46 protein-coding genes are annotated in these 46,698 nt (G+C 47.1%); 20 read left to right on the top strand and 26 right to left on the bottom strand.

Going from position 1 to position 46,698, the window contains the following annotated elements; all coding sequences use genetic code 11:
• Nucleotides 1-444: 444 nt before the first annotated feature.
• The 5 genes from BIZ37_RS10475 to BIZ37_RS10455 all read left to right on the top strand — a co-directional run bounded on the left by BIZ37_RS10475 (nucleotide 445) and on the right by BIZ37_RS10455 (nucleotide 4,924).
• Nucleotides 445-1,083, top strand: coding sequence for a LysE family translocator (locus tag BIZ37_RS10475; protein WP_187461451.1), 639 nt, complete (start codon nucleotides 445-447; stop codon nucleotides 1,081-1,083).
• A gap of 299 nt (nucleotides 1,084-1,382) precedes the next feature.
• The gene (locus BIZ37_RS10470) at nucleotides 1,383-2,021 is read left to right on the top strand and encodes a LysE family translocator (protein WP_187461450.1); all 639 of its coding nucleotides are present in this window, start codon (nucleotides 1,383-1,385) and stop codon (nucleotides 2,019-2,021) included.
• Nucleotides 2,022-2,555: 534 nt separating this feature from the next.
• On the top strand, nucleotides 2,556-3,698 hold the full coding sequence (cfa, locus tag BIZ37_RS10465; protein WP_187461449.1) for a cyclopropane fatty acyl phospholipid synthase: 1,143 nt from the start codon (nucleotides 2,556-2,558) through the stop codon (nucleotides 3,696-3,698).
• A gap of 128 nt (nucleotides 3,699-3,826) precedes the next feature.
• Nucleotides 3,827-4,330 (top strand): hypothetical protein, encoded by a 504-nt coding sequence (locus BIZ37_RS10460; protein ID WP_187461448.1) that lies wholly within the window; start codon nucleotides 3,827-3,829, stop codon nucleotides 4,328-4,330.
• A gap of 183 nt (nucleotides 4,331-4,513) precedes the next feature.
• Nucleotides 4,514-4,924 carry a hypothetical protein gene (locus tag BIZ37_RS10455; RefSeq protein WP_187461447.1) on the top strand — a complete coding sequence of 137 codons (411 nt, stop codon included), beginning with the start codon at nucleotides 4,514-4,516 and terminating at the stop codon, nucleotides 4,922-4,924.
• Between the two features lie 65 nt (nucleotides 4,925-4,989).
• Here the strand turns inward: BIZ37_RS10455 and treC are convergent, their stop codons facing one another.
• From treC to treR, 3 genes are all read right to left on the bottom strand, one after another.
• Nucleotides 4,990-6,669, bottom strand: coding sequence for an alpha,alpha-phosphotrehalase (gene treC / locus BIZ37_RS10450; RefSeq protein WP_187461446.1), 1,680 nt, complete (start codon nucleotides 6,667-6,669; stop codon nucleotides 4,990-4,992).
• A gap of 102 nt (nucleotides 6,670-6,771) precedes the next feature.
• Nucleotides 6,772-8,196 (bottom strand): PTS trehalose transporter subunit IIBC, encoded by a 1,425-nt coding sequence (treB, locus tag BIZ37_RS10445; protein WP_187461445.1) that lies wholly within the window; start codon nucleotides 8,194-8,196, stop codon nucleotides 6,772-6,774.
• Between the two features lie 245 nt (nucleotides 8,197-8,441).
• Nucleotides 8,442-9,386 (bottom strand): trehalose operon repressor TreR, encoded by a 945-nt coding sequence (gene treR / locus BIZ37_RS10440; RefSeq protein WP_187461444.1) that lies wholly within the window; start codon nucleotides 9,384-9,386, stop codon nucleotides 8,442-8,444.
• 406 nt (nucleotides 9,387-9,792) lie between these two features.
• Here treR and BIZ37_RS10435 point away from each other — a divergent pair, with 406 nt between their 5' ends.
• On the top strand, nucleotides 9,793-10,959 hold the full coding sequence (locus BIZ37_RS10435) for a Card1-like endonuclease domain-containing protein (RefSeq protein WP_187461443.1): 1,167 nt from the start codon (nucleotides 9,793-9,795) through the stop codon (nucleotides 10,957-10,959).
• Between the two features lie 82 nt (nucleotides 10,960-11,041).
• Here the strand turns inward: BIZ37_RS10435 and BIZ37_RS10430 are convergent, their stop codons facing one another.
• Nucleotides 11,042-12,304, bottom strand: coding sequence for an MFS transporter (locus tag BIZ37_RS10430; RefSeq protein WP_187461442.1), 1,263 nt, complete (start codon nucleotides 12,302-12,304; stop codon nucleotides 11,042-11,044).
• A gap of 142 nt (nucleotides 12,305-12,446) precedes the next feature.
• On the opposite strand from BIZ37_RS10430, the gene BIZ37_RS10425 reads away from it, so the two are divergent.
• The gene (locus BIZ37_RS10425) at nucleotides 12,447-13,220 is read left to right on the top strand and encodes a helix-turn-helix transcriptional regulator (protein ID WP_187461441.1); all 774 of its coding nucleotides are present in this window, start codon (nucleotides 12,447-12,449) and stop codon (nucleotides 13,218-13,220) included.
• A 154-nt stretch (nucleotides 13,221-13,374) separates the two neighbouring features.
• On the top strand, nucleotides 13,375-13,680 hold the full coding sequence (locus tag BIZ37_RS10420) for an isoamylase early set domain-containing protein (protein ID WP_107300096.1): 306 nt from the start codon (nucleotides 13,375-13,377) through the stop codon (nucleotides 13,678-13,680).
• A 54-nt stretch (nucleotides 13,681-13,734) separates the two neighbouring features.
• Here the strand turns inward: BIZ37_RS10420 and BIZ37_RS10415 are convergent, their stop codons facing one another.
• Nucleotides 13,735-14,673 carry a LysR substrate-binding domain-containing protein gene (locus tag BIZ37_RS10415; RefSeq protein ID WP_187461440.1) on the bottom strand — a complete coding sequence of 313 codons (939 nt, stop codon included), beginning with the start codon at nucleotides 14,671-14,673 and terminating at the stop codon, nucleotides 13,735-13,737.
• Between the two features lie 130 nt (nucleotides 14,674-14,803).
• On the opposite strand from BIZ37_RS10415, the gene BIZ37_RS10410 reads away from it, so the two are divergent.
• Complete coding sequence (locus tag BIZ37_RS10410) at nucleotides 14,804-15,367, top strand: sugar O-acetyltransferase (RefSeq protein ID WP_187461439.1); 564 nt, start codon at nucleotides 14,804-14,806, stop codon at nucleotides 15,365-15,367.
• 21 nt (nucleotides 15,368-15,388) lie between these two features.
• Complete coding sequence (gene cyaB, locus BIZ37_RS10405) at nucleotides 15,389-15,958, top strand: class IV adenylate cyclase (protein WP_187461438.1); 570 nt, start codon at nucleotides 15,389-15,391, stop codon at nucleotides 15,956-15,958.
• Here the strand turns inward: cyaB and BIZ37_RS10400 are convergent.
• The 8 genes from BIZ37_RS10400 to BIZ37_RS10365 all read right to left on the bottom strand — a co-directional run bounded on the left by BIZ37_RS10400 (nucleotide 15,864) and on the right by BIZ37_RS10365 (nucleotide 23,766).
• Nucleotides 15,864-17,258, bottom strand: a complete 1,395-nt coding sequence (locus BIZ37_RS10400; protein WP_187461437.1) for an MATE family efflux transporter — start codon at nucleotides 17,256-17,258, stop codon at nucleotides 15,864-15,866. The two genes, cyaB and BIZ37_RS10400, sit on opposite strands and share 95 nt — an antisense overlap.
• A gap of 127 nt (nucleotides 17,259-17,385) precedes the next feature.
• Nucleotides 17,386-17,805: a VOC family protein gene (locus BIZ37_RS10395; RefSeq protein ID WP_187461457.1), complete on the bottom strand. Its 420-nt coding sequence runs from the start codon at nucleotides 17,803-17,805 to the stop codon at nucleotides 17,386-17,388.
• A gap of 111 nt (nucleotides 17,806-17,916) precedes the next feature.
• Complete coding sequence (locus BIZ37_RS10390) at nucleotides 17,917-19,137, bottom strand: hypothetical protein (protein WP_255526731.1); 1,221 nt, start codon at nucleotides 19,135-19,137, stop codon at nucleotides 17,917-17,919.
• Between the two features lie 5 nt (nucleotides 19,138-19,142).
• Nucleotides 19,143-19,826, bottom strand: a complete 684-nt coding sequence (locus BIZ37_RS10385; RefSeq protein WP_187461436.1) for an ABC transporter ATP-binding protein — start codon at nucleotides 19,824-19,826, stop codon at nucleotides 19,143-19,145.
• A gap of 13 nt (nucleotides 19,827-19,839) precedes the next feature.
• Nucleotides 19,840-21,063: an FtsX-like permease family protein gene (locus BIZ37_RS10380; RefSeq protein ID WP_187461455.1), complete on the bottom strand. Its 1,224-nt coding sequence runs from the start codon at nucleotides 21,061-21,063 to the stop codon at nucleotides 19,840-19,842.
• 1 nt (nucleotide 21,064) lies between these two features.
• The gene (locus BIZ37_RS10375; RefSeq protein WP_187461435.1) at nucleotides 21,065-22,294 is read right to left on the bottom strand and encodes an ABC transporter permease; all 1,230 of its coding nucleotides are present in this window, start codon (nucleotides 22,292-22,294) and stop codon (nucleotides 21,065-21,067) included.
• Nucleotides 22,295-22,324: 30 nt separating this feature from the next.
• Nucleotides 22,325-23,074, bottom strand: coding sequence for an outer membrane lipoprotein-sorting protein (locus BIZ37_RS10370; RefSeq protein ID WP_187461434.1), 750 nt, complete (start codon nucleotides 23,072-23,074; stop codon nucleotides 22,325-22,327).
• Nucleotides 23,075-23,076: 2 nt separating this feature from the next.
• The gene (locus BIZ37_RS10365) at nucleotides 23,077-23,766 is read right to left on the bottom strand and encodes a TetR/AcrR family transcriptional regulator (RefSeq protein WP_187461433.1); all 690 of its coding nucleotides are present in this window, start codon (nucleotides 23,764-23,766) and stop codon (nucleotides 23,077-23,079) included.
• Nucleotides 23,767-23,924: 158 nt separating this feature from the next.
• On the opposite strand from BIZ37_RS10365, the gene BIZ37_RS10360 reads away from it, so the two are divergent.
• From BIZ37_RS10360 to BIZ37_RS10350, 3 genes are all read left to right on the top strand, one after another.
• Nucleotides 23,925-24,239, top strand: coding sequence for a hypothetical protein (locus BIZ37_RS10360; RefSeq protein ID WP_107300105.1), 315 nt, complete (start codon nucleotides 23,925-23,927; stop codon nucleotides 24,237-24,239).
• A gap of 147 nt (nucleotides 24,240-24,386) precedes the next feature.
• Nucleotides 24,387-24,659 carry a hypothetical protein gene (locus BIZ37_RS10355; protein ID WP_187461432.1) on the top strand — a complete coding sequence of 91 codons (273 nt, stop codon included), beginning with the start codon at nucleotides 24,387-24,389 and terminating at the stop codon, nucleotides 24,657-24,659.
• A 17-nt stretch (nucleotides 24,660-24,676) separates the two neighbouring features.
• Nucleotides 24,677-24,988, top strand: a complete 312-nt coding sequence (locus tag BIZ37_RS10350; protein ID WP_187461431.1) for a hypothetical protein — start codon at nucleotides 24,677-24,679, stop codon at nucleotides 24,986-24,988.
• A gap of 84 nt (nucleotides 24,989-25,072) precedes the next feature.
• On the opposite strand, the gene ygjK is transcribed toward BIZ37_RS10350, so the two are convergent.
• Both ygjK and udp read right to left on the bottom strand, forming a co-directional pair.
• Nucleotides 25,073-27,649, bottom strand: coding sequence for an alpha-glucosidase (gene ygjK / locus BIZ37_RS10345; protein WP_187461430.1), 2,577 nt, complete (start codon nucleotides 27,647-27,649; stop codon nucleotides 25,073-25,075).
• Nucleotides 27,650-28,304: 655 nt separating this feature from the next.
• The gene (gene udp / locus BIZ37_RS10340; RefSeq protein ID WP_107300108.1) at nucleotides 28,305-29,072 is read right to left on the bottom strand and encodes a uridine phosphorylase; all 768 of its coding nucleotides are present in this window, start codon (nucleotides 29,070-29,072) and stop codon (nucleotides 28,305-28,307) included.
• A gap of 396 nt (nucleotides 29,073-29,468) precedes the next feature.
• Between udp and BIZ37_RS10335 the strand changes: the two genes are divergently transcribed.
• Nucleotides 29,469-30,092: a LysE family translocator gene (locus BIZ37_RS10335; protein ID WP_187461429.1), complete on the top strand. Its 624-nt coding sequence runs from the start codon at nucleotides 29,469-29,471 to the stop codon at nucleotides 30,090-30,092.
• A gap of 27 nt (nucleotides 30,093-30,119) precedes the next feature.
• On the opposite strand, the gene BIZ37_RS10330 is transcribed toward BIZ37_RS10335, so the two are convergent.
• From BIZ37_RS10330 to BIZ37_RS10320, 3 genes are read right to left on the bottom strand one after another with little or no spacing between them, the layout of a single operon-like run.
• Complete coding sequence (locus BIZ37_RS10330) at nucleotides 30,120-30,854, bottom strand: glucose 1-dehydrogenase (RefSeq protein ID WP_187461428.1); 735 nt, start codon at nucleotides 30,852-30,854, stop codon at nucleotides 30,120-30,122.
• 48 nt (nucleotides 30,855-30,902) lie between these two features.
• Nucleotides 30,903-31,673: a GNAT family N-acetyltransferase gene (locus tag BIZ37_RS10325; protein WP_187461427.1), complete on the bottom strand. Its 771-nt coding sequence runs from the start codon at nucleotides 31,671-31,673 to the stop codon at nucleotides 30,903-30,905.
• Nucleotides 31,674-31,691: 18 nt separating this feature from the next.
• On the bottom strand, nucleotides 31,692-32,585 hold the full coding sequence (locus BIZ37_RS10320; RefSeq protein WP_187461426.1) for a LysR family transcriptional regulator: 894 nt from the start codon (nucleotides 32,583-32,585) through the stop codon (nucleotides 31,692-31,694).
• 125 nt (nucleotides 32,586-32,710) lie between these two features.
• Here BIZ37_RS10320 and BIZ37_RS10315 point away from each other — a divergent pair, with 125 nt between their 5' ends.
• Nucleotides 32,711-33,166: a DoxX family protein gene (locus BIZ37_RS10315; RefSeq protein WP_222939636.1), complete on the top strand. Its 456-nt coding sequence runs from the start codon at nucleotides 32,711-32,713 to the stop codon at nucleotides 33,164-33,166.
• A 67-nt stretch (nucleotides 33,167-33,233) separates the two neighbouring features.
• Here the strand turns inward: BIZ37_RS10315 and BIZ37_RS10310 are convergent, their stop codons facing one another.
• Nucleotides 33,234-33,677: a CopD family protein gene (locus BIZ37_RS10310; protein ID WP_187461425.1), complete on the bottom strand. Its 444-nt coding sequence runs from the start codon at nucleotides 33,675-33,677 to the stop codon at nucleotides 33,234-33,236.
• A gap of 107 nt (nucleotides 33,678-33,784) precedes the next feature.
• Between BIZ37_RS10310 and BIZ37_RS10305 the strand changes: the two genes are divergently transcribed.
• Nucleotides 33,785-33,961: a CCGSCS motif protein gene (locus BIZ37_RS10305; protein ID WP_187461424.1), complete on the top strand. Its 177-nt coding sequence runs from the start codon at nucleotides 33,785-33,787 to the stop codon at nucleotides 33,959-33,961.
• A gap of 53 nt (nucleotides 33,962-34,014) precedes the next feature.
• Here the strand turns inward: BIZ37_RS10305 and BIZ37_RS10300 are convergent, their stop codons facing one another.
• The 5 genes from BIZ37_RS10300 to BIZ37_RS10280 all read right to left on the bottom strand — a co-directional run bounded on the left by BIZ37_RS10300 (nucleotide 34,015) and on the right by BIZ37_RS10280 (nucleotide 40,207).
• On the bottom strand, nucleotides 34,015-34,533 hold the full coding sequence (locus tag BIZ37_RS10300) for a type II CAAX prenyl endopeptidase Rce1 family protein (protein ID WP_187461423.1): 519 nt from the start codon (nucleotides 34,531-34,533) through the stop codon (nucleotides 34,015-34,017).
• A 7-nt stretch (nucleotides 34,534-34,540) separates the two neighbouring features.
• On the bottom strand, nucleotides 34,541-34,840 hold the full coding sequence (locus BIZ37_RS10295; protein ID WP_255526730.1) for an antibiotic biosynthesis monooxygenase: 300 nt from the start codon (nucleotides 34,838-34,840) through the stop codon (nucleotides 34,541-34,543).
• 40 nt (nucleotides 34,841-34,880) lie between these two features.
• Nucleotides 34,881-35,330 (bottom strand): isoprenylcysteine carboxylmethyltransferase family protein, encoded by a 450-nt coding sequence (locus BIZ37_RS10290; protein WP_187461422.1) that lies wholly within the window; start codon nucleotides 35,328-35,330, stop codon nucleotides 34,881-34,883.
• Between the two features lie 129 nt (nucleotides 35,331-35,459).
• Nucleotides 35,460-37,583 (bottom strand): methyl-accepting chemotaxis protein, encoded by a 2,124-nt coding sequence (locus BIZ37_RS10285; protein ID WP_187461452.1) that lies wholly within the window; start codon nucleotides 37,581-37,583, stop codon nucleotides 35,460-35,462.
• A gap of 200 nt (nucleotides 37,584-37,783) precedes the next feature.
• Nucleotides 37,784-40,207 carry a zinc/cadmium/mercury/lead-transporting ATPase gene (locus tag BIZ37_RS10280; protein WP_187461421.1) on the bottom strand — a complete coding sequence of 808 codons (2,424 nt, stop codon included), beginning with the start codon at nucleotides 40,205-40,207 and terminating at the stop codon, nucleotides 37,784-37,786.
• 467 nt (nucleotides 40,208-40,674) lie between these two features.
• On the opposite strand from BIZ37_RS10280, the gene BIZ37_RS10275 reads away from it, so the two are divergent.
• The 4 genes from BIZ37_RS10275 (at nucleotide 40,675) to BIZ37_RS10260 (ending at nucleotide 45,830) form a co-directional block, all read left to right on the top strand.
• Nucleotides 40,675-43,431, top strand: a complete 2,757-nt coding sequence (locus BIZ37_RS10275; RefSeq protein ID WP_187461420.1) for a glycoside hydrolase family 3 protein — start codon at nucleotides 40,675-40,677, stop codon at nucleotides 43,429-43,431.
• 154 nt (nucleotides 43,432-43,585) lie between these two features.
• Nucleotides 43,586-44,587, top strand: a complete 1,002-nt coding sequence (locus BIZ37_RS10270; RefSeq protein WP_187461419.1) for a substrate-binding domain-containing protein — start codon at nucleotides 43,586-43,588, stop codon at nucleotides 44,585-44,587.
• Nucleotides 44,588-44,697: 110 nt separating this feature from the next.
• Nucleotides 44,698-44,979 carry a hypothetical protein gene (locus BIZ37_RS10265; protein ID WP_187461418.1) on the top strand — a complete coding sequence of 94 codons (282 nt, stop codon included), beginning with the start codon at nucleotides 44,698-44,700 and terminating at the stop codon, nucleotides 44,977-44,979.
• Nucleotides 44,980-45,095: 116 nt separating this feature from the next.
• The gene (locus BIZ37_RS10260; RefSeq protein ID WP_187461417.1) at nucleotides 45,096-45,830 is read left to right on the top strand and encodes a YrhK family protein; all 735 of its coding nucleotides are present in this window, start codon (nucleotides 45,096-45,098) and stop codon (nucleotides 45,828-45,830) included.
• 77 nt (nucleotides 45,831-45,907) lie between these two features.
• On the opposite strand, the gene BIZ37_RS10255 is transcribed toward BIZ37_RS10260, so the two are convergent.
• Both BIZ37_RS10255 and BIZ37_RS10250 read right to left on the bottom strand, forming a co-directional pair.
• Nucleotides 45,908-46,381: a response regulator gene (locus BIZ37_RS10255; protein ID WP_187461416.1), complete on the bottom strand. Its 474-nt coding sequence runs from the start codon at nucleotides 46,379-46,381 to the stop codon at nucleotides 45,908-45,910.
• A gap of 10 nt (nucleotides 46,382-46,391) precedes the next feature.
• Nucleotides 46,392-46,698: ATP-binding protein (locus tag BIZ37_RS10250; protein WP_187461415.1), on the bottom strand; the 307-nt coding region annotated here is incomplete at its 5' end.

Below are 46,698 nucleotides of genomic sequence, written 5' to 3'. Positions count from 1 at the left end.
ATCTATATCAACACCATTTTCGCTCATCAATCACATTTGTAACACATTATTAATGATTTTCAGGTTTCTAATTTTACTCCAGTAAATCATATTGTTATAACTAGCATATAAATAGAAATTATTCTCTTTTCGATCTGAAAAACATCTTTTTGCTAGCCCTACACCTACAGTATTTAAGCGGTATGGAGAAATGAATTTAGCTTTACTTATATTTTGAATAACATGATATAAAATGAAATAACACTCATATTATTTCACCCTCCCCCCCTTCTAACATTTAGTTACAAAGATTAATATCTAGATATAAGATTCCTTTTTTATTTCATATTCACTTATATTTATTATTTAACAAATTATCACGCAAAAAATTACTTCCAGTGCATTTAAATTAGTCTTCAAAATGACTAGAATCCCGGCCCTCATTAAATTCACTATTAAGATTCCATGATTGATCTCTCCGTTTTACCCGTTTATTTAACTGCTGTTTTAGCTTTATTGCTGATTCCAGGACCAGATATGCTGCTTGTTGCCAGTTCTAGTTTGAGCTATGGAAAAAAAGTGGGGATCTTTGCCAGCTTGGGTAGTGCGACATCCGGATTAATCCTGACACTGCTCGCAGCTATGGGAGTCTCAGCACTGATTGCGATAAGTCCTATTGCCCTGCAGGTATTACGCCTTCTTGGTGGTGCTTACCTTCTGAAGATGGGATGGGATTGCATTCGTACTCAACCATCAGATGCACCAACTGTTAAGCAAAATAGCTCCCTTGCTAAAACCCTATACAAGCGCGCCATCATTGGTAACCTCCTCAACCCCAAAACACTAATTTTCTTTGTCCTATTTCTACCGCAGTTTGTATCGACTCAAGTCACTGCAACCTCCGGTGAGCAGATGCTAGTGCTAGGACTCGTTCTTAATGTCCTCGGCCTGTTGTTCAACCTGCTGTTAGTCGCCATGGTTGGAAGCCTGGGTCGCCCTCTATTGAAGAATGAGAAGTTTCGGACCAACCAACATAAGTTTATGGGTTTGGTCTTTTTTATTCTCGCCATCTGGATGCTGGCATCTCAGGTAACCGCTGTTTAAGCCAGGTATGTATTAGCGATAAATGGGGTTTTGATAAATTCATTACCCCGCCCTTTGAAACCACTTTCAAACTTCAAAGCCTTATTTATTGAAAATAAAGGCTTATAGCTACTGACAAACCTTCATTTTTCATGACGACTCTTCTGACGCCAAGCTGAAACGGCCTAACACAAAAGAACAATCAATCAACAACACCCCAACAAAGCAAATAAACAAACTAAAAAATACAATTATTGCGTTTAAATCATCCACAAAAAGGACTAGAATCCAGCACCTTGTAAAACAAACACCAAATTACCATGATTGATCTCTCTGTATTACCCGTTTATTTGACCGCTGTTATTGCCCTGCTACTGATCCCTGGTCCAGACATGCTGCTGATCGCCAGTTCCAGTTTGAGTTATGGTAAAAAGGTGGGGGTGTTCGCCAGTCTAGGTAATGCAACTTCTGGATTGATCCTCACGCTGCTTGCCGCCATGGGGGTTTCAGCCCTTATAGCGATGAACCCTATCGCCTTACAAGTACTTCGTTTGCTTGGCGGCGCCTACCTATTAAAAATGGGTTGGGATTGTATGCGCACCCAACCTTCTGATGCGCCGGAAGTAGAGCAAAGCAGCAGTGTCGCCAAGACCCTTTATCGCCGCGCGGTGATCAGTAACTTACTTAACCCGAAAGCGCTCATTTTCTTTGTCTTATTCCTACCACAATTTGTCTCGACCCAAGTCACGGCGACTTCTGGCGAACAAATGTTGGTGCTTGGCCTGCTACTGAACGTACTGGGTCTCCTGTTCAACCTGTTCTTGGTGACTATGATCGGTAGCCTGGGTCAACCACTACTGAAAAACGAAAAGTTCCGTACCAACCAACATAAGTTCATGGGACTCATCTTCTTCGTTCTCGCTATTTGGTTGCTTGCCTCACAGGTGCCTGCTGTATAAAACACAGGCCTTAACCTCCCGGTAGATAGAAAGGGCATCTCTCGAGATGCCCTTTTTTGTGTCTTGCCAATAGCCGTAACAGACTAGCCTAGTTAAATGGCGAGTCGTGCTCGCGTTTGATTCTTGCCATGCGCCGAAACCACCTCGGCATAGCATACAAAGCGCTGAAAGTAATTTATCGCAAGTTTTAATTCTTTGATATCACTAGAGAGAAAAGCAACGGCCCTATACTCTTGCTCTATCAGGGGTAGGAGTTGCAATAGCGTAGCATTTGCTTTCTGAATATCACCAAAAATACAATGTAATTTTTGAAAATACATTTAACAGTAATTAATACATAAATTAATTAGTTCGCGAAATATTATTCGACAACCATTCATTGGCAAAGCTACCTATTATGAATTGATTCAGTAATTATTTAGCTTTTATGTTAGTTCTACTAAATAGTAGGTTAGGAAAAAATGAACATCATGATAATCAATATCATGATACCTTCCAATCTCACACTGTTATGTAAAATTCAGCAGGTAAGTTATGTCTTATTTGAAACTTTTTAATGAGCTGTTAAGCCCAGCCGATATTCAGATTAATGGTACAAGGGATTGGGATATTAGGCTGCACGATGAAGCTGTGCTCGACAGGATCCTCGTGGATGGCTCATTGGGGTTAGGTGAAACTTACATGGAAGGTTTATGGGACTGCGACAGAATAGATGAGTTAGTCCACCGTATTACTCAGAACAACCTTGAAGACAAATTAGGCGTCAAAGCCAAGCTCTTGCTCGGTGCACACCTTGGTAGAAAGAAAGTTGTGAATTTCTTCAATCGACAAAGTGTAGAGCGCTGCAACAAAGACGTTCCTTTTCACTATGATCTTGGCAACGATTTGTTCGAGAACATGCTCGACGAGCGAATGACCTACACCTGTGCCTATTGGAAAGAGTCATTCGATCTTGATAGCGCCCAAACCGCCAAACTGGATCTGATATGCCGTAAACTTGGCTTGAAGCCAGGGATGAAAGTGCTCGATATTGGTTGTGGTTGGGGTAGTTTCATGAACTACGCTGCCGAGCATTATGGCGTTGTATGCCACGGCTTGACCCTCTCAAAAGAACAAACCGCCTTGGGAATGGAAATAGCCCGCCGCAAAAATCTACCCGTCAGCTTTATTCTTCAGGATTACCGTCAATATGTTCCAGCAGTCACCTATGACCGTGTGGTATCAATCGGGATGATTGAGCATGTTGGGCCTGAAAACTACAAAGATTATTTCACCTGTGCCAACCGATTCCTTAAAGATGACGGTTTATTCTTGCTCCATACCATTGGTAGCCCAGAATCAAAAACAGAAACGGATCCATGGATTAATAAATATATCTTCCCTAATGGCGTGATCCCATCCATTTCCCAGCTAGGGAATGCAATGGAGCACATGTTCAATATCGAAGATCTGCACAACATCGGCCCAGATTACGACAAAACATTAATGGCATGGTGCCGTAACTTCGAGAAGAACTGGGACAATATTGCTGAAAAATACGGAGATAGATTCTACCGGATGTGGCGATACTACCTACTGTCATGTGCAGGTGCATTCCGCAGCCGTAGTTTGAGTGTCTGGCAATTAGCGCTTACTAAGGAAGGAACCAGCCTTCCGCAATTTGCCCGTGCTGTTTAATCACGAGCACTAGCCTATGCACTTAGCAACAACAGCGCACTTTACACTATCTGTGCACTGAGCAAGAAACGAGAGAGGAAGCCATTCTCAGTGATACGGCTTCTTCCTCCCCACAACGAGAAAACACTATGCAATCCACTGTTGTCAAAGTCTATGAGTCCAAAGACTCGGTACTCTACACCACTTGTATCAAGGCTCGTAAGTACGAGCTGACGGCAGATTTATCAACGTCACGTGAAAATGCCATCGAAGAGTTGTTAGTCTCCCATGACATTGCAGCCAAAGGCTCGATAGAGATCAGGGATATCCAAGTACTGGAAGAAGCAGGCTCGCATACAGAGCTCAATATTTATGCTTTTTATTTCCCAGCCCATGTCAACGTGTATATCCGAGCGGTAAGAGACCCACACACCTTTATCTTTCAGGTAGACATCGCTGATGGTCATTATCACTACTCGTCCAGTCACCCTCTGCGCGCAAGTGACTTAACGAGAATGTCATTAAAGTCACATTTCCCAGATATCCGAGACTTTAAGGTTATTCTCGATAAAAAAGATACAGAGAAAATGCCATCTGAAATAGCCGTCAATGAATATTCTCAAGTTCACATGATGGCGAACGCAGTGATATGAATATTCATGACTTTCTGTCAATTCTTCACAATATCATCGTCTTTGCTGTTTTCCTGATCATTGCTGCAAAGGTGTCAATACGGCTTGAATCAAAAAATAACAGCAAAAATCAAAAATAACATTTGTACAAGTTATCAATTACGATATCTCCCGGCTGGGAAGATATAAAGGAGAGGATGATTAATGACTCCTTTAAAATATATTTTAGAATCTCACCAAGAAATTAATAACAACACCGATGAGCTTATGACAGTACTATCCCATACCGCCTTGGGAGTCTGTATAAATAAGCCTTTGGATCGTGGTAGATGGATAAAAGACTATCTCACAAAGGTTAAGCCTAACTTTACACCCAAAGGCTCTGCCTGGAAGCTCATCGATGGTTGCCTCAAAGAATCCACACCTAACCGTATAGCCCGCTGCTTCGAGACCTTCTACCAGTTTTATTGGGGCACCCGTCCCTATGCTGCCGCGAGGCCATTACCGGGCCAAGTAGAAAGAGCCAATGCCCGTATAGAGGCCTACTGCCGGCTCAAAGATGCCGTTACTGCCGACACAACTCACGCCCAAGGTTATCTGGCGATGGCATCATGATGGGAGGCTATCTGATACAGAAAAAGCGCCATGCGGCGCTTTTTCAAGCTCAACTCTAGTTCTACTTACTTGGCAATCAAGATAATACGAGTTTCATACGGCTTCAGAGTGAAGTTGTTATCCTGAGCAGTATTCATCGATTCCGTATAGTTAGACAGCAAGCACTGACCACTCGCGACATCTAGCCCTTCAGGCAGCAAGCATTCGACCTCATCGCCATAGTAGTTGTTCACGCACAACAAGATCTGGCTGTCTGATTCACGCTTGTAACAGAAAATACGATCATGCTCTGGCATCAAATCGGTATAATCGCCCTCGGTGATCACGGCAACGTCTTTGCGCAGTTGAATCAGCTGACGGTAGAAGTGGAATACGGAGTTCTCATCTTCAACCGCGGCTTTGGCATTGATCTGCGGGTAGTTCTCTGCCACTTGCAGCCAAGGCTGTGCCTTGGAGAAACCGGCATATTCACTGTCATCCCACTGCATCGGTGTACGGGAGTTATCACGAGATTTCTGCGCTAGGATCGCCATCATCTCGTCATGGCCAACACCTTGCTGGTTCACCATGATGTCGTACATGTTGGTACTTTCCACATCACGGTATTGCTCAATAGAGGTATATCCCGGGTTGGTCATGCCGATCTCTTCACCCTGGTAGATATACGGGGTTCCCTGCATCATATGGACCGATGCACCCAGCATTTTGGCAGATTCAACTCGGTAGTTCACATCATCACCCAAACGGCTGACCACGCGTGGTTGGTCATGGTTACACCAAAACAGAGCGCCCCACCCTTTGCCATTCAAGCCAAGCTGCCAGTGGTTGAAAATGGATTTTAGCTGATGAAAATCAAACGGTGCTTTGGTCCACTTCTCACCATTGGGGTAATCGACTTTCAAGTGATGGAAGTTGAACACCATCGACAACTCTTTGCCATCGAGCGATGAATATTGTTGGCAGTGCTCAAGAGTTGTCGAAGACATCTCGCCGACTGTTACCGAACCGTACTTCTGGAACACCGCTTCACTGATTTCCTGAAGATATTCATGGACACGGGGACCATCGGTGTAGAAGCGACGACCATCGCCAATGTCATCGTTCGGGAAGTCCTGCTGCTTGGAAATCAAGTTAATCACATCAAGGCGGAAACCATCGACACCTTTGTCGGCCCAGAAGCTGATCACTTCTTTGACCTCTTCACGAACCTTCGGGTTTTCCCAGTTCAGGTCCGCTTGTTCTTTGGCAAACAGGTGCAAGTAGTATTGGCCAGTGGCTTCGTCTAGTGCCCAGGCATTACCACCGAATTTCGACTGCCAATTGGTTGGCTCAGCGCCGTCTACCGGATCTTTCCAAATGTAATAATCACGGTAAGGGCTGTTCTTATCACCCAGTGCAGACTGGAACCAAGCATGCTCGGTCGAGGTGTGGTTTACGACAATATCCATGACAATTTTGATGTCACGCTGATGCGCTTGGGCCAGCAATTGATCAAAATCGGCCATGGTGCCGAACTCTGGATTGATATTGTAGTAGTCGGAAATATCGTAGCCGTTATCAATCATTGGTGAGCTGTAAACCGGCGTCAGCCAAATCGCATCGACACCCAAGGTCTTGAGGTAGTCTAGCTTGGCAATGATCCCTTGAATATCACCGGTTCCCTTGCTGCCACTGTCACAGAAGCTTTTTGGATAAATCTGGTAAATCGTAGCGGTACGCCACCATTCAAGTTGCTCTTTCAACATAATAACCTGCACACTTAAAAAATCAGAAAAAGGTAGCTGGTCTTAAAAATCAATCGACCAGCTACAAATCACACAGGGCTTTCCCCATTACTAAGCACTTACCTAGGCAGTTGCTTCACTCAGTTCACCTTTTGCTTCAGCACGCTTGTACATGAACAATGTCAGTGCCATCGGGACCACAACGGCGACAACCATTGCGATGAAATACACCAGCCAGTATTGCGGCTGAATAGATAGGATGCCCGGTAGGCCACCGACACCGATACCATTTGCCATCACACCCGCACTACCACAAATAGCTGCGGCAATCGCCGAACCAATCATTGCGCTAAGCATCGGGAACTTGTATTTCAGGTTGATACCGTACATAGCAGGCTCAGTTACGCCTAGGTATGCCGAGATAGCAGCCGGTACCGAGATTTCACGCTCATTTGCTTTCTTGCTGATAATGATGATGCCTACAACCGCTGAAGCCTGAGCAATATTAGATAGGGCAATCAAAGGCCAGATCGGAGTACCACCCATTGATTGCATTAGCTGCAAATCAACAGCGTTGGTCGTGTGGTGGATACCTGTAATAACCAGCGGGGCGTATAGGAAACCGAAGATCATCGCACCAAAGATAGCAAAATCACCCGTCATCGCAGCCTGTGCCGCGTAACCCACACCATCGCCAAGCATACGGCCAAATGGACCGATGAATGCATGGGCAAGGATGACTGCAGTAATGATTGAAACAAATGGGACAATCACCAGGTACAGGTAAGCAGGAATCACTTTTTTCAGATTGGTTTCAATCAGTGCCAAGGCAATACCGGCTAACATTGCTGGGATGACCTGAGCCTGATAACCGACCTTTTCAATGGTGAAAAGGCCAAAGTCCCACACTTCCGGCAATTGCTGACCTATCAAATAGGCGTTCATCAACTGCGGTGACACCAGTGTCACACCCAATACGATACCCAGAATAGGTGTACCGCCCAGTTTCTTCACCGTCGACCAACACACACCAACTGGCAGGAAGAAGAAGATCGCTTCACCTATCAGCCATAGGAAAGAGTGAACGGTTGCCCAGAACTGGCTGATCTCTGTCAGGGTTTGGCCATCGAACATCTTGATGTCGCCGATGACATTACGGAAACCGAGGATCAGACCACCGGTAATAATCGCTGGTAGCAATGGAACAAAGATTTCAGCAAGATGGGAGATCCCACGCTCCAGCAAACTCATATTCTGACGGGCAGCGACTTTAGCTTCATCCTTGCTGGCGCCCGACTGGCCGGTATATTCATTGAGCGCTTTATACACTTGATCAACTTCGGTACCAATCACCACCTGGAACTGGCCTGCATTGGTAAAACAGCCTTTTACCATGCTCAGTTTTTCAATTTCCTTAATTTGCGCCTTGTCTGTGTCTGCCAATACAAAGCGCAAACGGGTCAGGCAGTGGCTGACGCTTGCAATGTTGTCCTTACCGCCGATTAACTCGACCAAACGTTCTATCTGCTGTTGGTTAATCTTACTCATGCCGATTGTCCATCGTTATAAAAATAGGAATGTGTTGGGTTGTCTGTCTTTGTTCACTTTAAAATTAATGGGAATGTTCCCACTTGATGTAACAAATAGTGTCAGATCCGCTCCCCGATGAAAATGGGAACATTCCCATTTCGTGAATCAGTTCACAACCTACACCTATAGATTAACAGCAAATTAGTGATCCAGATCTTGCTTGTTATTGATTGAGATTTTGATTAAAGCGTTGAAGCAGCCTTTTAATATGAAGCTTGCTGAATGAGGTGGGTCACTTCTTGCTGGCCAGACAACTGCTTAATCAACAGCTGGGCAGAGACTTTACCCGCCTCAAAGTAGCCAGGGTCGATACTGAACGTATTGGGGAATAAGAAAGACAGCAGATCCGTTGCCCCTACCCCTGAGACCTGAATATCAGTTCGGCCAAGCTCCTGCAAGCGCTTAGCAACGCCCATGGCCAAGGTATCACTGGCACAGACAATCGCTTCTGTACCTGCGCTAAGGACCTGATCGGTAATTTGATAAGCGCTGTCATAACTCAACTGCCCAGTCTGATAACTAGGTTCAATCCCTAGCTTTCGGCAACTTTCAAGATATGCATTGAGGCGGAGCAAACCCGTGGTACGGTCAGATTCATCAACACCGATATAGCTGATAATCTGCTTACCATTTGAAACCAGTTTGTCCATGGCAAGGGCAATCAAGCCCTGATGGTCGTAGTCCACCGAAGAAATAGAGTCGGTATCAGTCGCAATAACCACCGCTTTGTGGCCTAGCTTTTCGATGCTGGTCAGATCGCAGCCTGAGAAACCAAACACAATCACGCCATCAACATTGCGCTTTTGCAGCACAGCCAAATGCTCATTGGTTTTCTCTGCGCTGAATTGGCTTTCCATAATCACCGCATCATAACCAGCCTTGTAGATGACATCGAGAATGCCGCTGACCGCTTTGTTTTCCGACGGTGAATCCAAGCGTGACAGAATAATACCTACTACCTTGGCACTGCCTCCCCGCATCGCTTGGGCTGACTTGGATGGCACATAGCCAGACTCACGGATCACCTGCTCGACTTTCTCTCTGGTCGCCGGCTTTACTTTGGGATCATTAGTCAGTACACGCGAAACGGTTGATTTGCCGACACCTGCCAGCTTGGCAATGTCTAGGATTGTAAGTTTCTGGGTCATAATCATTCGAGTTATTGGTTTCACTACCTATTGTCACTGACAACGGGATTATTTCAATCATTTTCCTGGCACAAAACAGCAAGCTGCAATTTGACACACAATTTTGTTCCAAAAATCGCTTACGTAGCGGAACAAAACTTCATTTATCCTGACAAACCCTTACATAGCTCAGACATTTCTTTGAATTTATTCAATTAAGTTATTACCAAAGTGCCCATGAACCAACGCACTTAGCACAAATAATATAGACATAAGCAACAGTGTGACTTGATTTTAATGAACACTGTCCGCATATATAAATGATGACAAATAAAAAGCGCCACTGACTGACTACAACGCACGGGCCACCCTTTGAATCACATTATCGATGAGCCGGCACAGTCTCAGCTAACGCTTAAGGAATTTTATGATTACACATGTTGGCATAATCGATCAGGACCCCGTAAGACTGATCACCCCCCTTCTCGACCACGGCGTCCCTGCCGATAAGATGATTTTTATCGGTACGGAAGCGCAGCAAGAACAATACGACCGACTAGCGTCAATTTTGTTACCTCGTCATATCGAGGCCGAGTTTTTTATTATTCCTGACTCCATCAATATCACACGCATTCGAGCTCGTATTATCGAGCTGGCAGAAAAACTCAAAGCCTCCCAAACCGATGTCTGGTTCAATGCCAGTTGTGGCCTCCGCCACCGTCTACTTTCCGCCTATGAAGTATTCCGCACTTACCACTGGCCTATCTATGTGATTGAGCCATTCAGCGATGAAATGTGCTGGCTATACCCAGCAGACCGGGAACAACAACAAGTCGAAGATCGCATTCAACTTACCGATTACCTCACTATTTTCGGCGCCCGTTGTGAACTCCCGGAAAGCCTCGTACCCGAAGAGCTTAACGAGCAGCTTTGGGAATTAGGCCAGCGCTGGGCAAGTTCAGCCCTTGAGCTAGGCCCTGGCCTTGCCACCCTCAACTACTTGGCGACCACTTGCCGTAAAGAGCAGAAGCTGGATGTTGCGTTAAGTGAAAAGCAGCAAGGCTACAAAGAGTTAGGAATGTTGCTCAACGATCTGGAAGAAACAGGCCTTGCCACCTACCACGATGGCGTTTTGACTTTCAAACATGAAGAGGCCCGCCGGTTTGCCAATGGTGAATGGCTAGAGAATTTGGTACACAGCACAGTCCGTGCGATTCAAAGCGATTTGCCAACTATCCAAGACCATTCACTGGGTGTGCAGGTCTACCGCCAAATTGGTGACCGTGAAGTGCGTAACGAGCTTGATGTGGCTACCGTCGTGAACAACAAACTTCATATTATCGAATGCAAAACCAAAGGGATGCGTGACGACGGCGACGATACCCTTTACAAGTTAGAATCACTGCGTGATCTACTCGGTGGCCTGCAGGCACGTGCGATGCTGGTGAGCTTCCGCCCATTGCGCCATCACGATGTAGTCCGTGCCCAAGATCTTGGCCTTGCGATTATCGGCCCAGACCAACTTGGCGATCTACAAACCCACCTACATAACTGGTTCAAAGATGCCGGTGGCCAAAGCCACAATATTGCTTAATTGATACAAACACTTATCTCAATGAATTGAAGGGGAACATAGGTTTCCCCTTTCTTTTTAGCCCTTTATTTGACGGCGGTATTTATATACTGCTGGAAACTGCGCTGCGACTCTCCGGAATCAATACAAACCACGCAGAAGAGGCTATCAGCGCTACACCGCAAATCAGCCAGCTTATTGAAATACCATAATGCTCGGATATAAGGCCAAACAGCAATGAGGCAACCACCGCCCCACAAGTCACTACCAAAGAGCTCACTGATAGCATGGTCGAGCGATGCTGCGCCTCGGTATGTTCGTTAAGCAACACACTTTGCGAACTATTGCCCAAAGTAAACCAGAAGAAAAAGACTAGGTAAAAGCAAGCAAAAGCCCAAATATCGCTGCTGTTCGCCATCGCTATCAACATAACACCCGCCAAAATACGAGTTATGCACATCAACGCTTTATGTGAACCATTGCAAAAGGCCAACAGATGAATAGCTAACAACGATGATAGAGCGGACATCAGAAAGTACAGCCCTGCCAGAATGCCAAATAACGTGATGCCACTTGCTTCTGCCCCTTTGGCAGATGTTTCCATTATCGCCATCAAATAAGGCTGCCAAAATGTCTCAACAGCACTTAGTACCGCACCGTATACGATGGTGGCTTGCATCAACCTCTTAATAACAGCATGCGTGAACGCCTCGCTTAATACCTGGGCTGAAACACTTAGGTGAGTAGCTTTAACAGCAACTTTATTTTTCTCTCTCTTCTCCCGAATTAGCTTTAGTGTGATTGCAATCATTAAGGTGTTTGCCACAATGACGACCGCAATATTTAAATCATAAACGCTGGCCCACTGCGTACCATTGCTCACGACATAGTCTGGTAGCCAACCTCCAAGCACCGAACCCAAGGCTAACCCAATGGTGACAGCACTATTCACGTAAGACTGTGCAGTATGGAATGTCTGCGTATGCTGGCGACATTGTTGAAAGGCATCATAGAACCAGGCATCAAGTGTACCTGAGTAAATGGCCCGAGACGCCCCAAGCAAAAAGGCTGAGATCAACATACCCACCAGCTCGGTAACATACAACAGAGCAAAACTGCCAAGTATATTGACGATTAATGAACCAAGGTACGTGGCTTTACGGCCATATCTATCAGCCACGCCACCGAGAGGCACTTCAAGTAACGCTGTACTCCCCACCCAGACGGCCATCACCAAACCAATATCCTGCAGGTTAAGCCCTCGGGCCTGAAACAAAAGTATCAACACCGGGATTGTTATACCGACAATCGTCCAGTGTATGAGTTGGTGAACGGCATAACGCCATACCAATGCTTTCCTTGTCATCTAGAGCCTCCCTGTCTTGTGATATTTTCAAAGGGTCTCATATCGACCTTTTTGAGCAACAAAAAACAGAAAAGCATCGTATAATGACCCTTAATGGTTCACCTTATGTAACCCATGACACAGAAAAGGAAGAATAAACAGCATGGAAGAACAACTGTCCTTCGAGGTATGCCGGATACTGAAAAGAGAGCTCAAAAATAACAGCATTAACTACAAAGCACTTTCGGCCCAATTAGGTATTTCAGATGTGAGTATCAAGCGCTTGCTGAACAACCAGCAACCCCTTTCTATGCAAAGGCTCATTGCTATCTGCCAGTTCATCGACGTACCTCTTTCCAAACTACTTGCAGAAGCCGAGAAGAACCTGTTTAAAATTCCCGTATTCACTGTTGAGCAAGATCAGGCATTTTGGGACAACCCAGCCCTATTTACGTTCTGGACCAAACTGACCGAACATCAAAGTGTTGATGAAATTTCAGAAATGTATCAACTCGATAACGCATCTGTGCACCGCTATTTGCGGCAGTTGGAAAAAGTGGGGTTAATCTCACTTGGGTTAGCCAATGAAGTCAAACTCTGTGTCCCGACCCATACCTCATTCGAAAAAGGGTCGAAGTTTCCTGCATTTTTTACCCGCCAAGTGCTAACCCGGCTTCAAGAGAGGGTAATCAATATTCCGGCCGACGATGAAGATGCTTTCCTCATTACATTGAAAGCCGAATTGACCCATGAGGAATTTAACGAAGTGGTTCAAAAGCTGGATGATTGGCTATTTAACCTATTGCGCGAGAGCCAAGATCACCGTGCACGAGAAGGCCTGAAAGTGACCCCCTATACTTTTGGCTTCATGGCCGCAAAAGGGGCTTTTCATGATGAGCTTCCCTCGATACCAAACTTGGAAGCTCATGGACTATGAGTGGGCACCGAATTGGTGCAATAACGCCCCAAAACGGGGCAGTAAAAAGCAAAAAGTCACTTCATCTCAGCGCTAGCCCAGCAAACATAAGCCATTGATTATTGGCATTTAAATTGCTTATCTTCAACCATTAGCTTTAATTCAAGGAGAGATGATGATTAAGAAGCGCTTTTTTAAAACCAAAGATGAAGTAGAAATCACCTTTGAGTGGCCACAAGCCGAGGGGAAAGCGGAAACTGTAGCCGTATCGGGTGATTTTACCCAGTGGCAGGCAACCCCAATGAAGCTGAATAAAAAGAAAGTCTTTAGCCTCAAGCTTCGCTTACCCAAAGATGAGCAGTATCAATTCCGCTACCTGATCAATGGCTCGGAGTGGGAAAACGACCCAAGCGCCGATGACTACATCCAAAACGGGTTCGGTAGTGACAACGGCCTGCTTTCGACCCACAGCAGCCTTTGATATTTCCCCGTACTTTCAATAAAAAAGGGCTAAACAGTGTTTAGCCCTTTTTTATTAATCAGAAAACTGGTTGATAATCAGCTCCCTGAGCCATTTATGGCTGGGATCACTGTCGAACTGTTTGTTCCACAGCAAGAACTGACCGCCGGGCTCGAGGTCGAGCGGTAAGCGCTTTACCACGATTTCCGCTTTATCGACAAACTCACGGACGCATTCATAGGGGTATGTGGTGAGCAAGTCGCTCTTTTCACACATCCTTACGGCACTGGCAATGTCGGACATATTCACCGCATTGTCTAGCTTAAGGCGCTTGTCCGCCAGTACTTCATGCAGCAACCAGGTATTTACCCCGCCGGTGACCACTTGGATATGGCGGTATTTCAAAAAAGTCTCAAGGCTCCATTCCTCATCCAATGCAGGATGCCCTTTGCGCATCACGCAAGAGGAAGCATCTCGCATCAGTTCGACATAACTGAGCGATTCTGGGATCGTCTCAACATGGGTTTTCGCCCGGCTATCCCACTCGAAAATGCCAATGCCAAAGTCCACCTCTCTCCTTTGCAGCCGCTGGATACTGTTTTCGTTCCAGTCGCGGCTGTTAATAGTGATATTCGGTGCTTCGGCTAACGCTTCAGGCAAAAAGCGCGGATATATGGTCGAATAAGCAGTTTCAATCAGGTCAATATTGAATGAACGGGTGCTGCTTTCCGGCTCGAAACGGTCGGGATCGCTGAGCTGGTCAACCTGCAGCAAAATCTGTTGCAACTTCGCTTCGAGAGACAAGGCTTTTGGCGTCGGCAACAAGCCTTTCGATTCCCGCTCAAACAGAGGGTCATCAAATACTTGGCGTAGCTTTGTCAGCTGCTTACTCACTGCGGACTGGGACAGGTATAACTTATCCGCTGCCCGGCTGACACTTCGCTCTTGCAGTAACACATACAGGCAAACCAACAGATTCATATCATTCTTTAGCAGGCGGGATAAATCGATCATGATATTCCTTTGATTCAACTGTTTAATGAAAATATGTCACTTCTAATCATATCATGGTGCCGCTATAGTGCTTGCTAGAATCTACTGTGGGCAGTTCAACCGGCCCAGTTTGAAACAAATTGGAAAGACAATGACCGAATTCGAAAAAATGCTTGCTGGCGAAGACTTTGACGGTGGTGATGAAGGGATTAATGAGATTCGTAACAACGCCGCACACTTATTGATGACCCTAAACCAGACCATTGATGATACCCAGCGGAGTGAGCTGCTTGGCCAACTGATGGGGGAAATGCCAACCTCAAGTATCATCCGCTCCCCTTTCCATTGCGAATTCGGCAAAACCATCTTTATCGGCGAAAAGACATTTCTCAATATGAATGTCACTATGCTGGACGGCGCCAAAATTACCATTGGCAACAATGTACTGATCGGCCCGAATACCCAGTTTTACTGTGCCAGCCACTCTCTGAACTACCTTGAACGGCGCAAATGGGCGACCACCTGCCAACCTATCACTGTTGAAGATGATGTATGGATCGGTGGCAACGTCGTGATCAACCAAGGCGTGACTATCGGTGCCCGTTCCGTTATTGCAGCAAACTCTGTGGTCAACGCAGACGTCCCGCCCGATAGCCTCTACGGTGGCACACCTGCCAAACTGATCCGTCGCATCCACGAAAATGATCAGAATTGATAAACCTGTAGGAAAAACGAAATGAGTGATGAGCATTTCAAAGGGAAATATGAAGTCGAGTTGAAGTACCGCGTAGCGTCAAAAGCGGCTTTCCTTCAGGTAATAGGGACGGTTCCCCACGAAGTCATGCTGCTCGACAATACGGAAACGGATTGGTACTTCGATACTCCTGAGCGCACTCTTGCCACGCAAAACAAGAGCGTTTCTATCCGAGAGATGGAGCCTTCGGGCATTAAATTATGGATAGTCAAAGGCCCAGAGGCTGACCGCTGCGAAGCGACCAATATCACCGATGCAAAAGCCGCCAAAAGCATGTTGGCAACCATGGGCTATGAGCCGTATTTGGTGATGAAGAAAATACGCAGTATTTACTTTGTTGGCCAATACCACATTACCTTGGACTTCCTCGAAGGCATCGGGCACTTCGCTGAGTTTGCCATCATGACCGATGATGAATCACTTCTTGCTAGATATAAAACCGAACTTGAACAGTTGGCTAGCCAGTTTGGTCTGACGGCCGAGGATCTCGAGCATCGCTCATATCGCTCTCTGCATCAAGCCCGTTGCTTTCCAACGGAAAACGCTGGATAAAGTAGAGGCTAAAACCAACCGTCATTCCCTCGGCAAAGACAAAGGCGGCCCAGACCGCCTTGTCTCCAAATAACTCAGGTAACAAGAACAAGCCAAGCAGCACAAACACCAATCCACGTAGCAAGGAGAGAGCCGAAGATTGCTTGGGTTTCGCCAAGGCCTGAAAGTACGTCGCGGTAATAATATTTGCCGCCATTAACGGTGCCGAAATAAAATACCATCTCACTGCCTCGCTAGATAATGCGATTAGAGGTTGGTTATCGTTGATAAACCATTGCACGATTTCAGTTGCAAACATTGCTACCAGCATAGCTGCAGCAAGTCCGGTACAAATGCCATACTTCAACCCTAGGGAAAAGCTCTGCCTTACCCTTAGATAATGTCCGGCACCAAAGTTGTAGCTGATTATCGGCTGGCAGGCCTGGGCAACCCCGAGCAAAAGAAATAGGGCAAAAACACCGAGGTTAACCGTCAAACTGTAAGCAATGAGATAATCTTCGCCGTAGTGGTTAAGCAACACAAAATTGAAAACCACAATGGTAATAGTCAGGGCCGCCTCAATAAAGAAACTCGGCGCACCCATTTCACCAACTCGCTGGATAGTGCGGCGACCAAACCTTGTAATACGCAGCAATAGACGCCCCTTGCCGCTGTAGAAATGGGAAAGCAATATTGCCGACATCACCCACTGGGCAATACCGGTCGCCAGTGCTGCCCCACCAACACCCATGTCAAGCCACCAGATGAATATGACATCCAATACGATGTTGACCAAGGCACCCACAACCATGGCTACCATCGCTAATTTAGGGTGGTTATCGTTTCGAATGAAGCTCGACAGAACCCAGTTAAGGCTGTAACTAAGCAAAAAAGGGAGCAGGTATACTAAGTATTCGCGGCTCAGGGTGAAAATCGCCCCTTCTGCGCCCATTAACTCAAGGACGGGATCCAGCGTAAGCCAACTGACCACGACCAAAGCCGAAAAGACCAACAAAGAAAAGGCTAAGGTTTGTGAAAAAATAGCCTGCCCTTTGCCGGTATTGCTTTTTCCGAACTCAATCGACATCCAAGTGGCACCACCGATACCAAGCATCATGGCGATAGCGGTAAATACCGAGAAGTAAGGGATCACCAAAGAGACCGCACCCAATGCATCGGCACCGACCAAACGGCCAATGAATAGGGTATCGATGAAAATGAACGCACATTTGATCAGCATGCCAGCAACGGCTGGGATCAGGTAGCGGTAGAATGTCTCTCTGACAGGGGCTTGGTTTAAATCATCAGCTAGTGGGTTCATGGTCAATCGGCAGCAGAATAAAGGCTGCGCGATTGTTGCTAAAACACGCAACAATGTCGAGGGCAAAAATACCCACAGCTATGCCGACCAAGCAAAATGATTGTTAAAGAGTATGAATAATGGCGTGTTAACTTGTAGGCGGTTGCCTTGATGGCTTGAGTTCTACCACATTCCCTTCAGGGTCTTGGATATAGAGCGAACGGCCAAACCCTTCGGCGCCATAGCGTTCGGCAAAGCCCTCGCAGGCAATATTATGTTGGGATAAATACTCAAGGAGTACATGTTCCTCAACAGGCACGATCTGCAAGCAAAAGTGATCGACATTACGGCCATCTTGGCTGGGCGGTTTACCGCCTAACTGGCCGAGCTGGCTGTCAACCGTAACAAGATCGATCAACGCATTACCGGCACGCAATTGTACTAGCCCCATTTCCTTGGGTAGTTCTCGCTCCAATTTCGCACCGAGTACTTGGCAATAAAAATTGAGCATATCAGGCAGTTTGGTGGTTCTTAGCACTAGATGGTCAATCCCTTCGAGTTTTATCATCCCCGCTCCCGTTACCCTGTCATCGATACCAACAAACACGCATAGTGAGTAGTTTTCGCTTCTTGTTGGTTTTTCACTTTTCACCCTCACTATTACTCAGTGTGGACGAAGTTAAAAATTCCAGCGAATCTGGGCAAACAGCAAGGTGCTGGCCGTTTCACCAAACAAGCTATTGCCGCTGCCATCAAAACGTTGGATAACACCAAGTAGTTGCCAGTCATCTGCCAGCGAGTAGCTGTTGCTGGCCCCGACAAAATACGAACCGTCATCATAGTAGGATGCTGACAACGTCAGCCGGCTCAGTGGTGTCACATCCAGACTGGCATCGGCATAGGCCGTCCAACGGGTAAAGCTCAAGGTTCTGGCTGTCAACGGCAGGTTCAAAAAGGCAATGGCATTTTGTGGGTCTTGCGGGTTTGAAATGTATAACACCGCCCCCCGTACCATCCAGTTTCGCTGGCCGCCAAAGCTGTAATCCGTTTCGAGGGTGGCGACAGCAGTGTGTCCAAGCTCTTCACCTTGCCATTGATCTTTGCTTGGTTCAAACCAAGTAAACTCCCCCCTCAAACCCGCACCTTGGACATCTCCAGCAAAGCCAGCGCCAATAACGTTATCCAGCAAGGACTTCCCAGCCAATACCTGATAATCCCATCCTTTATGGTTGAATAAGTAGCGGCCTGCGTAGCTGTTCAAATCACTGTCGGAGTTGGGGTTAACCACGACATCAACCGAACTGGCAAAACCCAGCTTGCGGCTGACCATAACCGCATCGCTACCCGCTCGCTCTTCATAATCAAAATCATAGATAGAATAAGAATTGAAGATATCGTTTGGGTTCCATAACGTCGCCATGGCCCAGTTTATACGAAAACGGCCACCTCTAACCTGCCAGTCATCACGCTGCCAGTTGACATAAAGGCGATCGAATTGGCTGTTACCCACGACACCTTTTTTATCCAGCCAGTTTTTCGATAAATCCATGTAACCGGTATCTATCGCTACCAGTTCGCCATAGCCGGGGATTTCTGCCGTATCACCAAACAACAAACGGTTACGCATCCCGGCATTGAAACGTAGCTGTTCATTAAAACGATATTCGAAGTTGAAACGCTGATGAATGAGGTGGTCAAGGCCGTTCGAACCTTCGTCTGGCAATGTCCCAGTCGCCATGTACTTCACATAGCCGTTGAGATCCCAGTTTTTTTCAGGCTCTAGCCCTGGGATCTGCGCATTGGCCACCGGAGTAATTACTGCCAGAAAAGCGGCTAAAGAGACTATTTGGCCTACCCTAGTTTTACGCCCAACGGTTAAGGCTTCCTTTGGCTTTGGCATCCAGTTCACTGGCGGCGGTCCTCTTTGAGTTGCCCATCCTCAAATACGATCACCCGTTTGGCCCGCTTGATCACCCTTGGGTCATGGGTGGAAAAGATAAAGGTAGTCCCTTCCTTCTCGTTAAGCTGTTGCATAATATCCAGCAGCTCTGAGGTACTTTGGGCATCTAGGTTGGCTGTGGGCTCATCGGCCATCACAAATCGTGGACGGGGAGCGAGTGCCCTAGCTACCGCAACCCGCTGCTGCTGGCCGCCGGACAATTTAGCCGGACGCTTGTGCTGCTGGTCCTCAAGCCCTACTTGGGTAAGTAACTCTCCTGCCCGCCGACGACACGTGGCTTCATCATGCCCTTGCAGTTGCATCACGAATTCGACATTTTCCAGTGCAGTCAGCACAGGTAACAAACTGTAATCTTGGAAAATAAAACCGATATGATCCCGGCGGAAGGCAATTAGCGCCTTTTCATCTAACTGGCAAATATCGCAGTCATCAATATGAACACTTCCGGAGCTCGGGCTGTCGATGCCACCAATCATGTTGAGCAAGGTTGTCTTCCCTGAACCAGAAGGCCCCATGATCGCGACAAACTCCCCCTGCTCGACAGTAAGATCGAGAGCTCTTACCGCATGAACCGGAAAATCACTGTCAGGATTATAAATTTTGCACAATTTATTGATTGATATAGTCATTATTTTATCTCTGTCAGTGCTTGTCAGCCATGGCATCAACAGGCCGTTGTTTGAGAATTTGCCGTGCTGGATAAAGCGCCGCCAACAGGCTCGCAGCAACAACCGTGAAGAAAATCATTTGGTATTCAGTAAAGGTCACTTGGGGATATAGCAAAGTATCGACGCCAAACGCCCCTAAACCCTCGGCCATGGCCCCGAGCGGTATCCCGGTATATTGCAACACACCGATGACGATCAGGCTCGCGAGTAAACCAAGGCCTGCACCGGTGATTCCAAGCCATGCGGTTTCGAGCATGATCAGAATAAAGACACGATGCTTTTGCATCCCCACCGCCATCAATACACCAAATTCACGAGTGCGCTCGAAGACCGACATCAACATGATATTGACAATACCAAAGCCCATTGCCACCACAAAAATACCGAGCATAATGGCATTACTCAGCCCCTGCTGATTGATTAGCGAGGCTAATAAAGGCTGCACCTGCTGCCAGTCGCGGATACGGTTACCCACGGGTATGGCTTCATCGTCCCTCAATCGCTTTGCTTGCAACATGGCGGCATCATCACTATCGAGCAGCACAGCCACTTCATGGGCACCTTCAATGCCAGCCAGAGCAGTAAGATCAGCCCGGCGGACAAAGACATTGCTGTCATCAAAGCTGGTTGATGGCGTTTTGAAGATCCCTCTGATCCTGAAAGCGGCTCCGCTGACATCGCCAGAAGCATCGGTGAAAGTCAGGACCACCTTGGAGCCGATACGTAATTTAAGGCGGGACGCCGTTTTCTCAGAAACCAGTACTGGATTGCGGCCCTCTTCGCTTAGCCACTCCCCTTGGGTAATGTTATCAGCCAAAGGGGTCACTGTTGATTCTGCTTGTGTATCGATACCGTTGATACGGACGCCGCGGTTACTGCGTGCTGATGCCACCATGCCATCAGCAATGAACCGTGCAGACCAGCCTTTCAAGCCAGGTATCGCCGCAACGGCTTTCTCAACGTCGGGTAAATCTACAATGGTGTGCTTGATATCAGGATCATCAAGGTAAAGCGTGTTCTGGACTTGAATATGGCTGGTCTGCCAGGCAATAGCATTGTGGATCATGCTGCCGTACATGCCTGACAGGAACCCCATCATGGCAACGACCCCTATTAAGCCAAATACCATAGCGCCTAGCATGATGCCGGTACGTAGTTTATTGCGCCAGAGGTTACGCCAAGCCAATTTGAATAACATATCACTTCGCATAGCCGCCTCCCTTCAGTGCCTTGACCACTTCCAGCCGACGAACCCGCCACATCGGATAGACAAGGCAAACCACTAACAGCACCATGACGATGATAATTTGATCAAGCATAAGCATTGGGTCGAGCGCCATGGGCAGGATAGGATCCCACCCCATTTCAAGCACTAATTCAGCAGTCTCACCCGTCAACGCTATTGGATTGATATAGAACCACACCAAGACAGGCAGAGTGATCACCATCCCTATCACGATCCCAAGCAAACCAATCATCAAGGATTCCAACCCAATCAAAGTGATGATTTTTCGCTTGAGCATGCCAGTTGCTAGCATCACGCCAAATTCACGCTGGCGCTCCAACGTCATCATCAGCAAGGTAGCAAACAAGCCAAAGCCAACAACGCCATACAGCAGGTACATGATGAAAATGCCACCAGCCTTATCCATCAAAATTTGCTGGGCCATTTCCGGTGCGAGATCCTGCCAATCCCAGACATTGACCTCATCGCCATACGTTTGTCTAAGCTGGGTTTCCGTCGTGTCTAATTGGCCAAGCGGCTTGATATCCAATACCCATGCGGTTACCTGCTCCCCGGTGCTGTAGAGGGTTTGAGCGAGGGCGATTGGCATATAGACCAACTGGTTGTCTAGCTGGGCAACAGGGAAATCCAAGATACCTTTTACCCGATAAAGCCCTGCTGCGGTTTGTCCTCGGTAGCCCTGGCCATAGAGGATCAGCTCATCGCCAACGTCTAAACCAAAATAACGGGCAACCCCTTCGCCAATGAGAACTTGCTCATCGTCAGGCGACAAGAACTCCCCCTTCGCCAAACGATTTGAAATGTTGGAATAACTATCTTCTGCTTGCGTATCGACCCCAAGCACCATCACACCTTTGGACTTGTCCCCAGATGCCGCCAAGGCAAACGACTCGATACGAGGGAGAATTCGATCGACTGCCGGGTTCGATGATACAGGCCCAATAAAGGCCTTATCCATCGGCAACAGGTCATCGATACTGTTACTTTCAGCAAATTCCGGATGTTGTAACTGAATAAGCCCAGTATAAAAACGGGCGGCATTTTCGATATTGTTGGCGTACGTCCCCTCCTGCAAGCTGCGCATGAACAGTGATAAGGCCAACGTCAGCGCCAAGGCCGCAGCGGTAAGGATGGTCCGCCGCTTCTGCCGCCAGATATTTCGCCAAGCTAATTTCAGTAACATGGTTCTTCCTTGATTTCTTGTCCCTTATCGCTAATCACGCAGAGACTTCATCTGACTTTGGGAGAAGAAACTTTCTTTTATCGGGAAGTTGAATTGAGCCTGATGGGTAATAATTTCAGTTTTATTGCCCGGCTTATCGGCTGGCAGCATTTCCATCCGCGAGGCAACCTGACGGCCACCCATGTATTTCACATCATAGGTGTTCATGGTGTTGATCAGATCGTCAAACTCATCGTAGAACTCAACCTTGCGTTGCAAGTAGGTCTGCTTAGAAATCCAAAGCCGGACCTTGCTCCAGACAACTGGCGCATTGGGTTTGGCGGTGGCATCGATAACCCAGCTTGCATCATTATCAAACACTTCGGTCCCCACCATCTTATGAGTGTAATCCACCACAATCGATGACTGGTTAATCAAATCATCATTGGTAAAATCCGAGCCCATCCAAGACTGACCCAACATAGAAGGGGCTATTTTTACCACCCGTTCAATACTCGGTAGCCAGTTCCACATTTCCCGGTAACGTTTGAGCGAGGCACTGCCTTTGTCTTTGGCCGGCGCGGTCACCAACACCAACGACAAATCTTGCCCTTTGGTCCAGCTTTTCATACTCATAGTGCGGGTCCAGTCAGGGCGCACAATACGCATGGTTGACTCGGTATAACTGGAGTCACCCCGCATCTGCTGATCAGACTTTCTGACGATTGATGTAGCCGACTCTGCCAATACCCAAGTGGGTAGATAGGCGAGGATAACCAATAAAACCTTAAGTGATCGCATCCCTATTCTCCTTCGTCAGTAAACCAGGCCTGCAGCAATTGGTCGTCAATCAAAGGCAGACTGCCAGGCGTCGCCCCAACCATGCGCTCAAGCACGAGTTGAGTCGCTTTTACCTCTACAACAACTTCATCCAGCAAACCTGACATCTTGTCGGTGTTTAGCATTTTTCGGGTGAGTTCTTCCGAAAAGCCGTTCAGTACGCTGACCATCAGCCTAGCCGTCACTGTGGTAGAAGGCGCATCAAAGACCTTTTCTTGATTGCCCTGATGCAAAATGACTTCGTAATAGCTTGCAAGCAAAGCACTGACTTTTTGCATGAAGTTGTGTTTCAGCTGTAGGTTTTCATCCATGTTGATGATCTTAAAGAAACCCAGCATGATTTCCTTCTGGCCAACTTCCCATTGGTTAGTTCGACGCAGCAGGGTTTCCCACTTGGTCAAAGCATTGAGGTTGGGATCATCGACCAAGCCCCCGATTAACTGGCGGTATTGCACCAGCATGTCATCACTCCACGCTTCCAGCACCGCTTGCTTAGAGTCAAAATGGTGGTAAAACGCTCCTTTGGATACCCCTACATACTGGATGAGGTCATTGACCGAGGTATTGGCATACCCTTTGGAGAAAAACAGTTCATAGGCTGCAGCAATGAACTCAGTTCGTCGCTCCTGCGGCGATTTTACAACTCTTGACATACCCTGCCCTCAGAGACCGACCGACGGTCGGTATGTAAAAATCATATTCCTGTTTGGTATATTTTTCAATCAAAAGGTTCTAGCTCACCTGTGAACAAAAGCACTACCCCTTTCGTAGTAGACAATGACAATCGAGATAGGACTCAAGTGAGGTTCCCATGACTTTCAAACAGATCGGTATTGCAGCGTTAATGATGTCAGCCAGCTCTATGACACTGGCCGATATACGCGTCATTGATTCACAAGCAGGTAGTTGGGTTCGCGTCACCGAGCAAGGCCAACCGGCTGCTAACGCACGGGTGAGTGTTAACAACAAGTCGAACCGAGGCCGAGTGTTCACGACTAATGAACGGGGTGAAGTCTTTATACCGCTCTACACCAGGCATTCTCAGGTACTTGAGTATTCGGTGTTAACTGAAAATGGTAACGAGTATTCTGAAACCGCCTTACATACAAAAAGCTCAGACAACTAACACCAAGGGAGCCAGTTACCACACATAGCTGGCTCCTTCATTTCCCCCTCTTTACATAGCTTTGCATTTCAACCGGTTTCATTGACCTTGGCTGATTTACACTAGGTACTCGGCCTATTTTGCTTAGCTTTTAAAACACTATCTAACATGAAACCTATCCGCCCCAACCTGACCAACTACGACGTTACCCGCTTGCTTGAAAGACACCTTGCCGATATGGAGAAAAGAATGTGGCGTAGGATGATCATGATGATTGTTCTGGTCGCCGGTTTATTTTCTGGAGTGAATTACCTTATCTATACTGATCTAAAGCAGTTGTCTACCGACGCGATTCGCTACTCCATCGAAGCCAAGCATCACCTTCTTTTGATTGAAAGTGTAATAAGCGAAGAAGGTGAAACCCCAACAATGTCAGGGTAAGTTGTAGAGAGGTTTACATGACATTCAAACAGGCAAGTATCGCAGCACTTATGTTATCTGCAAGTTCACTCGCTTTTGCTGATATCCGAATTGTTGACACCCAAGCAGGGAGTTGGGTAAAAGTAACCGAAAATGGCAAACCGGCCGCCAATGCCAGAGTCAGTGTGAGCAACCCGGCCAACCGAGGAAAAGTGTACAAAACCAATGAGCATGGTGAAGTCTATATTCCTTTGTATACCCGTACCTCAAGCACTCTCACCTACTCAATACTGACTGAAGAGAGAAATGAGTATACCCGGCGAAGCCTTCATACCAACAGTTTCGATTAATCAGCTAGTTGAATATCTAATTGCTTCAATGAAAAAGCCAGCTCGGTGAGCTGGCTTTCAATTAATGGCCTTTAGTCAAAATGATTAATTTTTGAAAAACTCACGGTATAGCATATACATATGGGCTGCACTCCAAGAGAAGTTCGACGCCCCTTGTACCGCTCCGGTTTCAGGGTTGTAGTTTTCTCGAATCGCTCCGTCTTCCGTCATCCCTTCGGCATTGGCAAACAACTCATTGGCCATATGAACTGCTTCTGTACCGTAGCCATATTGTTCCATAGCACGGACACCAAAGTAGAATTGGTCTAGCCACACACGGCCACGCCAGTAAATATCAGCATGATAAGCCGGGTTGGTTTGTGATGCTGTTGGTAGCGATATACCCTCACCTAAGTATTTTTCTGACGTATTGAACTCATCTGGGTTCATCATGGTTTGAACCACTTTATCAGCCAGTTCTTGTGTTGCGGCGCCATTGAATAATGGTCCCCATCCTTCAGGGCCGCGCCCACGCTCAACAATCGGCTCACCAGCACAGGCAATACCGTTTTTCATCACAGGTGTTGGCTTGCCATCTTGGTCAACATCCATGTGAATGTCGTAGAAGAACTCCGTATTCGCATCGAACATACAGGTATTGATGTAGTCTTTGATTGCTACCGCACCATCTAGGAACTCCTGCCCCCGCTGTTTACCCGGTACATTGTCAGATACCAGTGTTGCCATTTCTGCCAAGTACTTGTTATCAGAGTACATGTACGATGCTTGGTCGACTGACTCCTGCAACATAGAGAAACCTAACAGTTCATCATTGCTACCGCGGTTTTCAGCAAAACGTACTTCCCAGTCTTTCTTCGCCGCTTCGATATCACCGCCATGGTTAGCGTCGGCATAGTCTTTTAGCTGCTCCGCCGAAATAAAGCCAAAGCGGGCGGCGTTATCCATACCCGATTCCCAGCCAGCCGCTTCTTGAGCACCAACGTGAAGCTCTTGGTAAACCACTTCATCAAGAATGGAGTTGTAGTTATCCATTCCTTTGACTTTGTAATCATCCCCATCTTGCTCAAGGATGTTCTCTTGGCCAAATTTGGCGACAAGGTCTTCTTTGGTCGTCACCCACACATACATGTGGCCATCATCGGTGTTATGCGACGGATCCACCGCAGCACCGTATTCTGGTACACCATTGCCATTGTGGTCGCGGTTGGTCAGCCACCAGTCGTGATACGCCACCAGCTTCGGATACATCTCATCTATCCATGCCTGAGCATCTGCCGGACGGTCGAACTCGTTTTTCAGTGCGTTATACACTTCCATCACCGACCATGCCGCCAAAGAAGGTTTGGTGTTACGCTCATTCCAGTTCTCGGAACCAGCACCCCCCCGGTTTTCCGGCAAGGTGTAAGTCACCACATCCAGCAAGTAACCCTTATCCTGAGGACGAATAGGATCATCTTCCTTCACCTGATATTCGAAAACGGTTCGGATGTTGTCCATAGCCACATCTGGATTGAAATGTGCCATCGCATAAGCTTGCTTCCAGGTATCCCAAGGCCAAGTCAGGTTGCCAGAGAACCAGCGTGCGGTCACTGATGGGGTAACCGTTGCTTGGTGAACATCACCCGCTGCAGAGCGCCAGTTACCATTAAGAGTCATGATGGCTTTCACGCCGACCCTTGCCTGCTCTTTAGTGGCTTGGTCATTGACCATTCCTGATGTCAGATAGCCTGCCCAACGCTCATCAGTTGCTAGCATGTATGATTGAGGACTGTTAAAAATATCCGTTACCTTATTCTTTTCTTTGGCAACTTCCGCATTGTTGTGCAAGTGAGAGTAAGTAGTGTAAATGCTTACACTCCCCTTCGCCGCGAGCGGTTGCTCGGCAACCGAGGCAAACGAAATTTCATTTGGCATCACGTGAGTCTGGGTGCTGACAGAGCGGGCAATGCGGAACTCGCTGTCATCATCGTTACGGATTGCCCAGTTACCTTTCATGTCTCCGAAGGTGATAGCGATACCGTTCTCTGTGGTATGGATTTGGCGATTGTAATCTGGGTATGCCTGATCAACCGTCAGGTTTTCGTTACCTTCTGTCGAAAGCGCTTTTTGCAGTAGTTCCCCATCCCAGAGTAACTGCAAATCCATGTCTTGGTTAGTCAGGTTGGTTAACTTGGTCTCAACCAGTGAGGTGCGATCAGTGACAAAGCGCAATACCATTTGCACTTCTAACCTGTCCGTCTTGAGAATTTGTACCAATGCCCCCGGTGTGCTGTATATCTCAGCATCTGCCGATGAAAGGTCAAACACTTCGCCACTGATACTGTCGGTAATATGGAGCTTGTCGAAAGTCTGGCCAGACATGAAGTGGGCATACTCCTGCGTGACCTGCATGATACCGCCAAATGAGCCATAGCCTTGCTCATCAGCCGGCAGCAAATGACCATGCCAAGCGCCTTTATCGACAAAAGCGTTGTATTTCAGGTTGCTGTACTGATCATAATCACGCAGGTACTCTGGCGACCCCGTTCTATCAATCACATTGATAAACTCATTGTTCGGCAAACCCGCTTCTTTCTCTGAAGAACTACTGCTGCTGTTACATCCTGCCAATGCGACAACGGAACCAATCAACACGGCTAAACACGTTTTACGAAAAGTCATTCAATTATCCCCAATGCCACCTGATGCCATGCTCTGATTGAGTCTTATTTTGCTGGCAGGTGGTGTTTATTTATTTCAATTAACAAGCTCGTTTCTTAGCGGGGGGAATAATAATAAGTAAAAATTTAACTAAAATAGATCGCAGTCACAGTAAAATATTTCAGTAAAACAATTAACGAATTGAAAGTGAATAATATGAATAAACCATTGAAATTAAATTCAATATGATGATTTTTTGTGGAATTAAAATCACAGGGTCATTTTTACTACCGGGTAGTATTTTGAAAGCAGATCACTGTTGGCAAGTAAGTTTTTTTGTTACCTGAATAAATGGGGAAATTTACCGAACCACGATATTGATGGACTCGATATCACAGTATCTGGTTTGACCACATTAGTCGAAGCCGCTTTTCAATCCCCAACGTAACGTCCAGCTCTCTTATGTAACAGTAAATTCCTGTCGGTACCACCTCGCATGGAGCAAAAAACAGCCCGTACTTTTATGCAAATACTACTCTCTGCACAAAATACTATTTGGGCTCTGTAAAACACCCTTCGCATAGCAAATGCTACCTAGTAATAAAGTAAAAACGGACAAAAAAAAGCCAGCTCATTTGAGCTAGCTTCTATAAATTGATTTACTGCTTTTAGCTAATTACTCAGCAAGCATACGACGTGCGGCGTCGACCACAACTTTGATTGAACGCGCTTCTGTTTCTTTCAAGGTCGCATGGTCTGGGATCTCTTTCTGAGTACGGTTGATGATAACACCCGCCACACAGCCAGCTCGTAGACCAGAGCTTGCACACATAGTTAGCAGTGTCGCTGACTCCATTTCGAAGTTCAGAACGCCCATTTCCTGCCACTCTTTCATCGAGCCCTGGAAACGACGAACTACGCGGCCAGAGAATGTGTCGTAGCGCTCTTGACCTGGGTAGAAGGTATCGCTTGAAGCCGTAACACCAGTGTGCACTTTCGCACCATCAGCATCACAGGCTGCTTTCATTGCTGTAGCAACATCAAAGTCAGCAACGGCTGGGAATTCCATTGGCGCAAAGTGCAGGCTCGCACCGTCTAGGCGTACGGAACCGGTAGAAACGATCATGTCACCAACATTGATGTGCGGCTGGATAGCACCCGTTGTACCTACGCGAAGGAAAGTGCGTACACCCAACTGAGCCAACTCTTCAACGGCAATTGAAGTAGATGGGCCACCGATGCCAGTAGAACAAACAACAACAGACTTACCGTCCAATTTCGCACGGTACACCGTGTATTCACGGGAGCTTGCTAGGAACTCAGGGTTATCCATTAGGTTAGCGATTTTTTCAACACGTGCTGGGTCACCAGGAATAATGGCAAGCTCCGCACCGTTAAGATCTGCTTTGTTCACACCCAAATGGAATACTGCGTTGTCAGACATAATCATATCCTTTCTATTGTTGCCGCCTGATAGGGAAATAGAGGCCAGCGGCTGATTCATTTTGTTTATACCCAAATGGCTTCAACAGGAAGACGCCAGCGTTAAAGTAACTCTCTGGTAATCATTTGGGTATAAACAGTTTCTGCATAACTGTGCTCGTAAAACACTTAATTACGATAGCTGATTAAAATCAGCATTTGAGTGATCACAGTCACAGTAAACAAAATCCAATGATTTTCACGTTACATAAATTCGTGATACCGATCACCAAAAATCGTTTGCGCGTGCGGTTTATCACACTATTTTTTCTTATTGAGTTAAACGATAATAGCCGCTTATTTTTTCAAAAATCCTGCACTGCCAAGTCAGTATAGTTAACTGCAAGGACGTTAATTAATGATCGACTTCGCCATTTTGGCTGTATTTATTCCCACTTTCTTTTTTGTCTCTGTTACGCCCGGCATGTGCATGACGCTATCAATGACTCTCGGAATGACGATTGGGGTTCGCAGAAGCCTGCCGATGATGTGGGGGGAATTGATTGGTGTGGCGCTGGTGTCCATCGCTTCAGTGATTGGTGTAGCCGCGATTATGCTGAACTACCCAGCTATCTTCTTGTTCCTAAAGTATGTTGGTGGTGGCTACTTGTTCTGGCTTGGTATTCAGATGTGGCGCTCCCGTGGCAAGTTGGCCATTCCGGATAATCTCGATGAAGAGGTTGATACTTCCCCAATAGGGCTGGCGATGCAAGGGTTTGTAACTGCCATTGCCAACCCGAAAGGCTGGGCATTTATGATTTCGCTCTTGCCTCCTTTCATCAATACCGATAATGCTCTAGTACCGCAACTATCAGTGCTGATCACCATTATCCTTATCACCGAGTTTAGCTGCCTGCTGCTTTATGCAAGTGGTGGCCGTACATTGCGCCGTTTCCTGCAACAGCGCGGCAATGTCCAGATGCTAAACCGTATTGCCGGCTCCTTGATGATGGGGGTTGGGGTATGGTTAGCGGCAGGGTAAAAAGTTGAGAAGATCCGAGGTGGGCGACTATCGCCCACCTGCCAAATCTATAAATGAGCCAGTCACATAAGACGCCTCATCAGACAACAGCCATGCAATAGCATTGGCGACCTCTTCTGGTGTCCCGCCTCGTTGCAAAGGAATATTCGGTGCCAAACGCTCAACCCGACCCGGCTCTCCCCCATCAGCATGCATCTCGGTATGGATAAAACCCGGCCTAACGCCATTGACCCGAATACCCTGGCCCGCCACTTCAAGTGACAACCCTTTTGTCATTGCGTCCATCGCACCTTTGCTGGCCGCATAATCAATATATTCAAATGGTGCACCGGTTCTGGCAGCAGCAGATGAAACATTGACGATTGCTCCGCCATCGGTGAACCTTTTTATTGCTTCCCGGCAGCATAAAAAGCAACTGGTAACATTGGCCACCATCATTTTGTTGAAACGCTCCACATCCATATCCACCAGTTTTGACTGGGGAAGTAATATTGCAGCGTTGTTTACAAGGTAGTTCGCCCTACCAAACTGCCTTTCTGTTGCCTCAAACAAGGCAATGACCTCTTGCTCATCACTGACATCCGCCCTAAAGGCAAAGGCTTTCCCTCCCCTTTGCGAAATAATGTTTACTATTTCATCAGCCCTTTTTTGATTTGCCACATAATTCACGCAAACCGAGTATCCCTCTGTGGCTAACTTGATTGCTGTTGCCGCACCAATTCCCCGGCTAGAGCCTGTAACAATCGCGACTTTATTTTCCATCAGGCTTCCCTTTTACTAACTTGTTATTTTATTTTTCCGGCTGGTAAACTATTTTTGTGGGTGGAAAGCATAGGGCGTTGTGGTAGACACAAACACAAAGCCATGCTTTTCAACAATCGGCCGGCTCATATCAGAAGCATCAATAATTAAGTACTGCTTGCCCCTCAATTTGGCTTCATTGATTCGCTTGTTGAGCAACAACGAATAATGTCCCCTTCCCCGGTATTCAGCAATAGTACTGCCTCCCCAGATCCCCGCAAACGGGCTGTCTCCGTTAAACATTATCCAGGCCGAGGTTACCGGCTTGCCGCCGTCATACACCACGTAGATAGAAATATTGTCTGGGGTTTGGGTCTTCATATTGAGCAAATGGGCATATTGCCAATCGTAATTTCCGCCCCAGACTTGCTCCTGAACACTGACTGCATCGCGGATCCCTTTGGCGTCGGTGACTTCAACTATCAGGCTGTCATCAACTTCACGTTCAGAGACTGTTGAAAGATCTAAAGCCATAAATGATTCCGACTCTTCTTGTTCAAAGCCAAAATTCAATAGCAACTCACCGATGTTCTGCGGAACATCTGCACAATATGTCTTCCACTCAAATGCTTTCCCCAATTGAGAAAAGTAAGCGACTTCCCGTTCAATAGCCGCCTTGGCAGATTGCTCGTCGAGGGAATAGAAAGAGATGTAACTCCCTTGGGGGTTATCAGAAACGAATTTAACCACACCATCGGTATCAATGACTTTTCCATCAATGTCATTGATAACTTTTCTTTCATGCTCGTTGTAAGCATGCATCACGTCCGTTGTTTTCATCTTCAATACAGTCCTTTACTACCAATTATTTCTATTCTCAAACCTTGCCACCAAAAAATCGAGCAATACCCTCAATGACGCAGGCATATGCTTACGAGAGAGGTATATCCCCCATACGGCCATTGCATTTGCCTGCCAGTGCGGGAGTACTTCAATTAACATACCGCTTTCGAGATCTTGCTCAACCAAGTAACGGGGCAAACGCGCGATACCCGCCCCTTTCTTAGCGGCCTGATAAAGCACCATCACATCATTGGCACGCAAATCACCGTTTACAGTAACTCGCTCCAACCTATCCCCCTGCCTCAATTGCCACTGATGGGTATCAAAGTGGGAAAACAGCAAACATTGGTGCTGGGATAATTGATCTATCTCTGAAGGGGCACCTTGCTGGGCTAAATAGGCTGGAGAGGCGCACAGTACTGAGTGGCAGGGCGCTAACTTCCTTGCAATCAACCCGGGATCCAATTCATCCGCGATGCGAATCGCGAGATCAACCTGTTCATCGACAAGGTTGACTTTATAATCCTGGATATTCATATCGACAGAAACACCCGGGTATTGCCGTTGGAAGTCAATAACTGCCTCGGTAAGGTGGCTGACCGCAAATGCCGAGGTGGAGGTAATCCTCAGTTTGCCACTAGGAACGACAGCAGTATCCGAGAGTGTGTATTCAATGGTATTGGTCAACGCCAGAACATCAAGGCATTGACTGTGGAACTGGTTGCCAGCTGGTGTTAGTGCCAAACTGCGTGTGGTGCGTTGCAATAGCCTTGCGCCGAGCCAAGTTTCGAGTTCGGCAACATAACGCGTTACCTTAACTCTACTGAGATCTAAATGCTTGGCCGCGGCAGTAAAGCTTCCCCTCTCTACAACCACAGCAAAGACTTGCATTGCCGTTAACCTGTCCATGATATGCTCAATTTATGAAACAAAGCTGTTCATATTAGAGCATATATCTGACCAAATAATCACCCTATAGTGGTATTGAAATTAACCATAAAAAATATGTGGCTTAAGCCACTAAGAGAGCGCGTATGAAGCCTTTATTTGCCCTGATGACCGGACAGCAGAAATTCCCAATTGCCGAAGATATTGCTTTGCTTATCACCCGTATTGGCATTGGATTAGCCATGCTCACCCATGCCATTCCTAAACTCATGAATTTTGCTGCATTGTCGCAGACGTTTTTTGACCCTTTTGGTCTCGGCTCACAACTGAGTTTAATCATGGCGTTATTTGCCGAACTAGTTTGTTCCATCGCCCTGATCTTAGGCGTTTTTACCAGGCTAGCCTCTGCCATGTTGCTTTTCACCATGTTGATAGCCGTATATATGGTGGGTATGCTCAAAGGCTGGGCCGGCAATGAATTGGCAACCATTTACTGTTTTGTCTACGGTTTGCTTATCGTTTTTGGCGGTGGCAAATATTCGCTGGAAAAAACGCTGCCATTCTTCACTAAGCTCTCCGTTACACAGCAAAAGTTTGCTTAGCTCAACTCGCTAAGCTGCCTAACTCCTTGTTAAGCCGCTCCCAGATCTGAGCGGCTTATACCACTTTTCAAAAAAGCCAACCGGCTCTAAAAGACACCCCTGCCAACACAAACAGCACAGATATAACGGTTACCGGGATGATATGCAATGCCATATCCCATAGGTTATCTGCAGACAATTTCGGTATAACCCTAAACCTTGCATCAAGGGCAAAGAGTACTGTTAACGTCAATAACAGAAGTTTGGCCATGATGCCATGAGACAAAGGAATGCTCATATCAAACCATAATGTGATATCCGGTAGCATCCGATAAGCCAGCATCAGCCCGGTGACAATCTGAATAATCAATGCTGGCATTCCGATTTTTTCGTACACCTGCTCAAAGTCCAGTAACTGCTGTGGATTACGGTTCTTAAGCACCGACGGCAAGACAACCAGCGACAAGACAATATGCCCGCCAGTCCAAATCGTTGCCGCAATGATGTGCAATGCTAATAGCGCCCCAAACATTCTTCCCTCCAACTTAACCATTGACAGTCATCTAGGGTAAACTATAACACGCATTAAGAATGCAACTTAACAAATAAATCTCATTTCATCATTTGGAGTTAAACCGCATGGCTATTTCTTTTACCAAGATTTTCAAAAAATCGAACAGCAATACCGAAGGTAATAAGTTGGTTGAGCGACCTACTTCTACTGAAACACAGGCAGAGAAAGAAGGAAGTACCGAACAAGAAAAAACCACAAAAAAACACGGAGAGCCTGGGTTCTGCTGTGGTTCTTGTTCATAACAGCAAAGGGGTATTTCAATGATTCATTCTGGAGAAAGAGATGCCCCATATTGCTAAGCGACTTCACCTAACAAATTTCTGCCACCGAATATAAAAACCCAGCACACGACGGTTAGCCAGTGAACAACAACACATGGCCAGAGGGAGTGACTCTTGATATATAGGTAGCCACAGGTCACACCTAGCACCATGACAATCAGAAGAAATCGTAGATCATAGAAAAATAGCTGAGCGGATGTATTGAACATAAATGCATTGAATGGATGCCAGAGAACAAAAATAACCGAGCTTCCGAGTATGTAAAGCCATTGCTGCCTAGTCGATTGACTAAACACCTTACGAGGGATCAATAAGCCACGGAAGATTCCTTCTTCTAGCAAGGAAGGAAAAATAACCATGGTAAGAATAAGAAAGTAAGCATTGGGGTACTTCACAGGTGCAAATGTAAAAAGTCCAGAGGATAAGCCAAAGCCTACAGCAAAAGCACTAAAACCAAGCACAGCAGCGATTCCTAGTTTGAGCCCATGCCTTGGGAACGACACCAACCCTAAATATAAGTCCTTAACCACCATTGCCATCCTATATATTTTGAAAACTATACTGCCTTTTCACTTCAACCACTTGAACAGTGTAAGACTGATACCATTTCTCGCGTCCTAACTGTTGGGCTACTGCATGCCGGGTGTCTTGGTGCCAACGTTGAATATCTTCCTCCGTTTCCCAGTAGGAAATAGCAATTTCCTGATCGCCTTCAGTGACCGCGATAAAATCTAAGCAGCCGTATTTGTCAAAAGCCCGTTCGCGCATCACTGAGACCATTTCTGAGTACTGTGCATCCTGATGGCCAGTTTTAGCCCTGAAAATAACCGCAAACATCATCCCTTCCTTGGAAAACAATTAAAAAAATAAGCATTCCTTACTAAACCCAGCGCCTAACCTGCTGACAATACTGGTGATACTCTGAGCCGAATAAACCTGCCAGTAAACGCTCCTCCGGCAATATCTGAAATTTAGTCAAATAGCTCACAAACCCCATAGCCACCAGCACAGCTAGAACAATCTTGCCCACGATAAATCCGATACCGAGTAGAGCTAGTACCATCGCTAAGTACATCGGATTTCTTGAATAACCAAAGACACCTGATGTCACGAGTGTGTTCACATTATCAAAGCTGTAAGGGTTAACCGTCGTTTTTGCCCGCTTAAAGGTCATGGTCGCGGACAAGGCTATCGCCATTGCGATGGCAACAAGCAGGACACCCACCAAGAAACCCTCATTATCAAACCTGATCGGAAAATCAGCCGGCAATATAATCACAGCAGCGAAGATGTTAAACAGTATTAAAGGGGGGACCTTTAACTCGAGCATGGCTCTCTCCTTGGCCAAAATGAAATGAGATATTGTGTCCTTTAGGCAACAATATAACGTCTGGTCCCCTTACGTGACTAGGCTTTTCTAGCACGTGATGGTCTCATCTACCCGCATGCTTTTCTCATCCTAGCTTGCCGAAGAGACTTCAAACCGGTCAACTAACTGGTGCAATCGTATAATCGAGTTTTTCACCAAGGTCGTACGGCGCGTTAACTGCTGTGAGGACAATTCCAGCGAAGACATACTGGTCTGTGCTTTCTCAGAGGTATCACTATGACGCTCACTGGTCGAGGCAATAACATTAATGGTCTGGAACATAGATTCCACAGCTTGCTGCAACTTGTCACTTCGCTGGCTTGAGTCCAATATCATCGAACTCTGCTCGACATTGTGAACGCCCTGCTCCATATAGCTAACCGCCGTTTTGGATTGCCCCCGCAATTTACTTACCGTCTCACCAATATGGTTGGCGGCTGTAGATGTTTTGGTAGCGAGGTTCCTTACTTCGTCAGCTACCACCGAGAACCCCCGGCCGTGCTCACCTGCCCTGGCAGCTTCGATAGCCGCATTCAATGCCAGTAAGTTGGTCTGTTCGGTAATTTCAGAAATAAGCCGGACGACCTCTTCAATATGTTTCATCTCGTCATTAATTTCATTCACGCTATTTGCTGACGCTTTAACGATATCTTTGATTTCCTGAGTGTTGCTTACCGCTTGTTGATATTCTTCTTGCGCTGAATCGACCATACTCTGCATCAAGTCTTGCAACTGCTGCGCTGATTGCTCTGCTTTATGGATTTCTGCTTGCTGATGACGGGTCAAAGTTAACAATGAGTCAATAGAGGCTGAGGTTTTAACAGTACAATCATCTACCACACTACAACGGCGCAGCATTGAATTGCTCACCTGTTCAACTTCATTGGAGGCAAAGATAATACCGCCAACCACTCCCTCAAGGTTATCGATGAAACTGTTGATCCACCGTCCTAAATCCCCCGTCTCGTCGGGATGGAATTGCTGGCTATCAAGCCGGCGTTTCAGATCGCCATCACCTTCGGCAATGGTTTTTATCACCCCTGTCATTTGCTCCAATTGCCTAACCATTGGTTTTGCCACCATATACTTGAACACGCCGTAGCCAACTATGAGTGACATGGCCATCATCATGCATAGAGCAGGGATCCCCAATGCCAAAAAATGCGCGAGCAGCAATGGGGGCACAACGGTAAGTAGCCAAATCAGTGCGTAGTTGTTACTCAATTTTTTAGTAAGCGAACGGTGGCGATAGACTTCTTCCAAATCGGCTTCGCACATCATCCCCCACCGATCAGGAGAGCCGCGAAGTTGGAATGTCACTCCTTTTCCTATTACTGGAATATGGCGGTAGTCAGAATAGCCCGGATATTCCACATATAGGTTTTCTCCTTTGGCTATAGTCTCCCTGACACCTGGGTGTAGCTTTTGGGTTGCAGGGTCAGTGAAGATAATTTCAAACTCGGTATGTTTGTCTATCTTGACTGCCCCCCAGTCTGTCCCAACCCCAGATTTCAGGTTCTCGCCATGGGAAAACGTACTGTCTTCAAAGCGTGAGCGAGAAAGGGCGGTTCCCGGCTGAATTGACGAGTCGAACTTCGAATCCACCATAAAGATATAGTTATCGCCCGATTCGCTGTAGATGTGCCCTGCTTCGCGCTGGATCAGATCCCCCAGCACATCGTTGGGAACACGGCCACATAAACATCCGATGAAGGTGCCTGACACCTCTATCGGCTGATAGAACATCAATGTCACTTCGTCGTGGAAACTTGAGCTTGAAGGGCCCGGTGCCAATGTCTGTTTATCAATATATGGCCCGTGCAAAAACTGCTGGGTGCTTCCTTGGGCTAAGGCATCTTTCTGACGGTGACTGTGGCCGGTATGGGCAGGGAAACTACTGGCGGAGATCATGCCATTAGCATCAACAATAAATAACTCAGAAAAGTCATTATTTCGCTGTAGCAACTGTGCCAACACACTAGGCTGCTCTTGTACCGGTTTTGTCGCGAGGTAGAACATCGCATCTTGAAGGAAGTCCCACTGCGTTTCAGTCCAGGTTTGAAGCAGCCTTACCCGTGTATTAGAAATGCTGTCGAAAGTCTCTTCAAGGTAAGCAATTTTATCTCGGTTTAACCAGCACGCTTTGCGCATCGCCAGTTTGCCATTAGGGCCAAAAATAGGGAGCCAGTTCTTTTCTTGCTGTGAAAGCTGCATTGTATCCATCCATATACATCATCCTATTGTTTTAAATGCAAAAAAAATACCAAACGCATTAGTTTGGTATTTTATGAATTACTAGGCAATGATAAGGGCAAGCCACTGAAAGAAATGATAAAAAACCTTAAGATTGGTGCCCGGCACCCAAATTGGTGCATCGTACAGAACAAATGCACCAAATCAGAGCAAAGATGAGCCTATTCCTTATACTTGAACTTCAACAAGCGTAGCGCATTGAGGGTAACCAGCGCAGTTGCTCCGCTGTCGGCCAAGACCGCCACCCACAAGCCTGTCATGCCCAGCAAGGTGGTAATCAAGAAAACACCTTTTAAACCCAGCGCCAAGAACACATTCTGCTTGATGTTGGCCAGAGTCGCTTTCGACAGGGCAATCATCATAGGCAACTCAGCAACACGGTTGTGGGTCAATGCTGCATCAGCAGTTTCCAGTGCCACATCTGTACCGCCACCCATTGCGATACCAATTGAAGCGGTCTTCATAGCAGGTGCATCGTTGATACCGTCACCCACCATAGCCACATTGGCACTCTGGTTAGCCCGTTCAACCTGTTTGACTTTGTCTTCAGGCAACAAACCGGCTTCAAAAGCAATACCGATTTCTCCAGCAATCGCTGCCGCAGCCCTTGGGTTGTCTCCCGTCAACATCACAGAATGGATACCCATCTCTTTGAGTTGCTTGACCGCCTTGGCACTGTCTTCGCGCAAGTTATCACGCCAGGCAATCAACCCCACAGGCATCTCGTTTCGAAGAGCTACAACCAAGGTTTTCCCCTCACCTTCGAGTTCATAAGCTTGCTCTGCCTGTTGTACCGATAGCGATACCCCCTCGGGTAAGCGATCGGCTGCAACCAGCATCAAAATGTCGTCTTCGATCTGTCCTTGAATACCCCGACCTGGCAACGCCTGACGGTGTTGGGCTTCTTCAACATCCAATCCACGCTCTTTCGCTGCATTGACCACAGCCTGCGCCAGTGGGTGGGCTGATCCCATTTCTACCGCAGCGGACTGTCTTAATAAACGCGGTTCATCGCCATCCCAGCTGACAATATCAGTCATTACCGGTTTGCCTTCGGTCAAAGTACCGGTTTTATCAAAAGCCACCGTTTCAATTCTTCCGAGCTGCTCCAGTGCCGCCCCACCTTTGATCAGGGCACCTCGGCGAGTTGCCGCAGCCAAGCCGGAAGTAATCGCTGCCGGAATCGAAATCACCAATGCACAAGGGCAAGCAATCAATAGCAGCGTCAGGCCTTTGTATAACCACTCATCCCAAGCTTGACCGAAGAACAGCGGCGGGATCACTACCACCAAAGCAGCCAGTACAATCATTGCCGGGGTGTACCAACGGCTGAAGCGGTCAACAAAGCGCTCTAGCGGAGCCTTGCGCGACTCTGCATCTTCAATCAAGTGCAAAATGCGGTCGATAGCATTTTCGCCCTGCTCCGAGGTAATTTTCAGACGTACCACTTTATCAGCAACCAATGCACCGGCCATTACCTGCTCGCCAGGTAAGCGTTCGACCGGCACTGATTCCCCCGTCAGCGCACTTTCATCAAAGCTTGCCGCCGCATCCATCAACTCGACATCAGCAGGCAAACGCCCCCCCGGTGCGACTTCGATAATATCGCCTGGCTTGAGCTCACTCGCCGAAACCTGCTCTTTGCTGCCATCAGCCAAAATACGACTGGCTTTTTCCGGGACCAATGCCATCAACGCTTTCACACCACTGCGGGCTTTCGCTGAAGCATACCCTTCAAGTTGCTCACCAATGAGGAAGAGCAGCAATACCATCGCCGCTTCGGCAGTTTCACCCAAATAAAGCGCACCGATTGCCGCCACACTCATCAAGGTTTCGATAGAAAATGGCGAACCGCTCTTAGCCAACCTGATGGCCTTTCGGGCAATAGGAAATAGACCGACCAAAGTGGTCGCAGTAAAGGCAGCCAACCCCATGACATCCGACTGCTTGCTGACAATGAAGGAGATCACCATCATCAAAGCAATCATCAAAACAGGCATATTTTGCTTGAGCAAGCTTGCTGGCTTTTCTTGTTCTGATGTATCACCGCTGGTGAAGAGCTGAAATCCCGTTTCCCTAGTTTTCGCGACGATAGCATCTGATATCGCTGCCGATTGACAATTTACAACCAACTTTTCAGTGGCAAACATCACTTTCGCTGAAGCAACACCATCAAGGCCATTGATAGCCTTTTCTAACTTGTTGGCGCAGCTTGGACAGTCCATACCGCCGACTTTCCAGCTTAGGGTTGTACTATGAGGGGCAGGTGTAACATCGTCTGCTGAATTGTCTTCGCTTGCTGCCGAACAACAGCCACCGGAACTGCAACATGACGACTCAGCCGCTGCCTCTGCGGAAGTGATTTTATTGACTGAAAATCCGAGGGAGGCACCGGAGGCAGGGTCGTCATCACCCGGCGAAAGATCCGATTCTTGCGAAATAGAAGAGGTTGTATTTGATTGGCAGGTTCCAGTGGAACAGCATGATTCAACTCTGTTGCTTTCCACCACAACGGATGGCTGACCAACACCGACAGCTTTTACTGCATGTACATGTAACTTCTTATTATTGCATTGGGCACACATGGCCTTCTCCTTTTATTGTGAACTATGGATTGCTCACCATATTCATAACTATAAACCTTGGAGTACAGTCCAAGGTCAAGTTGAGGAAGGCAATTTTACGGTGTTTTCATGACTTCTATATTTCTACTTCCAGCTGCTTCAGCTGCAGTTCAGTGTATTAACAAAATAAAATATTTACTTAGGCCCCGTTTATTTTTTCCATAAATAACAATTCCCCAATACATCAGGTAAAAATGGTTTCAGCATTAACTTTGAGCCAATTCAAACTTCTGCCCTGACAGGCTTACAAATATTTATTCATTGCCGCGAATATTTTTTGAGAACTGTGCAGGCTTTGTGATGCTAAGCCGCACAAGCCATGAAACAAATTCCCCGTTATGAAATTAACGTACTTTTAACGCTTCCAGTTGATAAGATTTTCCCCGCCTACCCCCACACCCTATTGATTTAACTAAAAAGGATGAATGATGTTAAAGAACAAAAGAACCTTACTCAGCTGTATGATCCTAGCGGCATTAGTATCGGGTTGTGGAAGCGATGACAATGACACGGGAGGCAAAGACACCCCGGCCACTGAGCTGCCATATTATGCAGAATGGCCCCAAATTGACTCCCCAATTAAACAAGATGCTGCCATGGAAGCTGAAATTGCCAGCATCGTGGCGCAGATGACATTGGAAGAAAAAGTCGGCCAGATGATCCAACCCAACCTGACCGATGTCACCCCAGAGGAAGTAGCTGAATACAAACTCGGCTCACTACTCAATGGTGGCGGTGCCTGGCCGAATAACAATAAATATGCCACAGCCCAAGAATGGGCAGACCTTGCCAACCAATACCACCAAGCCGCAGAGCAATCTTGGGCCGGACGGGGATTCCGTATCCCATTCATCTGGGCAACAGATGCCGTGCACGGCCACAACAACGTCTTCCGGGCTACTGTCTTTCCACACAATATCGGTTTGGGTGCAGCCCGTAACCCAGACCTGATTGAAGAAATAGGGAAAGCAACGGCCACTGAAATTACAGCAACCGGCCTTGACTGGACCTTCGCCCCAACAGTAGCGACACCCCGCGACTACCGCTGGGGACGTGTCTATGAAGGTTACTCGGAAGATCCCGAAGTGGTATACGAATATGCCGGCCGTATGGTCGAGGGCTTGCAAAATGGCGCTGATGGCATCAAAGGCCAAGAGAATGTCATTTCCAATGTAAAACACTGGGTTGGCGATGGCGGCACCCGCAAAGGTGTCGACCGTGGTGAAAACCACTACTCGGAAGAATACCTCCGCAATATCCATGCTGTCGGTTACTTCTCTGGGCTAGATGCAGGTGCACAGGTCGTGATGACCTCATTCAACTCCTGGCATGACGATGCAAACTACGATTTATGGCAAGATCACCCTGGCGTTGAAAACGGTGAGTACAACAAGAAGCTCCATGGTTCCAAGTACATGGTACAGGACGTACTGAAAGACAAAATGGGCTTTGACGGACTGGTTGTCACTGACTGGAATGGGCATACCGAAATCAATGGCTGTTCGGCTGATAACTGTCCACAAGCCGTGTTGGCTGGTAATGATATATTCATGGTAACTGCCCGTCAGGACTGGCAGGGTTTCTACCATAACGTCATCGCTCAGGTAAACAGCGGCCTGATCCCGATGGAACGAATCGATGATGCCGTAACTCGTATCCTGAGAGTTAAAATGCGGGCAGGACTGTGGGAAAAACCTTCCCCGGTAAATCGAACCAACGCAGGTAATCAGTCATTATTGGGCCACCCTGAGCACCGCGCACTGGCCCGTGAAGCCGTAAGCCAATCTCTGGTACTGTTGAAAAATGAAGATAAGGTCTTGCCGCTTAAGAAAAATAGCCAGTTCCTTCTCACCGGTAGTGCGGCTAATGACATAACCAAACAAACCGGCGGCTGGACACTCACCTGGCAAGGTGATGGCAACACCATTGAAGATGACTTCCCCGGTGCACAAACTATGAAACTGGCGCTGGAAGAGTTGGTTGGTGAGGAAAATGTCTTTACTGATACTGCACAAGCTGATCCAGAAACAACAGTCGCTATAGTTGTGATAGGTGAAGATCCTTACGCGGAAATGATGGGGGATATCAAAGACAACCAAACCCTTGAGTACGCCTCCATCAAATCTCACTACGCCGCAGATCTGGCCAAGATCCAAGAGCTGAAATATCTTGGCTATAAAGTCGTGACTATTATGTATTCTGGCCGCCCTCTTTACGTCAACGAGGAAATTAACCTTTCTGATGCCTTTGTTGCTGCCTGGCTGCCGGGTACCGAGGCTGGGGGTATTACGGATGTCCTATTTAAACAAAATGGTGCGAAGTTTAGCGGTAAGCTTTCCTATTCTTGGCCAAAAATGAAGTGTTCAACCACGATCAACCGTCACGCCCCTAACCTTGAAGGCTACGAATACCAAGATGGCGAACAAGATATTACCGATGGTGCTGAACACCAGCCTTTGTTCCCTTACGGTTACGGTTTGGACTATTCCGGTAAAACTGAAGTACCGGCCTCTGAGAGTGATCTCAATGCGCTGCCTCTTGACCCTCGTAACTATGGTTGTGGACGTGACGCTCCGAATGAGGGAGTCGCTGATTCAATTATGGAGGTGTTCAGTGCTGCCGCCGCCGGTGAATTCCTTCCCTATTTACAGACTGAAGCCAACGGCTGGGGAAGGACAGAAATCACAGGCTCAGGTGTGACTGATGCAGGCTCTATTACCGCCGAAAGGATAAACTATGAGCACCAATTCGATGCACTGAAAGTTAACTACGCCGGTAACGACGGTGAATGGGAAGGCCGTGCCGCCGCTGAGGTCATGATGCATACCGCAAGCGACGGGCCTGAAGATTACTACCCTTACCTCAATGCCAAGTCATCACTGCAGTTCGATGTCAGGGTTATCGACTACAGCCCAGATGAGAAGCTAACGGTTTCCATCCACCACGAAGGGGGTTGGGGTGAACTAGACGTCAGCAATATTATGCCTGAACAAGGCCATCCTGATTGGCAAACAATCAAGATCCCGTTGGCTTGTTTTCAGCAAGCAGGTACGGATTTCGCCAGCTTAACCCGGGCATTCAACATGTATTCATACGACAACGTTGAGATTGATATCGGTAAGATCCGCCTTGTTCCAGAAGATCTCAATGAAGGTGCAGAGCCGCTCAGCTGTGCTGATTTATAACAACAAAAGCCGTGCTAGGTGAAACTTAGGGGGGCTAGCGCCTCCCTCTTTTTTAGCCTTTTTCGCGATCTTAAGCCCATCAATAACAAACTCTAATATTGGCCAAGCACTAACTTACATACAATGCACGGCTTACCACCATGCCTGAGGGAATATGGCAAATTCAACAATTTATGACGTCGCCAAGCTAGCAGGCGTCTCACCGGCAACCGTTTCCCGCTTTGTGAACCAAACCTCACCTATCGATAAACTGAAATCAAGCCGCATCCGATTAGCGATCGACCAGCTCGGCTACCACCCACGCAAGCGGTTAAACCAAGTAGAAAAGGCACTCAAGATAGGTGTTTTACTGCCCTCATTTGACTGTCCCTTCAGCAATAAAATTCTCACGGGGATCAAAAGGTTTGCCGAACAAAACCAAAGCCAGTTAATTACCGAAAGTTCAAACTGGCAACGGCCGCAAGAAATTCAGCACCTCAAATATTTTCGTAACCTTAACCTTGACGGTGTCATTGTTATTTTAGGCCTAGCTCCAGCGCATGAAGTAAAAGCGATATTAGGCAAGATCCCGGTATTATTTAGCTGTCGGAAAGAGTCTCCAGAAGCCCAAACACTCAATATCAATAACCTCGTGGGCGGTAAAATGGCCACTAACCATTTATTGCAGCTTGGCCACACACGCATTGCCCACCTAACAGGGCCCAAAGGGGTTTTCGATGGTGAGTGCCGCCTAGAGGGTTATAAGCAAAGCTTGCAAAATGCAGGGTTGGTCGTTGATAGCTCCCTGATCATCAATGGGGGATTTTCATTGGAAAGCGGTTTGAAGGCAACGCGCCACTTACTGCAGAGCGGCACAAAATTCACGGCTATTTTTGCGGCTAATGATCACAGTGCATTTGGTGCTATTCAGGCCCTCAACCAACACGGGTTGAAGGTGCCTGACGACATATCCGTCGTCGGTTTTGACGACCATGAAATGTGTCCATATTTTATTCCCCAACTTACGACAGTTAGGCAACCGTTATTTGAGTTTGGCCGGTTAGCATTCCAATCAATCCAAGCAACAATTATAAAAAAAGGCTTTGATGCCCCCCTTCCCCCCTTTGAACTGGTGGTTAGAAAGAGCACTGCCCACTTATTAGCAACAAAAGATTGAACAACAGTAAATCTTGTTCAACAACCAGTCTACCGCCCTGTACTTTGGGGTGATAGACAACAACCACTATCAGCCTATAATGACGCACTTTATCTCTATTGAGCTCTACCATGGCTAAAAAACCCGACCGCCGTACCGCGATGCAGCTAATCATCGAACAAGTGAAGCAAGAACTGCCTATCTATGATCCTGATACTTTTGTCTGTGGTCCGGACAACAGTTGTATCGGCTGCCCGAAAAAACTAATGGAATTGCTTGAGTCGGAAGTGTCATATTGGGAATGTGTATTGGAACGGGGCGACTCGCCGGACTTCGACGATATCTCTCGTTTTGGCAAGATGTGCAGGAACATCAAGCGCGGGTTAGTAAGGAACAATATCGTTGCCGCCTAGGCTAGTAAGGATCGCCGCTATAGCCTTCAGTAGGCTGTGATCATACAAAAGCGATTAACCCCTAACCCCGCCTATCCGTTACCCTCGCCTTCGCAAATCACTATAGAGGGCGATCAATGGCACGTCTGTTTACCAACCGTATCCGCATTCATGATATCACCCGGCATGATGCCGATCTCAAGAGCCACTTTCGCTGGGAGACTCTCGGTGCTGTGATGTACAAACTCGGCGGGATCTTGTTTGTGGTGGGCAGCATTTTGTTTTTTCCCAGCTTTTCAGCCTATTCATGGCTGGGACAAATCGTATTCTTCGCCGGCTCATTGTGTTACCTAACTATCAACTGCCACGATACCTATGACACCCACCGCTATTGGGCTAGCCAGGCACAAAGCAAGGAGAAGTGGCTCGAGTACAGTGCGACCTATATCTATCTGCTGGGGACACTGATGTATGTCGCAGGCAGGGTTGCCACCTTTATTGATATCCAGTACCAGGCTCTCAGTTCTACCCTATTCATTGTTGGTAGCCTGCTTTTTGTCGTTGGCGCGACGATCAATATTATCAATATAGGAAAAATCAACTCACGGCCTATTGCCCAACTGATGAACCTAACAGCAATAACCTTCATCGTAGGAAGTGTGCTTTTCGCTGTTGGCTCAGTCCCTTTGCTATGGCAAGAGGAATCTATGGCGTATTCACCTTTGCTGGCCAATTTTATCTCATGGCAGTTTTTAATCGGTAGCTTGTTGTTTTTCTTTGGCGGGATATTTAACTACTGGCGGGCATACCTATTTATCCAAGACGCAGCAGCTAGCAAACAAGACGTCCCGGCTTTTACCGTTGCTCAATAAGCAAAAGGGTGAGCGACGCTCACCCTTTCTGACTAGGCAACAGGGTTACATTTTAAACCTGTTTAATTGATTGAAGATTAACTCAAACGCCTGAACACCACTCCATTATCAAGGATCTCCATCCATGGTCGGTAATCCATTCCCATATCAAAGATGTATTCGGTGATTAAGCTTCTTGCTGTTGTCAGCAGGCTATCAGCTTTCCAAGGTTTCTCGAAATAGCTTTCAATACGGGCTCGGTTGATAGCAGCAATAGTATCTTGGTGCGTCGCCTGCCCGGTCAATAGTACCTTTTTGGTTTTGTGAAAACGTGAATCCTGTGAGATCTCCGTGAGCAACTCGACACCTGTTTTACCCGGCATCACATGGTCCGAAATCACCAAAGCAATGAACTCGCCTTCGGCATCCAGTTCATCCATCAACTCCAGTGCTTCATCCGCTGATTCACAGTCTTCAACATGAAAGAAGTCATTCAACGGTGACAAGTCTTTCAATACAGCGCTTAGTACTTCCCTCTGATCATCCACGCAGATGATGTTTAGTTTTTCCATAACCATTCCCTTACGCGATTGGCAGTTTGATACGAAATTTTGTTTTTTCCGGGTCGCTCTTGAGTGCAATGGTGCCGCCATAGCTATTGACGATCCGCTGTACAATCGAAAGACCCAGCCCTAATCCGAACGACAACCCACCTTTTTTGGTCGTGAAGTTGGGTTGAAATACCTTGCGCCGTGTCGCTTCGTCGATCATCGGCCCATTATTACTGATAGTGATCAGCAAACGGTTTTTTGAATGCCGTGTGATGATTTCGATCTGTGGTTCTGGGGTATCTTCCATCGCATCACACGCATTTTTGATAATGTTGACC

This window comes from Photobacterium sp. BZF1 (assembly GCF_014349205.1).
Classification (GTDB): Bacteria; Pseudomonadota; Gammaproteobacteria; order Enterobacterales; family Vibrionaceae; genus Photobacterium.
The sequence above is the reverse complement of the archived record's forward strand: the minus strand, read 5'-3'. Positions and strand labels throughout refer to the sequence as shown.

Coding starts and splice junctions, on each gene's coding strand:
- BIZ37_RS10475 (WP_187461451.1), top strand. CDS start 445: ATGATTGATCTCTCCGTTTTACCCGTTTATTTAACTGCTGTTTTAGCT.
- BIZ37_RS10470 (WP_187461450.1), top strand. CDS start 1,383: ATGATTGATCTCTCTGTATTACCCGTTTATTTGACCGCTGTTATTGCC.
- cfa (WP_187461449.1), top strand. CDS start 2,556: ATGTCTTATTTGAAACTTTTTAATGAGCTGTTAAGCCCAGCCGATATT.
- BIZ37_RS10460 (WP_187461448.1), top strand. CDS start 3,827: ATGCAATCCACTGTTGTCAAAGTCTATGAGTCCAAAGACTCGGTACTC.
- BIZ37_RS10455 (WP_187461447.1), top strand. CDS start 4,514: ATGACTCCTTTAAAATATATTTTAGAATCTCACCAAGAAATTAATAAC.
- treC (WP_187461446.1), bottom strand. CDS start 6,669: ATGTTGAAAGAGCAACTTGAATGGTGGCGTACCGCTACGATTTACCAG.
- treB (WP_187461445.1), bottom strand. CDS start 8,196: ATGAGTAAGATTAACCAACAGCAGATAGAACGTTTGGTCGAGTTAATC.
- treR (WP_187461444.1), bottom strand. CDS start 9,386: ATGACCCAGAAACTTACAATCCTAGACATTGCCAAGCTGGCAGGTGTC.
- BIZ37_RS10435 (WP_187461443.1), top strand. CDS start 9,793: ATGATTACACATGTTGGCATAATCGATCAGGACCCCGTAAGACTGATC.
- BIZ37_RS10430 (WP_187461442.1), bottom strand. CDS start 12,304: ATGACAAGGAAAGCATTGGTATGGCGTTATGCCGTTCACCAACTCATA.
- BIZ37_RS10425 (WP_187461441.1), top strand. CDS start 12,447: ATGGAAGAACAACTGTCCTTCGAGGTATGCCGGATACTGAAAAGAGAG.
- BIZ37_RS10420 (WP_107300096.1), top strand. CDS start 13,375: ATGATTAAGAAGCGCTTTTTTAAAACCAAAGATGAAGTAGAAATCACC.
- BIZ37_RS10415 (WP_187461440.1), bottom strand. CDS start 14,673: ATGATCGATTTATCCCGCCTGCTAAAGAATGATATGAATCTGTTGGTT.
- BIZ37_RS10410 (WP_187461439.1), top strand. CDS start 14,804: ATGACCGAATTCGAAAAAATGCTTGCTGGCGAAGACTTTGACGGTGGT.
- cyaB (WP_187461438.1), top strand. CDS start 15,389: ATGAGTGATGAGCATTTCAAAGGGAAATATGAAGTCGAGTTGAAGTAC.
- BIZ37_RS10400 (WP_187461437.1), bottom strand. CDS start 17,258: ATGAACCCACTAGCTGATGATTTAAACCAAGCCCCTGTCAGAGAGACA.
- BIZ37_RS10395 (WP_187461457.1), bottom strand. CDS start 17,805: ATGATAAAACTCGAAGGGATTGACCATCTAGTGCTAAGAACCACCAAA.
- BIZ37_RS10390 (WP_255526731.1), bottom strand. CDS start 19,137: ATGCCAAAGCCAAAGGAAGCCTTAACCGTTGGGCGTAAAACTAGGGTA.
- BIZ37_RS10385 (WP_187461436.1), bottom strand. CDS start 19,826: ATGACTATATCAATCAATAAATTGTGCAAAATTTATAATCCTGACAGT.
- BIZ37_RS10380 (WP_187461455.1), bottom strand. CDS start 21,063: ATGTTATTCAAATTGGCTTGGCGTAACCTCTGGCGCAATAAACTACGT.
- BIZ37_RS10375 (WP_187461435.1), bottom strand. CDS start 22,294: ATGTTACTGAAATTAGCTTGGCGAAATATCTGGCGGCAGAAGCGGCGG.
- BIZ37_RS10370 (WP_187461434.1), bottom strand. CDS start 23,074: ATGCGATCACTTAAGGTTTTATTGGTTATCCTCGCCTATCTACCCACT.
- BIZ37_RS10365 (WP_187461433.1), bottom strand. CDS start 23,766: ATGTCAAGAGTTGTAAAATCGCCGCAGGAGCGACGAACTGAGTTCATT.
- BIZ37_RS10360 (WP_107300105.1), top strand. CDS start 23,925: ATGACTTTCAAACAGATCGGTATTGCAGCGTTAATGATGTCAGCCAGC.
- BIZ37_RS10355 (WP_187461432.1), top strand. CDS start 24,387: ATGAAACCTATCCGCCCCAACCTGACCAACTACGACGTTACCCGCTTG.
- BIZ37_RS10350 (WP_187461431.1), top strand. CDS start 24,677: ATGACATTCAAACAGGCAAGTATCGCAGCACTTATGTTATCTGCAAGT.
- ygjK (WP_187461430.1), bottom strand. CDS start 27,649: ATGACTTTTCGTAAAACGTGTTTAGCCGTGTTGATTGGTTCCGTTGTC.
- udp (WP_107300108.1), bottom strand. CDS start 29,072: ATGTCTGACAACGCAGTATTCCATTTGGGTGTGAACAAAGCAGATCTT.
- BIZ37_RS10335 (WP_187461429.1), top strand. CDS start 29,469: ATGATCGACTTCGCCATTTTGGCTGTATTTATTCCCACTTTCTTTTTT.
- BIZ37_RS10330 (WP_187461428.1), bottom strand. CDS start 30,854: ATGGAAAATAAAGTCGCGATTGTTACAGGCTCTAGCCGGGGAATTGGT.
- BIZ37_RS10325 (WP_187461427.1), bottom strand. CDS start 31,673: ATGAAAACAACGGACGTGATGCATGCTTACAACGAGCATGAAAGAAAA.
- BIZ37_RS10320 (WP_187461426.1), bottom strand. CDS start 32,585: ATGGACAGGTTAACGGCAATGCAAGTCTTTGCTGTGGTTGTAGAGAGG.
- BIZ37_RS10315 (WP_222939636.1), top strand. CDS start 32,711: ATGAAGCCTTTATTTGCCCTGATGACCGGACAGCAGAAATTCCCAATT.
- BIZ37_RS10310 (WP_187461425.1), bottom strand. CDS start 33,677: ATGTTTGGGGCGCTATTAGCATTGCACATCATTGCGGCAACGATTTGG.
- BIZ37_RS10305 (WP_187461424.1), top strand. CDS start 33,785: ATGGCTATTTCTTTTACCAAGATTTTCAAAAAATCGAACAGCAATACC.
- BIZ37_RS10300 (WP_187461423.1), bottom strand. CDS start 34,533: ATGGTGGTTAAGGACTTATATTTAGGGTTGGTGTCGTTCCCAAGGCAT.
- BIZ37_RS10295 (WP_255526730.1), bottom strand. CDS start 34,840: ATGATGTTTGCGGTTATTTTCAGGGCTAAAACTGGCCATCAGGATGCA.
- BIZ37_RS10290 (WP_187461422.1), bottom strand. CDS start 35,330: ATGCTCGAGTTAAAGGTCCCCCCTTTAATACTGTTTAACATCTTCGCT.
- BIZ37_RS10285 (WP_187461452.1), bottom strand. CDS start 37,583: ATGCAGCTTTCACAGCAAGAAAAGAACTGGCTCCCTATTTTTGGCCCT.
- BIZ37_RS10280 (WP_187461421.1), bottom strand. CDS start 40,207: ATGTGTGCCCAATGCAATAATAAGAAGTTACATGTACATGCAGTAAAA.
- BIZ37_RS10275 (WP_187461420.1), top strand. CDS start 40,675: ATGTTAAAGAACAAAAGAACCTTACTCAGCTGTATGATCCTAGCGGCA.
- BIZ37_RS10270 (WP_187461419.1), top strand. CDS start 43,586: ATGGCAAATTCAACAATTTATGACGTCGCCAAGCTAGCAGGCGTCTCA.
- BIZ37_RS10265 (WP_187461418.1), top strand. CDS start 44,698: ATGGCTAAAAAACCCGACCGCCGTACCGCGATGCAGCTAATCATCGAA.
- BIZ37_RS10260 (WP_187461417.1), top strand. CDS start 45,096: ATGGCACGTCTGTTTACCAACCGTATCCGCATTCATGATATCACCCGG.
- BIZ37_RS10255 (WP_187461416.1), bottom strand. CDS start 46,381: ATGGAAAAACTAAACATCATCTGCGTGGATGATCAGAGGGAAGTACTA.